Genomic DNA, 57671 nt, shown 5'->3' with positions numbered 1-57671 from the left:
TCAACTATCATTAGCCTTTTTTATCTCTATATTGAGCAAAAGCTAAAAAGTCATTGCGTCTAGCTCAAACTTTACCTAACATAGTCTGATTGTGCTGGTGAATACTATCCTGGCCTCTACTCCTATTTTGCGCTTGTAGTCCTTTACCCTGCACCGCGCTACTTATTTATTCTTTATAAAAGATAAGGTTTCGCTTTATTTATGAAAGCCAGTCAGTTTTTATTTGCCACCCTAAAAGAAACGCCAAGCGATGCTGACATCGCCTCAAGCCAGTTAATGGTTCGCGCCGGTCTTATTCGCAAAATCGCCTCTGGACTCTATATTTGGTTACCTATGGGTCTGCGTATCTTGCAAAAGGTTGAAAAAATCGTGCGCGAAGAGATGCAAAGTATCGGCGCGCAAGAAGTGCTTATGCCGATGACTCAACCTGCTGAGCTCTGGCAGATCACTGGGCGTTTTGAAGACTATGGCCCTGAGCTACTGCGCTTCAAAGATCGCCATGATCGTGATTTTGTCTTAGGGCCAACGCACGAAGAGGTCATCACCAATCTAGCTCAAGGCGAACTGCGTAGTTATAAGCAGCTGCCTATTAGCTTCTTTCAGATTCAAAATAAGTTTCGTGATGAGATACGTCCGCGCTTTGGCGTGATGCGTGCGCGCGAATTTACTATGAAAGATGCTTACTCTTTTCATATCGATCAGGCCTCACTAGCAAAAACCTACCATGATATGTATGACGCTTATACTCGTATCTTTACCCGTTTGGGTTTGGACTTTCGCGCAGTGCAAGCGGACACTGGCTCTATCGGCGGTTTTGCCTCGCATGAATTTCATGTCTTAGCTGATAGTGGGGAGGATGATATTGCCTTCTCTGATTCTTCTGATTACGCAGCTAACGTGGAGCTGGCCGAATCAGTCAGTACTGCTGAGCGCCGGCCACCGACACAGGCGCGTGAAGACGTACTAACAGAGAACATGACGACTTGTAAAATGGTCGCAGAGCATTTAGATATTGAGCTTGCCACTACCGTCAAAACCTTAATCGTTCATGGTCATAAAGAAGACGATACCCCGCAACTTATCGCTATTATCTTGCGCGGCGATCATCAATTAAATACCGTAAAAGCGGAGAAGATAGAAGAAGCGAATGTACCACTAACTTTGGCCTCTGATGAAGAGTTAAAAGCGGCAGGCCTTCACAAAGGCTATATCGGCGTTGATTTAGATATGCCAGTATTTGTCGATCGCGCGGCAGCTACTTTGTCAGATTTTGTCTCTGGTGCTAACGAGATTAATAAGCATACTATCGGTATGAACTGGGCGCGTGACGCTAGTATCACCCGCATCGTTGATGTGCGTAATGTCAAGGAAGGCGATCCATCACCCGATGGTAAAGGAGTGCTCAAGATCAAACGTGGTATCGAAGTCGGCCATATCTTCCAGCTGGGTGATAAATACTCGCAAGCCATGGGCTGCACGGTCTCTGGCGAAGATGGTAAGCCTGTCACCTTAATGATGGGCTGCTATGGTATTGGTGTCAGCCGCATTATTGCTGCCGCTATTGAGCAAAATAATGATGAAAACGGTATTATGTGGCCACAAACCCCAAGCGTGACTGATTCAATTGCGCCATTTGAAGTCGCTATCGTACCGATGAAGTCCAAAGAAGATACGGTGATGCAAACCGCGACAGCGCTCTATGAAGAGCTTAAAGCGCAAGGCGTCAATGTATTACTCGACGATCGAAACGAACGCCCAGGCGTTAAGTTTGCGGATTTGGAGCTGATCGGTATCCCGCATCGTATCGTCGTCTCCGATCGCAACTTGGCAGAGAATAAATTTGAGTACGTCAATCGCCGCGATAGCGAAAAGCAGATGCTAAGTCGTGACGAGGTATTGGCTAAAGTGATCAGCAAATAGGTCAAGCTCTAAAATTAAGCTTCAATATCGGTCAATAAAAAAGCGCCTATCTTACATTTTTGAATGTGTAAGATAGGCGCTTTTTTGTGGGTCATTTAAATCACAGAGCACCAATTTATCAACAACTTGTCTAAATAGACCTTACTCTTTACTGCCGAATCAGACGACTCGGTTTAGGTAATAAACTCATATCACTAACGCGGCAAGGATTGATATCGATACCGCCGCGGCGCGTGTACCAGGCTCTGACCATAAGCTGGCTTGGCTGATAGACTTCGCTTAAATCTGCAAATATCTGCTCCACGCACTGCTCATGAAAGCCGTTGTGTTGCCTAAAGCTTAAAATATAACGTAGCATAGCCGCGTCATCTACCGCTAGATCACTGCTTATCTCAACCGCCAATGTGCCCCAATCGGGCTGATTGGTCACTGGACAATTACTGCGCAGTAGGTTGGAGAAAAAGCTAACAGGCGCGCTACTATCACTGCTTGCTCTCTGCGCGTCACCTCGCAATAACGAAGCGTCAGGATGCAAGGTTAAAGCAACTTTTTCTGTGCTATCAGCCAAAGCATTATCGATACAAATGCCCTTAGGTTGGCTAATCATGAGTTCTGACGGCTCACCATCTAAGGCAAATAGCTCAACTTGTACGTCCGCTTGTACGCAGGCGGATAAGTCTTTGGTAATCAAAGTTTGCACTTCTTGCCAGCTGGCAAACTCAGTAAAATTAATACTGTTTAAATACAGCTTAAGTGACTTTGACTCAATGATATACGGCGAGCTTGCAGGAACACTAAAGCGCGCTATCGCCACTTGCGAGACACCTTGCACATTGAGCCATGACATCTCAAACGCCTGCCACCAGTCAACACCGACAGCAAGCTTATCATCCTGCCAGCCAATTGCCGCGCGCCCCATACTACGGGCGATGGGATATAGCGTCTGTGGACTATACTCAGTGGGATAATCAGTGGTCTGCTCGCCTAAAATACCGTGGATACTCATAAATGACCTTTAGCGCTTAATATTAAAACTACAAACCAATAAAACTACAACCGAATCCGTGAACCATCACTTAGTAAGCGATAAGAGATCACATAGAACACCACACAAAAGGCAAAAATCGCCGCCATCGAATAGAACACATTGACATCAGAGTAACCTAAAATACCATAGCGAAATGAGTTTACCATATACACAATTGGGTTGAGTAAGGAGACATTTTGCCAAAATTCTGATAAGTCTTCCATCGAATAAAACACCCCACCCAAAAAGGTCAACGGCGTGAGAACGAAACTTGGCACAATAGAGATGTCATCAAAAGAGCGTGCAAACACCGCATTAATAAAACCGCCAAGCGAGAACAATATCGAAGTACCAAGCACGGTGAATATAGTGACAAATAAGTGCTCAACGCCCAAGTCCGTAAAGAACAGCGCGACGATAGAGACCACAATTGCAATGACTAGTCCGCGAAAGATACCGCCGCTGACATAACCTGCCAATATCGCATGTTTGGAGACTGGCGAGACCAGTAACTCCTCAATACTAGCGGTGAACTTAGCACTAAAAAAACTAGAGACCACGTTTGAGTAGCTATTAGTAATTACTGCCATCATGATAAGGCCAGGTACAATAAACTGCATATAAGGCACGCCGCCCATCTCACCCACTCTATCGCCAATCATACGACCAAAGATAATAAAGTACAGTGTCATAGTAATAACTGGTGGCAACAGCGTTTGCGGCCAGATACGCAAAATCCGGCGTATCTCTTTGAGTAAAATAGTGCGAAAAGCAATCCACTTTTTGCCCCATGACATGGTCTCATTTGGGTCTACCGTTATTTTTTTATTCATAACCCTGACTCCTTCATGCTGTCTTTGCTATCGATATTTTGATCTACTAGGCGCATGAACAGCTCCTCTAAGCGGTTAGACTTATTACGCATGCTGGCGATAGTGATGCCCTGATCAGAGAGTTGAGTAAAGACGCCGTTTAGCGACTCGCCTTCTGTCAGCGTCACCTCAAGGGTTAAGCTATCAGGCTGTGCAACTTCGGTGACATCAGTAAGCTTTATAGGGTGATCGACAGGTACTGACAAATCAAAAACGAAAGTCTCAACAGACAACTGCGCAAGCAAGTCCTTCATCTCGGTATTAATACGAATCTCACCATGATCTAAGATAGCGATGCGCTTACACAGCTGCTCTGCTTCCTCCAAATAATGCGTCGTCAGAATAATCGTAGTGTTTTCTTCGACATTAATCTGCTGCATAAACTCCCACATAGAGCGGCGCAGCTCGATATCGACGCCAGCGGTTGGCTCATCGAGGATCAAAAGCTTAGGCTTATGAATCAGCGCGCGTGCAATCATCAATCGGCGCTTCATACCGCCAGATAGCTCACGTGACTTGCTGTCGCGCTTGTCCCATAATCCAAGAGCGGTCAATAGGCGCTTGGCTCGCGGCTTAGCTTCTTTAGCTGATATACCAAAGTAACCTGCTTGAGTAATCAAGATATCTTCGACTTTTTCGAACATATTGAAGTTAAATTCTTGCGGCACGACCCCTAAATACTGCTTGGCAACGGATGGATTCTCTAGCAAATCTGTACCAAAAATATGCACGCTGCCAGTAGTTGGCTTAAATAACGAGCTGATAATACCAATCATGGTCGATTTACCAGCACCATTAGGCCCAAGCAACGCAAAAAATCCACCTTGTGGTACGGTCAAGTCGATACCTTTTAAAGCTGAAAATCCATTATCGTAAGTCTTAGATAAATCTCGAACGGTGAGTGCTGGTACCTCTGACATGACGACCTCTTTAATAAATAGTAAAATTTATTATTATAATAAATAATGTAGCTCTTAAAGTGAGGCTGCCTGCAGTGTATTTCAAGCGCACATTATAGCAAGGACGATATTGATAATATCAATCAGCAAATAAGGACTACAAAAAAGCGCCTACCTCATTAATGAAATAGACGCTTTTAATTCTAAGATTAACTTTATAACTAGTGCTACCTAAGTGCTCACTATGATGTTTAGCAGAAATAAAACTATCTTAGCTGGCCTCAGCAATCATATAGTCGACCGCGTTTTGAACCTCTTCATCAGGAATATCAGCACCACCTTTAGCTGGCATGGCATTAAAACCTTGAATCGCATGGGTATATAGCGTATCTGCACCTTTCGCGATACGTGGACCCCAAGCGCCCGCGTCCCCTAGCATTGGCGAGCCAAGTAGGCCTGAAGCGTGACAAGTCTGGCATACCGCATTGTATACTGCAGCACCATCGCGTGGACCACCATCAGCAGAAGCGCTAGCAGCTCTGACGGTTACATCACAGATCTCGCCTTCTTCAAAACAGACGCGCCCTACAGGCTGAATACGAGCAACCAGATTGGGGTAAAGCGCAACCAGCTTTTGAACTTGCGGGGTATCTTCTGGAATAGGCTCTTCTTCAGCAGGTGCCGCTTGCGCGGTTACCGCCTCGCCTGCTTCTGCGTCTTCATCCGCTACTACTGCCGTCTCATCAACAGGCGCAGCATCCGTCGTATCAGCAGCAGCTTGTACGTCATCACCGAGCACCTGCGGCGCGTTTTCAACGACTTCTTGGGCCTCTACTACCTCAGAGACCGTCGTTGTATCTACAACTTCTTCAGCTTGGCTCACCGCGATACTAGCAATCCCTAGAATGGCAGCTGCCGATAACATCACTACTTTTCTCATTCGTCACGTTCTCTTATTACATATACAAATGGCAAATAGGCAAAAAAATTATTTGATAGCCAGCGTACTGGTATCAAAAATAAATAATCTTTGCATGCTTTGACACAATTGTAATCGGTGAATATGGATCAAATTCGTTGTCCCTAACATTATAAGGGAAAAGGATGGTAGATTGCCATGCCTGTTTGTTGACTTGACTGTTTTTTCGTAAATAATGAGGATAGCCTGCATCGCTTATTGGTTTTAGCCGCTTTATTTGCTAGACTAAGCGGTCTTAAATTTATGTCGCCGTACGTAAATACTAAGCGCTCGTAGCTCAGTTGGATAGAGTATCGGCCTCCGAAGCCGAGGGTCACAGGTTCGATCCCTGTCGAGCGCACCATTTATTGCATTACTCTCTCTTGCTCTGTACTACCCTCTCTTTGCATTACCTGCTACTCAAACCCTATTATGTTTTTGATAGAATTTAGTAGTACTTATAAAATACTGCTAACAGCACTCTATCGAACCACTTCAAGCTTACGCAAAACTATTGCGCATCCTGCAAGTTAGCAGCTAGCTGATCGCGGCTTGGGACGCGGTGATAGTTAATCACTGGCACCTCGCCCAAACGGCGTTGACCCGTAGCGAGTTTTTTATCAATAGCAATCATGGCAACTTTTTTATCTTGCTTACTCACGAGCAAATGATTGGCTTTTTGCTTAACCACATAATCTGGGAAGTACTGCTTTAATAATAAGGCGGTTTTTTGCAAGCTATCATTAATAGGTATCTTTTGTTTTTTTGCTTGCCCGCGAGCCGATTTTTGATAAAGCCCCTCGCCCTTTTTTGCGCCGCGCGACTTGGCAAACAGCCACAGCCCAATGGCTACGCTTAGCAATATGACAAGCCACCATATTCCGTCTATCATAAACACTGTCATCCATTATTGAGGGTTAGGTTATGGTAGCAGAATTATCAACGCAGTTAGTAGCTCAACAACAGCACGCGGTTAAATTATTAACATCAGCTAAGCGCATCTGTATCTTAACGGGCGCAGGTATCTCAGCTGAAAGCGGTATCCCCACCTTTCGAGATAAGCAGACAGGCTTGTGGGAGAATTATCGCGCTGAGGATTTGGCCAGCCCTATTGCCTTTGATCGTGATCCAAAAATGGTTTGGTCATGGTATCAATGGCGTCGACAACTGGTACAGGATAAAGCGCCTAATCCTGCGCATTTAGCCTTGGCTCAGTGGCAGCAAAGCGTTAAACAAAGTCATCAGCACATTACAATCATCACTCAAAACGTCGATGATTTACATGAACAAGCAGGCGCTCAGGTGACGCATTTGCACGGGCATCTATGGCGCAATCGCTGTCATCAGTGTGATAAACCTTATAAGATAAAAGGTATAAATAAAGAGAATCAATATGCTAACGACGAGCTAATCACCTGCCCGCACTGCGCAGGTTACATCAGACCTGATATTGTTTGGTTTGGTGAAGCCTTACCTGTAGAGGCGTGGCAAATAGCAGAACAGGCAGCCGCAAGCTGTGAGGTATTTATGAGTATTGGCACCTCAAGCCTCGTCTATCCCGCTGCGGGACTAGCAAAGCTGGCCAAACAAAACGGCGCTAAACTCATAGAAATCAACCCAAACCCAACACCGAACACGGTAGTCGATATTACGCTTACAGCAAAAGCGGGAGAGGTATTGCCTATACTTTTAAAGGATTTTATCAAGCACTCTTAGACTTACTATATCAACGCTAAAAACTTTATTTTAAAAACACTACAGTGTCGGACAGCTCATTGCCTTCAGGATCGTCTTCGAGATGATAGTACTGACGTAATAGCTGTCCGATCTCATCTAATAGCTCAATCAAGCTCGCTTCCATCTTTTGATTGGCGATACCAGCTAGCGCCTTATCACACATAGCGCGCCACACGGTTGGACTGACATGGGCGCTGATGCCGCGATCGGCGACGATATCTAAGCTATGCTCGCATATATTGACATAGACTAAAACGCCTGTGTTCTCTTCGGTATCCCATACCCTATACTCGCTGAACAAATCAACAGCCCGCACGCGAGAATTGATACGGTAAGCCTCTTGGATAGGTAAATGATTTTCAACGACCAAGAACACCTCTCCGCGATGCCCAAGCTCCGCTTCGGTAACCTTAGCTGTTAAGCGCGCTTTGGCATCTGCTGTGAGCCATCTGCTATGGAGCATAGGAACAAAGACAGCTTGACGCCAAAGACGAGCAAGGCTTGGCTGCGGCGGGGTATGTTGTACCATTATAATATTTCCTCAAATAGGCAATTATCTAATATGCCCGATTATCTTCAAAGCCGCTAACTCTAAATGTGTTATTTTTGAGCATAACGACTTTTAAAGAAGTATTTTATTGTTTAAAGTCGCACTCACTCTACCATGAGCCGCCAGCACCGCCACCGCCGAAGCCGCCGCCACCACTACCAAAACCGCCGCCGCCGAAGCTACCGCCGCCGCCAAGTCCAGGTAAAAATATCAGGCCACCGCCGCCACCGCGCCCGCCTTTGCCGCCGCCTGAGCCGCGCGAGATGAGGAACATCCACAAAAACACTGCCATGATAAGAGTCATAAAGAACCCACCACCGAGCGCCAAAGAGCCTGCAAAAAAGCCGCCAGCGGTCAAGATAGAGCCAAAGACGCGTCCAAAAATACTAGTGATAAAGCTACCAAACACCATAGCCATCACAAACAAGAATACCGAGGACGGACTCTCCTCCGAGCTTTGTTGTGCGCTGCGAGATTCGGCTTGCGCATCAGCGCGTGCCAGTACCTCAGGATCGGCAGTTAGGCGAGTCTCAAGCGCGCCGATACCTGCCAGTAGCCCGCCTGCATAATCATTTTGCTTAAATAGCGGCGCTATATCCTCGCGAATAATGCGATTGACCGCTGAATCTGGTAATACACCCTCTAACCCGTAACCTGTCAAGATATACATATCTCTATCGTTGACCGCGACAACGATCAGTAAGCCGTCATCGATAGCCTCATTACCCAACTGCCATTTTTCAGCGACTTGCAGAGCATAGTCAAATATAGGCAGACCGTTAGTTGTCGGTACAATGACGACAGCGGCTTGCGCGTAGCCTTGTTGATAGATATTACGCAGTTGCGCCTCTAGGCGTAGCTTCTCTTGTGGGTTTAGGATATTAGCCTGGTCAACGACTGGGTTGTTCAGTATTAGCTTATCAGCATCGACACTTTGCGCATTTGATTGAATAGGCGTCGGCGCAGGCAGATTTGCGCCAGCATCATTATTAGCATTGGGCGCGATCGCCTCGTTACCCAAAGCTTCATTACCTAAAACGGTGCCACTAATCGCATCATTACCCAGTACCGCATCATTAATGGCTTCGTTAGACTCGCCCGCCTTAGCGATGGCTACTAGCTCTTCAACACTACGGTTTTGCAGGTTTGCCGATGATTCTGTTGCCCCTGCCTGACTAGTAGCCACATCATCTGCAAAACTTATTGGCGCATATAGGCTGCCCCACGCTAAGAGGATGGCAGTCAAGCATGGTTTTAGATTTTGCATAATGTATTTACCATCTATAGATTGAGTCAAACGATAAGTCTAGTTGCCATATTGCTATAAAGCACTACTCACCAAAATCAACATCGGGCGCAGTAGATATTGCGTCTTCGTTAGCAACCGTGAAGTTGGGCTTGGTATCCATACCAAACACTTTGGCAGTGATATTGGTTGGGAACTGGCGTACTGTAGTGTTGTAGCCTTGAACTTCTTGGATGTAGCGATTACGCGCAACTGCAATACGGTTTTCAGTGCCTTCTAACTGCGCTTGCAAGTCTTGAAACAAAGCATCAGATTTGAGCTCAGGATAACGCTCGGACACTGCCATCAAACGTGACAACGCCCCTGTCATCTGCGACTGCGCCTCAGCATAACGCTCCATCGCTTCAGGGTCGTTGAGTAGCTCAGGCGTTACCGTAATGCCGCCTGCTTGTGAGCGCGCGGCGGCCACTTCTGTGAATACTTCTTGCTCTTGATCAGCGTATTGCTTCACCACTTTGACCAGATTTGGCACCAAATCATCACGGCGCTGATATTGGTTGACCACCTCAGACCAAGACGCGGTTACTTGCTCGTCTTGCGATTGTAAGTTGTTATAACCACAGCCTGACAGACCAATAGTAGAGGTTGCTAGTACGGCTGAGAGTAGCATAGGTTTTATAAAAGAGTTGCGTGACATAAAGGTCGCTCCTGATTGTTAATCGTTAGTCATTATTTATATAGTAGTTGTTGAGCAAACTGGCATAGATTTCATAGCCTAAATCATAAGTTATCATCACCAGTAGCTTATGCTGGTAATGATGACGTCATCACTAGACTTTTACAATTCGCCGTTACCAAAACACAACCGCGTCATCAGATAAGCTCTCGTACTAATTATTTGTCTAAGAGCTTATTAGTACTGCATGGTAGAGGATAAGACTAGTTAAAAGAGTATTGATAAGTACAGTCATAAGCTCTAAAACTCCCGTTTAATCATACTTTACCAAAACTTAATAGACACCTGTTTATTTAATCACTTTTAACCTTTGTAATTCACAGAAAATTCTAGTAATTAAAGTAAAAATATGGCAAATTGCAGTTACGTTACTGTATGGTTTGCATACATTTGGTAGTTAATTTGTTATATAGCTGGCATTAGTAGTAAGCAAGCTTTTGATATGTATACTATTTTTAGTCAATTACTATTCAAAATAACTACTTTTATTAAATGCAAATGTAAGTATCCATTACAGTGTAAAATATATTAGATGCCTAGTAGCGATACTATGCATTTGCTTTCAACATTCCCTTTTTTATCTATTGATGTCTTGTTGCTCGTTTTGTCGTTAGCAACTTGGTGTCGATACCACTGAGTCTAATATCAATATTGATGTCATTATTTAATATCGATACTAATCTTGGTAGATAAATACAGACAACCATAGCCTACTCTCAATAGTACAAAAAACACTTAGGGACTTGCTTGAAGCTAACAGCAGGTTCACTGAGTCAAGGCTTATTGAGACAGCTTTAGGAATATATAATATGGAAAGTTTAGTCAATCTAGCAAACGGAATTATCTGGAGCCCGGCACTCATTTACTTATGCTTAGGTGCAGGTTTATTCTATTCTATCTTAACGCGCTTTGTTCAAGTTCGCCTGTTTGGGGAGATGATCAGACTACTATTTAAGGGCAAACCTGACAATGCAGGTATCTCATCATTTCAGGCCCTAGCCGTATCACTGGCAGGCCGCGTTGGTATGGGTAACATTGCAGGGGTCGCCGCTGCCATCGGTTTTGGTGGTCCTGGTGCGGTGTTCTGGATGTGGGTTGTGGCCTTTTTGGGCGCCTCAACCGCTTATGTTGAGTCAACCTTAGGTCAGATCTACAAAGAGCGCGACGTGGTCACTGGCGAGTACCGCGGTGGTCCAGCTTACTACTTTGAGCGTGCTTTGGGTCAAAAATGGTATGGTATCTTGTTTGCCATTGCTTCGATCATCGCTTGTGGTGTGTTCTTACCCGGCGTACAGGCCAATGGTGTTATCAACGCTGTGGCTCAGGTTGCAGGTGAAGGCTCAGCAATGAACTTCATGGGTATGGAAACAGGATCAACTCGCCTAATCGCTCTTGGTATTATCCTAGTGGTTTTAGGTTTTATCATCTTTGGTGGTATCAAGCGTATCGCAACCTTTACTGAGTATGCCGTTCCGTTTATGGCAGTCGGTTATATTATTCTTGCGCTACTGATCATGTTTGCAAACTTTAGCATGATTCCACAAGTATTCGGTGCTATCGTTGGTGATGCCTTTACCGCGCAAGCAGGTTTTGGTGCCGCTATTGGTTGGGGCGTGAAACGTGGTATTTACTCTAATGAAGCCGGTCAAGGTACAGGCCCTCACGCTGCATCAGCAGCTGCGGTCGATCACCCAGCGCAGCAGGGTTTAGTACAGGCATTCTCCGTCTACGTTGATACTCTGCTTGTTTGTTCTGCAACTGCCTTTATGATCTTGTCTACTGGCATGTACAACATCCAAGGCGAGTTACCTGATGGTCAGTTCTTGGTTCAAAACGTCGCGGCGACTGTTGAGATTAACTCACCATCGTTTACACAAATGGCGATGGAATCAGTCTACGGCACCTTTGGTAACACGTTCATTGCGGTAGCGGTATTCTTCTTTGCCTTTACTACTATCTTGGCATACTACTACATCGCTGAAGTGAACATCTCCTACCTCACCCGCTCTATGGGTCGCGGCGCGAGTAAAGCCGGTCAGTTCATCGTTAAGCTTATCATCATGTTTATGGTGGCATACGGCGCGCTCAACAGCTCAGGTTATATCTGGGGTCTTGGTGATGTTGGTGTTGGCTTGATGGCTTGGCTCAATATCGTCGGTATCATTGTTATCTTCTTTGTGGCACGTCCTGCTATCGATATCCTACGCGATTACGAAGCACAGCTCAAAGCGGGCGGCGGTACAACTTCTAAAAGATTCGTCTTTGATCCTAAGAAATTTGGTATCAAAAACGCGACTTATTGGGAAGAGCGTCATCTAGCAGAGCAGCAAAGAGTTGCAGCTGATCCATTACGTAAAGATCTTAAGTAATCTCTACGTATTAACACAAAAAAAACCCGAGATTAAGTTTCGGGCTTTTTTGTGGATGTTGTATAAACCATTCAAAGATATAAAAGATAAGCTATAAAAAGATGGACAACAAAAAGCCCAACTACTAGAGCTGGGCTTTTTTCGTATTAAATAGTAATCGTATAAAATAACAGTTATCTAAACCAATAGTTACTCTGGCATGAGTACCGCATCGATAGTGTGCACTACGCCGTTGGTCGCCATAATATCGGTACCAGTAATATTAGCAGTGTTACCCGCTGCATCAGTGATAACGTTAGCATCGCTGATATTGATAGTAGCACCATTTACGGTAGTAACATCTGTACCGTATGGAATCTCAGCTGCCATAACGACCATAGGTAGGACGTGATAAGGCAGTACGCTATTTAGCAAATCAGTGTTTGCTAAAAGCTCTTCTTTAGTGACGCCAAGCTTTTCAAGTACTGGTGCAAACGCATCGTCAGTAGGGGCAAATACCGTATAAGTACCTGCATCCATTAGCATAGTATCTAGGCCAGCTGACTGTAATGCTGCAGTCAAGATAGTTAGATTGTCATTACCTGCTGCAATTTCAGCAATACTTTGAGTTGCCATAGTGTCAGCCATAGGATCGGCTTCTACCATTGGCTCTGCCATAGGTTCAGTCTCGACCATCGGCTCAGTTTCAACCATTGGCTCTTCGACTGGCTCAACAACGGTTTCGGTATCGTTACAGGCAACTAAAGTTACTGCAGATGCCGCGATAGCTAGTGATAAAAATGTTTTCTTTAACATAAAAATTTCCTTTTAAAACAAAATTGAGTCATACCCCATTTATAGATAAGTAACCGTACAAATGATGGATTAGACTTTGTGTTGATGAATGGATGGATTAAACAAAACAAGCGGATGGTTTAATGAATCGCTGACATCTACCGAGACATCAGCTCTTTTACAGTAATGGCTTACAATCAATTTAGTAGTCTATTGATCTGACTACGCTATCAACTTAGCTGCGCTATTAACTTAACCTAATACAGTAATTATTGTGGCATTAAAACTCTGTCAATAACGTGTACAACGCCGTTGCTCGCTGCGATATCTGTTTTGATAATGCTCGTCGTACGACCCATCTCATCCATCAATTTACCTTGTGGCGTAATGACAAGAGTGTCGTTGCTCAGCATAGTATAGTTACCTGGCTTCACATGCTTTTGATATACTGGGGTGTTACCCTTGATCACATGATAAGTCAGAATTTTGGTCAGTAATGGCTTGTTTGCAAAGAGTTGCGCCTTTGTCATGCCAGTCTCTTGTAGTGCTTGAGCGAAGGCGGCATTGGTTGGGGCTAATACGGTATAGCTTGCGCTCGTATCAGACAGTGCGCCAGCTAAACCTGCAGCTTGCACCGCTTCTACTAAGATAGAAAAATCAGCATTACTCTGCGCAATTTGAACGACATTCATATCTGACATGGTCTGATTTTGCATAGCTTGTTTTTGCGCTGGCGTTTTCATAGGCATAGAGTCAGCTGCCATCATATTATTACAGGCACTCAATCCTAATAAAGACACTGCTAAAGTACTGATTGTAGCGATTTTAGTAAGTTTCATATTCGTATCCCTGATTATTTTATTAACGGTTATATGCTTAGTATGTCCTATATAAGGTAGTTATTCTCAAAGTTAAGAGAACTTGATTAAAAATTTTAATCATATTCAACAAACTTATAAGTAGTACTAATGAGAAGCAAATCCTTATAAACGTAAATTAACATATTGGTTCGAAGTGTCACTCTGTGTTTACGCTACTTTTTGTAATACCCCTGTAAGTTATGTCTGTTTTTTACCCTAATTAGCAGATTTTGTAGAAACTTACTCTTTATTTGCTCACTCTCGTAAACCGCTTAAAATGCTTATAGAAGGGTATGGCTAGCAACGCCTGCTCGAATACGCCAATTTTCATGTTAAAATGCGCTAACTTTTAATTCTGCGCTTTTGCACTTATCCCTTTATAACATCAATAACATAAGCCTTACTCCTATGACATCGACAACGCCTCAAAACGATAGCAAGCAGCAAACCACTACTTCTAGCGATGATTTTGTATTAACGCCGCCTAGTGTATTCCCTTATAAAGAACAACAACTTACGGCACGCACCCGCATTGAAGCTGAAATGGCAAAACGTATTTTGATGCTCGATGGGGCGATGGGCACTCAGATTCAGACCTATAAATTAGAGGAAGAAGATTATCGCGGCGAGCGCTTTGCTGGTATTGAGCAGGACGTACGTGGTAATAATGATTTGCTCGTGCTGACGCAGCCGCAGATGATCAGAGATATTCATAATGACCACCTCGCTGCTGGCGCTGATATTATCGAGACCAATAGCTTTAATGGTACGCGATTATCGATGGCGGACTATGATATGGAGTACCTCGTACCAGAGCTCAATATCACCGCTGCTCAGATAGCGCGCGAGGCCGCTGATGGGTTTACGGCAAAGAATCCTGATAAACCGCGCTTTGTCGCAGGCGTCATTGGTCCAACATCGCGCACATGTTCGCTATCGCCTGATGTCAATGATCCCGCTTATCGTAACGTGACCTTTGATCAGCTGGTTGATAACTACCGCGAAGCCACCCTTGCACTGATCGAAGGCGGTGTTGATATTATCTTGATTGAGACTGTGTTCGATACGCTAAATGCCAAAGCTGCGATATTCGCCGTCACTGGCGTCTTTGATGATATTGGGTTTGAGCTACCCATTATGATCTCAGGTACCATTACCGATGCGTCAGGTCGCACCCTATCAGGGCAAACGGCAGAAGCCTTTTATAATTCAGTACGTCACGCCAAGCCACTATCGGTAGGTTTTAACTGTGCACTCGGTGCCGATGCGCTGCGCCCGCATATTCAAACGCTCTCCAATATTGCTAATGTCCATGTCTCAGCCCATCCCAATGCCGGCTTGCCTAATGAGTTCGGTGAATATGATGAGACTCCTGAGCAAACGACAGCCTTACTCGAAGGCTTTGCTAAAGCGGGTATTTTAAACATCGTTGGCGGCTGCTGTGGTACCACCCCTGAACATATTCGCCTAATCGCTGAGATGGTCGCCAATTATTCGCCGCGTGTTATCCCTGAGATTGCGCCTGCCTGCCGTTTGTCTGGTCTTGAGCCGTTTAACATCACCCCTGATAGCCTATTTGTCAACGTCGGCGAGCGTACTAATGTCACAGGCTCAAAGAAATTCTTGCGCTTGATCAAGACTGAAGCCTATACCGAGGCACTAGACGTCGCCCGCGATCAGGTCGAGGGCGGCGCGCAAATCGTCGATATCAACATGGATGAGGGTATGCTCGACTCCAAGCAGGCGATGATACATTTTGTCAACTTGGTCTCAGGTGAGCCAGATATCAGCCGCGTGCCATTGATGATTGACTCCTCGAAATGGGACATCATCGAAGAAGGACTTAAACGCACGCAAGGCAAATCGGTGGTCAACTCTATCTCACTCAAAGAAGGTCACGAAGAATTCGTTGAGCGCGCTAAGCTGTGTATGCGCTACGGCGCCGCGGTTATCGTCATGGCATTCGATGAGGACGGTCAGGCCGATACCTTTGAGCGCAAAACTGAGATTAGCCAGCGCAGCTATGACGTACTCGTTAACGAGGTCGGTTTCCCATCTGAAGACATTATCTTTGACCCCAATATCTTTGCAGTCGCCACCGGTATCACCGAGCACAACAATTATGGCGCAGACTTCATCAACGCCACAAAATGGATCACGGACAACCTACCTAATGCGATGGTATCAGGCGGCGTCTCTAACGTCTCCTTTAGCTTCCGAGGTAACCCGATTCGCGAAGCCATCAACTCGGTATTTCTTTTTCATGCGATTCAAAATGGCCTGACCATGGGTATCGTCAACCCCGCTATGCTTGAGCTATATGACGATATTCCAAAGGAAGCGCGCGACGCTATCGAAGATGTCATGCTCAATCGCAATCAAGGCGAGAGCGGTCAAGATGCGACCGAGCGCCTAATGAGCGTCGCCGAAAACTACCAAGACGGCGGCAAGAAAAAAGACAGTACCGTCGATATGAGCTGGCGTGAAGGTACGGTTGAAGAGCGTATCGCCCATGCGCTAGTCAAAGGCATTACTACCTTTATCGAAGCGGATACCGAAGAGGCCTGGAAAAAATACCCCAAACCGCTAGAAGTCATCGAAGGGCCACTCATGGACGGGATGAATATCGTCGGCGACTTATTCGGCGCGGGTAAAATGTTCTTACCGCAAGTGGTCAAATCAGCGCGGGTGATGAAGCAGTCCGTCGCTTGGCTCAACCCCTATATCGAAGCGGAAAAGGTCGAGGGCGAAGTCAAAGGTAAAATCCTGATGGCCACGGTCAAAGGCGATGTTCATGATATCGGTAAAAACATCGTCGGCGTGGTACTCGGCTGTAACGGCTATGACATCGTCGATCTAGGTGTCATGGTACCTTGTGAGACTATCCTTGATACTGCAATCAGAGAAAAAGTCGATATCATTGGTTTGTCGGGTCTAATTACCCCAAGTCTCGATGAAATGGTCTACGTCGCCAAGCAAATGCAAGAGCGCGGCATGACCCTGCCGTTAATGATTGGCGGTGCCACGACCTCTAAAGCGCATACCGCGGTCAAGGTCGAACCACAATACCAAAACGATGGTGTCATCTATGTGGCTGATGCCTCGCGCGCGGTCGGCGTGGTCACCAAACTGCTCTCCAAAGAAAACCGTCAAGAGCTGCTCGATGAAACCCGCGAAGAGTACATCAAAGTACGCGAACGTCTGGCGAAGCGTCAACCTAAAGCGGCTAAGCTGTCTTATGCCGAATCGATTGAAGCGGGCTTTAATTATGATTGGGCCAACTATACCCCGCCTGTGCCGAACAAACTCGGTCAGGTGATATTGGACGACTACCCTATCACTGACTTGCTGCCCTATATCGACTGGACGCCGTTCTTCATCTCTTGGGGTCTGGCTGGCAAGTATCCCAAAATATTGCAAGATGACGTGGTTGGTGAAGCGGCGCGTGATCTGTTCGATAATGCCAATGATCTGATGCAAAAGATGATCGATGAAAAGCTCATCGTCGCCAAAGGCGTGTTTAAACTTATGCCTGCGCGTCGCACCAGTAGCGATACGATTACCGTGTACGACAGAGCGCTCGAAGATGGCGGACAAGCCACGCATACCTTTGAGCATCTGCGTCAGCAAAGCGATAAAGCCAGTGGCAAGCCTAACTTTAGCTTAGCAGACTTTATCTCACCTTTAGAATCCGCTAACGATCATATTGGCGGATTTACCGTCTCTATCGTTGGCACTGAAGACTTGGCTGATAAGTATAAGGAAGCTGGCGATGACTATAACGCGATCATGGTACAAGCGCTGTCTGATCGCCTCGCCGAAGCCTTTGCTGAGCATTTGCATGAGCTCATCCGCAAAGACTATTGGGGCTATCAGGCCGACGAGAGTTTAACCAATGATGAGATGATCAAAGAAAAATACGTCGGTATCCGCCCTGCCCCGGGCTATCCTGCCTGTCCTGAACATACGGAAAAAGGCAAGCTGTTTGATTGGCTGGGTACGGTTGAGGCTATCGGTACGACTTTGACGGAGAGCTACGCGATGTGGCCGGCGTCTTCGGTCAGTGGGTTTTATTACTCGCATCCTGAGAGTGAATACTTCAACGTCGGAAAAATCAGCCGAGATCAGTTAGAGGATTATGCTAAGCGTAAGGATTGGGATATTAAGACGGCTGAGAAGTGGTTAAATCCGAATTTGTAGGAATATAGGTTATATGCATGGAAGATATTATTAAGCTTTGGTTTAAAGAAGGATACACGGATTTCGATTCGAGCGATGGCTTGAATCGAGACAATCCATTCGAGTTAAAACGCTTGAATATAATAGTTGGAGCCAACAATTCTGGCAAAAGTCGTTTTATGAGAGAGCTTATATTCAAGCTAAAAACAAATAGTGTAGAATTCAAACCTCCTCAAGTTTATACAGACTACATCTTAATCATAAACAGTTTTATTAATTCGTACTCTTCAAGTGATCAATTCGAAGTATTAGACAATTCTTTATATAGCTCAGAACATATTGTAAGAGAGTGGCAAAGCACTGGTTCTTCACTTGTCGATATAAGAAAAAGGATTGAAGCGCATCTTACGTATAGTACTAGTTCGATTAAACACGGTACTTTAGAATATGAAATAATTAGCAAAACTCCTCAACATAAGCTAAAAGAATTTATAGTTAAAATAAAAGAGCTAACTGAAGGCCTAAATGAACTTCAGAATGATTTAGACACTTTAAGTCTTAAATCTTTAATGTTTTTCTACATCGACAGCTTGAGAAGCTTAAGAAAATTGAATTCACAAACAATCTCTACTGATGATGAATCCGAACACTACCCTTTACTTTTTAGAACACTCACTGACTATAGTTTTGAGAAAAATGAAATAATATCAGGTGAAGATTTTTTTGGTTTACTAACTGATTCACTGTTAGGTAAACCTGATGAACGCCAAAGAATTCAAAGCTATCAAGAAAAATTGTCTCACTATTTTTTCAATAATGAAACTATTACCATTATTCCCTATTTAAAAACCGATACTATAGAAATTAAAATTGGTAATGAAGAACAATTCCCTATTTCACAGCTTGGTGATGGTTTACAGCAAATCGTCATTCTTACCTATAAAGCTTTTTTGACTACCGAACCGTCCTTTTTTTTCATCGAAGAGCCAGAAATGCATTTGCACGCAGGCTATGTTAAGCAATTGATGAAGTTCTTGCTAAACGAAACTGACCACTACTATATGGCTACCAGTCACTCTAACTATCTGCTTGATATGATTAATGAGGATAATCGAATTGCTTTATACCGTGTGGACAAAGAACACAGAAATGGTGAAGAAAATAAATATGAAACCGTTATTAAGCGCTGTGATGGTGACCGCACTATATTACAAACCTTAGGTGTATCTCCTTCTTCAGTCTTCTTGGCGAATTGCACAATTTGGGTAGAAGGTATCACTGACCGTCTCTACTTTGTTCAATACTTAAAGAAATATCTAGAAGAGCTAAAAGAGATTGATAAAACTAAATGGGAAGACTACTCACGCTTTATCGATGGTTACCATTATACGTTTGTGGAGTATCAAGGTTCGAACTTAGAGCATTGGGATTTTGAGATTGACTCTTTAAAATCAGTTGATAGCAGTAAGAATAAGGGGTTATACGCTGTACTTTCAACATCAAGTGCTTTAGTAATAGCCGATGCTGACTTGAAAGAAAAACCTAGGTTTAATGAACTTGAAAAACAGCTAGGAGATAAGATCGTTATCACTCAGGGTAAAGAAACTGAGAATACATTACCCAAAAACTTACTAATTAGAAAATTCTTCAAATTGTGCCCTAATAATGGGTTGGCTAATCAAGGGAACACGACGAAGCTAGCTTTCAGCGACGAATATGAAAGGTATTTTAAAGATAGCTATCAAACATCACCTAAAGGTATAGGTAAATATTTTGATAGGGTCTTAGAAAGAATGCGTACGAATGAAGTTTTCCCTCAGCTAAAAGCTGATGAAAAGTCTTTTTCCTTTTCAGATGGAAACCAAGGCACTATTAAGGGTAAAACTAGTTTCTGCCAAGACATAGTTGAGCTGATGCAGAGTGATCGATGGAAACTAACACAATCAGCAACAGAATTGTGCGAATCAATATTTCAGCATATAAAGGCTAACAATCACTAGTTTAGAATTTTGGAATGAACAATACATCGTACAAAGCTTCTATACTGTCGTATTTAGTGAATTGTCCTTTATTAATAGTGCGTATGTTAGGTCGCTCAGCCTTTACTCCCTCCGCATTACCTTTAGTATGTTTTGCTACTTTAGCATTTTCTAATCCGTTTAATGGCTGTCCAGCTTCAGACCCAAAGAAGTAGAAAGATTTTAACTCTAATGTATCTTCATCAAATACTATCCAAATTACACATCCTGAGGGCTTACTAGCTAAACGAGTATTGATGTTCTGTCTAGAAGTTTTTCCACCTATTTTTGAAGCTTTAAGCTGAATATGACGGATGATATTGTCATATTCCAGAACAACGTCACAACCTGCGTTATCGACTTCTGGTTTCATAACTTCAAGCTGACAATCACCTTTTATCCATGACAACTTTAGCATTTCACTAATAAATAAATGTTCAATCAGTTTCTCTCGAAAGCTTGAATGTTCGAAGTGTTTACTCATAATTTACCTTATATTCTTTGAAATATTTTATCTTATTAGACTTATCTTGATTAAATTTATAGCATTGCTATAATAGCTTCAACAGCACCGCCACCTCTATCTTCCTCCTCTGGCAACATTGGGTTAGAAAACGTGGCGGTTTTCTATTATCTTGATGTCAGCTCAATCTGTCTTATCCTTCCCCCGCCGACACTTCTCAGAACAATAAATCACTTGCTCCCAATCCTTCTCCCATTTCTTACGCCACGTAAAAGGTCGCTGACAAACCGGGCAGATTTTTTGTGGTAGGTTTACCTTTTTATGCGCCATAATCATGCCTTGTGTCTCATATAAAGCTGGGCTAAAAGCACCAGCCTACAACCACCGTGAGTCTCAAACTTAGTGTTTGCCATTCACTTCTGATGACTGACATTTTCAAAGGTCTTTACCCTTCGACATTGATCGGAGCAATAGACCATACTTTCCCAGTTTTTATCCAATTTCTTCGTCCAGCTAAACTCGCGCTCGCACACTGGACATTCTTTTTTGCGGACGTTCTTCTTTTTATGCGCCATGTTTCGCCTTATCCTACTATAGAGTTATCAAGGGGTGCGTAGAGCGCACCCGAAGTCTGCTATGAGCTATGCTCGTCAAAGATTTTGTTGAGCTGATTGAGGCTATTGACGATGAGTTTGCCAGATTGATCCGTGCTGGTATCGAGAGCGATTTTCTCATCCATGCGAATGGCGAGTGGCTCTAGCGCTTGTTTGAGCGCATTGGTCATCAGCTCAGTTTGCTCAGTGAGATCAGTGCTCAAAGCTTGATCGTCAGTACTAGTCGATAGACTTTGAGCTATTTGCTGCGCTAGTTGTTCAACCGCGCTGACCAGTTGTACCATCAACGCTTTTTGCATGTCGTGATTTTGCTTGAGGTACTCGCTTTCTTCCTTTTCAGCATTGTGGTCATGCTTATAGATTTGCGTGAGCTGGTTGATGCTCTTCTCAAAGCCACTATCGATGCTCTCGCTGACGACTTTGGCGTTATTTACAAAACCTGTGATAACGCTATCGGCGAGCCGTTTTTGTGCTTCAAGCTGCGCATCTCGTTTGGCTTGCTCTGCTGACTCATTTAAACGCGCGAGTTGCTCAGGGTCGTTTTGGCTAAGGTAAGTATCAAACTGGCTGCTGATAGCGTTAAAGCCACTGGCTAAATCAACGAGTTGCGCGACAATACGGGCACCGACGTCGCCATCTTCCCCGCCCATAGCTTTATTACGTAAAAAGTCCGCTTTGATTTGTGCCCAGCGCTCGGCCTCATCCGCAGTCAATTCGCCACGCATCTCCGCAAGCTTAAGCAAGTTACTCTCTGCGCCTTGGGTCAATAGTTGCGACTCGCCTAGATAGTGATCGTCGATAAGCTGGTTTAGCTCTTCTTTATTCATCACCGCCGATAGCTTTTCGGTCATTTTGTTCATGTTGCGGTAGCTGCCTTGCAGTTTAAATATTGGCTCGACGCGATATTTATCATCTTGTGAGGCGGAGGCAATGTAGGCTTGGTTGACGTCAAGGATGACCTCTTGCACCGTGAACATATGACGCAGGATAGCGATAATCTCGTTAATCTCCGAGGTGCTATACGGGTAGGTCAGCTCGCTGCTTTGCGCTTGTGCAAGATTGGCATTATCAGCCTTGGCCATCTTAATCAGACGATGGACGTCGCTCAAATCACGATTGGCAAGTGGTGCGAGGACTTTGTTTGAGGTCAGTGAGTTTTCGATATAACTGAGCGCAAAGACTTCCTCCATTCCGCTCATGATATCACCCAAATTATAGATGTCGGCACGGTTGGCGAGCATGTCAGGGACTTTAAAGGCCTCACCGCTTTCGGTGTACGGGTTACCCGCCATGACCACGCAGAACTTCTTGCCACGCATATCATAAGTTTTGCTTTTGCCTTGCCAGACGCCATCTATACGGCGTGTGCCATCGCCTAAAGAGATAAACTTCTGCAAAAACTCAGCATGAGTATGCTGGATATCGTCAAGATAGAGCATGACGTTATTGCCCATCTCAAAGGCCAAGTTGATTTTATTCAGCTCTTCACGCGCGGTGGCATTGGGCGCTTTTTCGGGGTCGAGGGAGGTGACATCATGACCGAGTGAAGGACAATTAATCTTCATAAAGATTAAGCCCAAACGATTCGCCACGTATTCCATCAAGGTGGTTTTACCGTACCCTGGTGGCGATATCATCATGAGGATGCCCATCAGATCGGTACGTTTGTCCTCGCCGACCGTTCCCATTTGCTTAGCAAGATTATCACCGATCAGAGGTAGATAGCTCTCGTTAATCAGGCGGTTACGCACAAAGGATGACAGTGGACGTGGCATAAATTCGTCCAGTCGCAATTCCTCTTTGGCGTCGTGCAAAATCTCTGAGCGCATGGCAAGATAGCGCTTGTAAGCAGGTATAACTTGGGTATCGTGATGGTGCAAACGGCTTAAGAAGTCATCGACGGCAAAGGTCAGTGTTTGGCTGTGAATGCGCTCGTGCTCGCCTAATAAGTTATCAACTTGTATCTCAAGTGAGACGTCACCGACACTGCGCGCAAAGCTCGCCACTTGATTGAGCGGATTATTAAGGCTGGTCAGCGAGGTAGCGGCTGAGAATGACAAGGTGGATGGCGTGCTAGTCGCTCCCTTGTTGCCTGCGCCTTTATTCAAGCTCACGCCAGAATCAATCAGACGCTGTACCAAGGCTTCGCGCTGACTATCTGTTAATTGGGTGAGCAAAATTGCAATCGCTTCGGGCACGTAGTGGCGACCGATATCTAAGTGCTGTTGGCGTAGCGCTTGTTCTTCGTCTAGCTTGGCACGCTGCTCTTCACTGAGTTCTGCATCGTCGTTATTTATACTGCTGGCATAAGTCTTATCCAGCAGGGCATGAAACCAGGTAGCTAGTAGCTCATAGGCTGATTTGGGTTGAAAGCCCAGCTTACCGATTGCGTATGTGAGTTGTTCAAAGCCAGCCTCTTTAGCATTTGATGCGCTATTGAGCGTTTGGGTCAGCTGCTCGCATAATTGCTGCGCTTGCTGACTGGTCAGCCAGTTTATTGCAACATCAGGGCTACCCGACTGCCCCATGACGCTGACCAAATACTCACAAGCCAATTGCACGTAGCTTTGTTTAAAGATATTGGCATTATGAATATTGCTAGCGCCTAGCTCCGAATGTGTCTCTAGGGTCGCCTCTACACTCTCTTGCTTACCGTCGTAAGTGGCGACAAACTCGCGCATGACCTGCGTCATATCTTCTACTAGCAAGACTTTGGCAGTATCACTACCGAGGCTGCGGCGCAACTGCTCAGCAATCACAGCTCTATCCGTCCAGTTGCGCGCGCGCGTAAGCACTGACTCATTCAACCAGTTGTCATAACCAAATTGGCGCAGACCCTCTAACCCTAACGCCTGCACAAGACCCAACTGCCAATAAAACAGCTGCGCCAATCCCCGTACTTGCGGGGTATAAATGAGCAATCCCGCCTCGCGTAGGGTCGGTAGTATCTGTAGCAATAACAGCGTGGCATCGTGATCATGAATGCCCTTGTCATAGCCGAGCTGATAACGCGGCGTAGCATAAGCTTTGACTAGTTTGGCAAGTGGGCTGTTGTCAATGCTATCCATGCCACTCGCAGTGTCCGTTTCATCAAGAGCCTGATATAGGCGCGCCTCAGTGATGCCGTCTTGGTTATTTTTTGCGCTCTCGATAATGCTATAAGCCAGATACTCGCCGCGGTAAACCGTATCGGATTCTGAGGCAATACTGATATCCCAATACGGACGCAAAGCGTTTAATTCGGCATTGTCCAATACTTCATAATAATCGGTGCCTGTCAGGTGCAAATTTAGTACGCGCTTGCCATCATTCTGCTGGCGACTGAGCAAGGTCAAATCGAGCGGCTGAGTATTAACCGAAAAACGGTGCTTGCCAAGCTTAATAATTTGACCGCCCTCTTCAAACAAGTCGGACTTGTCTTTGAGGCTTTTGTAGCTCTCAATCTGAATCGCTTTGAGTCGTGCATCGATGTCATCGGCTTTGACACTAAAGCCCATCTCTTGCAAGCTCTTAGCGATGCCGCGTACCTTTTGTACCAGGCCATCAGCAGCAAAGTAAGTATTGAGTGACTCTTCATCCTTGAAGCCTGTAACACCTGTACTTTGCGTACGCTTTTTGATGCTATCTAACATGCGCAGCGCACCATCGCCTAAGTTTTGCGCTTTGCGATTGCGGGCGTCGAGCAATTGCTGTTTGTGATTCTCAAACGTATCGTAAATCTCTTCACGCTTAGCAATGATATCGGCTAAGAACTGATCGCCGCCACCGATCTCAGGGTCAGCAAACTGACTCTCCAGCTCCTCTAATTGCACCAGCAGCTTTGCCATTTGCTCATCGGACTTCTCAGGCGTATTGGCAATCGACAAGGCATTGGCGATGGATTGACCGAACAGCTTGAACTGCGCGCCAAACTGCGCGACCGCTTCGGCGGAACCTAAATTTTTGCGTTTGTGATTGAGCTTAGCTTTACTTTGATTGAGGCTTGAGTAAATGGTCGAGATGTCATCTATGATCTGCGTGCGCACCGTGGCATCAGCGACATCTAATGTACCAAGTAATTCAGTGAGCAAATCAAGCCCTTGCGCAGTCTCGTCAATTTTATCTAATACTGGCTTTAGCTCGGCATTGGTTTCTGCGGAATTTAAGCGCTCGCTGACATCCGCCAATATGCCCTCATAACTCGCTAGCGCCTCATCAGCGCTTAAAAATACGACTGTCTGTTCGGCAAGCTCGCTCTCGGCAGTCTCTAACTGGGTTTTTAGTGACTCCAGCTTGTCACTGTCTAAATAACGCAGCTCCTCTAAGCTAACCAAATGGCCTTTTTGCCGTCTGATATTGGATAACTGCTCGACATAATCGCTAGCAGACTCAAAGGTAGTGATCTTTATCTGGCGCAGGATTTCATCTTGCTTGGCTTGGGCGTCCGCTAATGCCTTTTGGGTTTGCTTTTGGATACTTTGGACTTTGGCGAACTCATCAATGACTAGCTCAGCGGTCTCGGTGACCTCGCGGATACTACCTGCAATCTCATTTAAATCAGGCTCGGATAGCCAATAGTAGTTATCGAATAAGCGACTGGTATTATCCGCTAATTCCTCATAGAGCTTTTGTGAGACGCTTTGATTGTCGATCAGGCGGGTAATGCTGTACAGATCAGAGATGCCGCGCACCAGTTCTTTATTGCCGATTTTGCCATAGAAGCTGGTGCTCTCAGGCAGCTCACTGATGTACTCGGCTGACGCATAGGGCGTGTGCCATATCTGCATGGGGTGAATACGTGACGGCTCACTTTGAGCCGTGAACAGCACCAAACGGCCATTCTCTGCCAGTGCCATGCCGTTACAATAAATGGGATTGGCCAACTGCTTTTTGATAAGGTTGTAGGCAAATAGCCCAGTGACGCCCAAGTCTCTGTCATAAAACAAAAACAGCACATCCTCACCGTTTGGGGAGACAATGCGGCGCTTAAACTTTAGGTTTTTGTTATTACCGCTGCTGGTATTGCCATCGCCGTTATTGCTCTCAAACAGCTTATACTCGCCCGTTTGCAGGTAATAGCCCCCTGGGAAGATAATGCCGTGATCCTCAGGCAATTGCACACAAGACTGTCCGATAGCGTCCAAGCGTAGCACCGCTTCGGTCAGGGTGTTATAGACAAAGTAGCGGTAATTATCTTCGCGATAAGGTAGAATTTTGAGAAGTATTAAACTGCCAACTTTGGCATAATGAATCTGCGCATCGGTCAGCGATTGAGTACTATCACTGACAGGCTCATTATAGATACCTTGACCTGACTGCGTATTGTTCTCAATCTTAATGGTCAGATTACCACCGACCGTCTCCACAAATATCGTATCTAAGATATTCATGTGCGGGTATTTACCATTGATCATCTGCTCACGCGTGGTCTCTATCCACTCAAAATCATAAGCGGGCGGCAGTTCGATATCGCGCTCACCGCGGTTATCGACATAGGCCACCTGCGCCGGTTCTGGCGTACCCTCGCTAAAGTCTAAGGCAAAGCGAAACACCCGAATATCAGTGATACGCTCACCGATCTGAAACGCTAATAGCAGTTTGCTGTCTTTTACGGTGATTTGGATCAGGCGGGTTTGCTTATAGTAGCGATACAGCTCATTGAAATCTTGGACGAAGTTATCTTGATCCAAAAACGTACCCGTTAAATCGACCTCCTCTAACTGATACTTTTGCTCAGTGCTCGATGCTAAATCGTCATTTTCAGGCTCTATAAGACGATAAAGCGATAGCACGTCTTTGATATTGCTGGCACGTTTGAGCCCCATAAAGACGTTGTAGCCAAATAGTAGATAGTCGCCTACTTGCACCATGTCCTGTGCCACGCAGTTGTATTCAGTACGAATACGCGTGCGTGCGATGACTTGCATCTGTGTGCTACCAAACTCTTCTAAGCGGGCATTATTAAGGGTCGCTGTTTGAGCTTGTAGACGGCTGCCTTGCTCAGTTAAGCGGCGTTTGATCAGCTCATAGGCATTGCCTGAGGCGACGGCTTGGTCCGTTTGCTGGGCCGAATGAGGCGTGCTGTCTGAAGGGTTTGGGTTTTGCGTATCCGCCATCGTGAGTCGTCCATTTCTGTTTTTAGACAATAAGAGAATTTTGGGCAATAAAGAAAATAAGAAGGCTTTGGCTCGTCTAAAAAAACGCGGGTAAGATACTAAGATACCTAAAGCATTTTTTTAGACTAGCCAACTCAGTATTGCTTGAAATTTGAGTTGACGTAGGGTGTGGTTAGCGCAGCGTAACCCGCCTCACGTATAATTCCAACAGCCAAAGGCGGGTTACGTTTAGTCCTCACTCTCTACGAGAGCTTGGCAAAACTAACCCACCCTACGCTAAATCAGAGAAACCAACACTATATTGAATTTATTAATAATTAGTCGTTATGTTTAACAGACTCATCATTTGACTTATTAACCTTATTCATAACCTGATTGGCCATCACCCCATTGATGATACCGCTGAGCGTATCGGACTTGCCAGCGAGACCATCGATGGCTTTACCGATAGAGAGTGACTTGGCGAAGTTATCAAAGAAGTGCTCCTCGCCACCGACAATATCGATTTTGGCTTTTTGGAGCGCCACTGCCAGTACTTCAGCATTTTCTTTGGCAATCTCTTTACCCGCGTCGATAGACGCCATCGCTTCTTGCAATGCGGTCTCAAGGCTCATGCGGAACTCTTCGTGCTCGCGTGCTTCCTTACTCATGCTACCCATGGCATTGAACTTCTCGACCAGACCATCGGCCTCAGCTTGGAAGTGCGCGCGAGTGACTTCGGCTTTTGCCAGACCCACTTCACGCTCGGCTTTAGCATTGGATTCACCGCGAGCCGCAATAACGGCGGCGTCCGCCATTCCGATATCACGATCAGACTTGGCATTGGACTCACCACGTGCGGCGATGACCTCAGCATTTGCCATGCCTTTTTCGCGCTCTGATTGCGCTTCAGCTTGCCCTGTGGCTCTGATGATATTGGCTTTGGCGAGACCTTCTTTTTCTAAGGAGCCTGCTTTGGCTTCTTGAATAGCCGCCTCGGCGAAACCATGCGCTGACTCTTCAGCCTTGATGCCTTCTGCCATTTTGACTTTAGCTTCGGCGTCTTTGGCTGAGGCTTCTAGATTGGCATTAGCAAGGGTCATGATTTCAACCGCTTTGTGCTTAGCAGATAGCTCTTCGGCTTCGGCCTTTTTGACTTGACGGACTTTGATCTCTTCGGCGTCCGCTTCAGCGGCGAGGACGCGGGTTTGCTTATCACGATCCGCTTCACTGATTTCGCGGACTTCTTTAATGCGCTCTTCTTCTTGCGCCACTGACTTATCGACAACGATACGCTCACGGATGACGTTAGCGATTTCTTTTTTCTCAAGCTCAATCGCTTTTTCAGCTTCAATACGCTGCAGATCCACTTCACGCTCGCGCGAGACAATCTCTAAGTCTTGAGCGCGGGTGACTTTTTCTTGCTCAATGATCACCGCACGCATTCGGTTTTGCTCAGCGACTTCGATTTCACGTTGCTGGTTTTCACGTTGTACCGCTAAGTCTTGCTCCACCATGATGACCGCAGTTTCAGACTTTTTGCGCTCTTCTTCTTCAATTTTGCGCGTTTCAGCCGTCTCGCGAGCAATCACTGAAGAGATTTCACGATTTTGCTTGGCTTCGGCGTCCGCTTGTTGACGCTCAAGCTCAAGCATCGCCTCAACGGTTTCGACGTTTTTCTTTTTCACCGCCAGCTCTTCGTCACGTTCAAGCTCGTTGGTAATGATGTTTTGCGTCGCCGTCAGCTGCGTGATCTTTTTGATACCCTCAGCGTCCAAGATATTGCTGGAGTCAAGCGAGGCTTTTGGCGTTTGCTCTAAGTAATCAATCGCCACATCTTCTAGGACATAACCGTTAAGATCGTTGCCGATCTCTTGCACGATACTGTCACGAAACTCGCTACGATTTTCAAACAGCTTAACGAAATCAATTTGCTTACCGACCGTTTTGAGCGCTTCTGAGAACTTAGCATTAAATAGCTCATTGACCGCCACTTTGTCTGAGGCGCGCTCAACACCAACCGATTTGGCAACTTTAAGTACGTCCTCTTCGGTCTCGTTGACTCGCAAATAAAACGCCACGGTGATATCAGCACGCATATTGTCCGCGCAAATCAGTCCCTCTTTACCGCGGCGATCCACCTCTAGAGTGATTAATGAGATTCGCATCAACTCTTTTTTATTGATAATAGGCCAAACAAAGCCACCATCAAAACGCACGGCGATTTTATTCACGCCGTTAATAATAAGCGCCTTGCCCTGCTCAACCTTAAAATAAAAGGCTTTGAGCATGAGCAGCGCTGCCATAACGAAAACAAATGCCAGCACCACAACCACGCCGACGATAATGAGTATGTCCATATTTTTTCCTATAATTAAAACAAGCTATGCCACTATAAATGGCGATTATCAGTAACTTCTAATCTTTAACGCGTTCTACTCGGTAGGTATTGGCTTCTGCTAAATACTCAACCAACACGACTTTATCGCCTTGTTTAAGCGAATACTCTTGCTCACTGCTATCAGGGCGAATCTTGAGTATGAGTCCGGCGCCGCCATCACTTAATTGCGCCTCGCCGTGCTTGTCTGTGACGCTAAGCGTGCGCACGATGGCTGTTTTTCCGATATTGCTAATAGCGTTGCGCTTGGGAATTTTGGCGATGTTTTTGCGAATAGGGGCGATGATCAGGCCTGTCAGCCACATAGATACGACGAGTACCAATAATAAAGCGCCTGTACCAAACACCCAATACAAAATACCTGAGCTAATATAATCATGTAGTAAGCTGGTATAGACGTAGCTAAGCAGCCAACCGATGAGGCTAATTAGCGTTAAAATAATAATGAGCGGCACGCCGTATAACCCAAATTTGAGTAGCAATCCTGAAAAAAACCCTGCCGATGACACATCAGAGATATCGGCGCTATCACCAACATCTACGCTATCCATATCCACCATGCCGAGCAAAGAGACGATCCAATACAAGGTGACAAACATGACTAGACCGGTAAAGACAAGCGTCGGATACAAACTGATCTTGGTGATGAATAACAAAAAAGCGTCTTGCATGTGGTGCTCCTACGTTTTGCACTTGCTCAATGGATCTCTACTTATGTACCACTTGACTGTTAGTCATTGATTCCGCCAAACCCAACCTGTGCAAAAAAGCCTATCAGGCTTGAGCAATCGGGCTCAACTTATGTTTCTTTGTTAGTTATTATATAGGCAAAAATCAGTCTCTAGAGAAAATTTATGACCGATAAATGAGCGCTTATGCATGTTCACTGGCGACCCCAAACGGGCGCGCGCACAACCGTATCTGCTTGACTGCTAATCGTATAACTATTGCCGCCCGTCAATGAGGCAATCACTAAACTACTTCGAGTTGGATAAACAGCGTACTGCCCAGAGGGAGACAGGCGCGCCGGCTCATCAAGTCCCGTTTCAGCGAGATCGATCACCTGCCCTGTCGCCAAGATCATGACTGCCGCTTTGCGCCCATTGAGATACGCCATGCGTTGACCATCACCGCTCAGCTGCGGGCTTGCCGCATAGCCGCCAGTCGCTATAGGAGAGGCGCTACTACTAGCAAAATCATAACGATAGATACGCGGACGCCCTGCTCGGACTTTGTCACTGACATAAACGAAGCTTGCGCCGTCTGGAGCATAGCTTGGCTGCACTTCTGTACTCTTTAGGGTAGTCAGTTGACGCGTACTACCATCAATTAACGACAGCTCATAGATATCAGCGTTGCCGCCGACCGTTGAGCTATAAAGCATTTTTTTACTATCAGGTGAGAAGGAGGCGGATAGATTGCTGCCATTACTATTGACGATAAGATTGCGCGTTTGACGACTTAGATCATAGATATAAATCTTGGGCGGCTCGCGCATAGCTTGCTTACTGTAGGCCAGCAGCTGACCATCGGTTGACCATGCGGGCGCGTAGATATAGCCATTAAGCTGCTCAATAAGCTTTCGATCGCTGCCATCAGGACGGATAGTATAAAGCGTCGATATCTTACTTGCGCTCGCGCCTTGCTCCTCGACATAAGCGATACGGCCTGTGCGATCGATTATAGGCATAGCGGCGGTCAGTGGACTGCTGATGCTGGTATCGATAGTTGTTTTTGGGGCAGAAAGGGTTTGGCAACCGCTAACAAGGGTGATAGTCAGTAGCGCAAATAGTACCTGACTATTAAAAGAGAAAGCTTTTGGCATAACTGCAATCCAGTAGAGGGCTGTGAGTTACTCTAGTGTAACGCAATTGTTGCAAAAAAAATGCCCCACTATAGCGTGAGGCATCATTATAAAGTAGCTTTATGAGTCATCTATTGTCGCTAACTATTTAGCAACCGCTTTAAAATAAGCGACTTGATTGTTGTTACGAATAGTCAAAATAGGCACGTTATTGGCATTTTTATTAATATCATATTTGCCTTGTACAGTAGCCATCGTCGCAGTATCAAAGCTGGCTTGTGGCTCAGGACATTGCATAAGCGTGCTCATCATATTACCAAACTCAACGTTACTGTTAACGACTCTATATTCAGCGCCCATATTATTACAGGTATTCATAAAGGTAACGCGATTGGTACCCTCAGCCTCAAAGAAGTTCAGTGTTAAAGGTTTGGCAGGGTTATAAAATAGCTGAGATATCTGCTCGCCGTTGGCACGTTTGGCGTCAACGAGCTGCCAGTTGTAAGCTTGCAAAGCGCTAGTCGTTACAGGCTGCGCCGTAGGAGCGTTGACGGTAGGCGTCGTCTGACACCCTGCTAAAACGCCAACTGCAAGTGTACTTGTCATCAAGATTTTAGTCATGGTTTTCATAATATCTCCTAAATATCAGTAGTATTTAATTATTGTCTTATTTGTAGTGCTTAACTTGTAGTGCTAAACAATCTAGCTATTGTGCCTGACTAAACCATGTCTGTCATGAGCTATCCTGTATACGACGCGCCCCTACTTTGTACTTTGTTATATGTGTTTTGCTAATAAGGCTTGTCAGATGAGCTAATAGCTGCTAACTGCTCGCTTTAAATTCAGGCATAAAAAAACCCCACTAGTTTGTGAGGTCGTTAAACAAGTATTACTGATAATTAGATGACATCTGTACCTGTAATATCAGGCTGGTCGGTTGGCTGTGCCATCATCGACTGGCAACCTGCTAACATAGTCATCATTACGATACCGGTCATTAGTGCTTTGGTCAGGTTTTTCATTGAAGCTCCCTAAATGTTGTTATAAGTTGGTTTATGGGTACTCATATAAAAGTCGTTGTTGAATGTTAAACTAAAGCTACTCTTATATCAAAATACGAGGCTGCTACTTTAACTTCATGCAAGATGCATAAAAGTAACGAGCTTGTATTTCCATTAGCAACCGTAACTTATCTAAGTCTCAATCACAACTGTCTTTTATCTGACTAAAAGTTATTTAATGTTATTGAGAGGTCTCCTGTTTAAGAGCGGCATAACCCGTTAAGCGTTTACGTTCAGTCTCGCTAAAGAGTTGCTGCTCGAGTTGATTGATTTGAGTTTGTACGTTATCTGGATTTTGCGTTAATAGTTGCTGTTTTTGCACTTGATACTGGGTAAAGCGCTGATCAAAGTCAGCATCCTCGGCATCAAGCTTGGCAAGCCTTGTCGCCGCAGGTGCGCCAACGAGCTCACGGCGCATGTTATATAGCTCCTCAGGCGTGGCGCCGCGCGCTTTCATCTGCTTGCTGCGCTGCATTAGCTTTGCCATATTGACTTGCTGTTCGATATTGGTTTTGATCGCGCCATCAGGTAGCCGGCTAACGTAATCCTCTTGCGCCGCTTGCTTTTGCGCTGTACTCAGTTGCGAGTTTTGCTCAATTCTCATCATCTCAATATTATAGTCATCATACTCATCTTCACTCCCAAAAAACGCTTGTATAGTCTGGTCATCAAAGTATTGCTGACGCAAACGAGCGACGTCTTGTTTTTGCTGCATGACCATGTTTAGATCGAGCTCGCCATTTTGGGTGGCCTGCAATTGCAGCGTGCCATAGCGTTTTTGAATCTCAGGGATGGCTTTGAGATAAGCGACATACTGATGGTATAGCCCGATAGCTTGAGACGCCGCAGGTTCAGGGGTTACACTACGAATATAGCTCTCAACGCGGGCATGTATGGTCGCCTCATCCTCCTCTCCTAGCGCTGATAAAAAATAATCAAACAGTCGGCGCAGCCCTTCGGTCACCACTAGCTGACGATTTTCATCGATGATTATTTCGCCATCGACGTCCGTGCCTTGTAGTGAGCGCGGTAGATTCTCAAGTCCTGTAACAAACCGAGTATTGCCGTTATCAGCTACATTCTCTGCGACAACAGCGCTTGAGGAGTCGTTTAATATCTCACTATCGGTTGTTGTCGTTTGCATATTTTCGCTTTGTCTGTCACTTGATGTCGGTTTAAACCATAGAACAACAGCAATCAGCGCTGCGATGACAAGACCGATGACGACAAGTAATAAATAAGGGCGACGATCGTGTGACATAGTAGCGTTATCTTGTTATACGAACCAATGTTGATAAGTATTGATTAAGCTCTAACCAAAATATTTTGAATGAAATGCCTTTTGGCTAGCTATTATAGGTTTGCTTTTTTGAGACGATTGACCTGACTGCGATAGATAGTCGCAGGATTGGTCTCGCGCCATGATACTAGGCCCAATAGCTGATTGGCTGAATCTAAGTGATTCATTCTATAGTCATCACGAATGACGTAACCCAATCGGCTTGAGCAGACCGATACTAAGCCATCATTTTGATCCGCGCCAAAGGGGACACTAGTTGCTAGCAAAATAGGATCAGTGACATCAGTGAGATTGGTCAGTTGACCTTTGCCGCTGAACGAGTAGTAATTGATACCATTGATTTGCGTGCTCGTTGGCTGACCACAGTAGCGTGTTGGCATAGCGGCTGGGAATTTGGCGTTGAATTTAGCGGCGCCCTCAGTAGACAAAGCGACCAAAGCGTTCCAGGCGTCTTGTTCTTGCAGTTCAGTAACACTTACGCCTGAGCCAATATCAGTTGCTATGCCTAATAGCTTAAAGAGTCCAGCAGCAGCTTCTGTGACTACGCTATCCTCTGAGAGCTGCGACATAATAGCGTCAGCGGTCTTTGAGCCTTGTTCTGGGCTCGCCACGGCGGTCACTGATGACACGTACTCTGGTGCCACGCCAGCCACGTAACGAATATCGATACCGCCTTGGCTATGGCCTATCAGATTGACTTTTGGTTTGCCTGAGATGGCGGAGATAAGCTTGACCTGCTGAAGCAGCTGCTCGCCGCGTACTTCACTATTATTAGCCGCTGAGGTTTTGGTTGCATATACATCGGTGCCGCCGCGCATTAATGTCTGCGGAATACCATAAAAGTAATCTAACGCCCCAAATAATTTATTAAAACCGCCAAGACCGTGAGCTAACACCACAGGGCTCTTGGTATCGGTATAGCTTGAGGTAAATAACCTAGCGCCTGCCAACTGACAGCCGCTAGGTGCTGAACAAGTATAGTAAGTCGCAGCTTGTACCGAGGTTGATGACAGGGTCATCATGAGTAGGCCAGTACCTAGGCCACCAAGTACGGGTACAATTTTGCGCGGCGTGATAATAGCTTGAAAGGAGTGCTTGATTTTTTGCGTGGTTGACGTCATGACTACATCCTTGTTGTCGATAAATAACTTGCTGTCGATAAATAATGAATGACAAGGTATGAGCATTACTCACTTATATTGAGTAGGGCCGATACCATTGAAATTAGTGCAAATCCATTGCATGCTCAATTTACAGAGTACTTATATTTAGTAATAGTAACTATTTAGTAACAATAGGCTTATTATTTTAACTATTCATTATTTTTGCGTGACCTTACAGTCAAAGCTAAACATATAATCGGTAAAGACTTTTAGCAGACAAACCCTTATATGATTTTGGCAAAACCGCAAATAATCCATTCATGGTATAATTAGCATACTTCAACCCCCTAACGATAAGCATAATTATGATAACTAAAAAATCACTTATTCAGTCTCCTGAAGCGATAGAAAAAATGCGTGTTGCCGGTAAGCTTGCCAGCGACGTCCTCGTCATGCTCGATGAGCACGTCAGAGTCGGTATCAGTACCGAAGCGCTCAATCAAATCGCTCACGATTACATTGTCAATGAGCAAGGCGCTATTCCAGCTCCGCTCAATTACAACGGCTTTCCTAAATCAATCTGTACCTCAGTCAATCATGTGGTCTGTCATGGTATTCCTACCGATAGTAAGCTGCTTAAAGACGGCGATATTATCAATATCGATGTCACGGTCATAAAAGACGGCTATTATGGCGATACCTCAAAGATGTGGATCGTCGGCAAAGGCTCTATCATGGCTAAGCGCATTTGCGATGTCGCTCAAAAAGCGCTGTACGCTGGTATGAGCGTTGTCAAAGACGGCGCGCGTCTGGGTGATGTCGGCGCGGCCATTCAAGAAGTGGTCGAGCCTGAGCGTTTTAGTATCGTACGCGAGTTCTGTGGTCATGGTATTAGCGATACCTTTCATCATGAGCCGCAGGTGATGCACTACGGCAAAAAGGGCACAGGCTTTGAGCTCAAAACGGGTATGACCTTTACCATTGAGCCGATGATTAACCAAGGCACTTGGCAGACTAAGATACTACCTGATGAGTGGACGGCGATTACTAAAGATCGTAAACTCTCAGCACAGTGGGAGCATACCATGGTCGTGACCGATAATGGCTGTGAGGTCTTTACGACTCGACCTGAAGAAGATTTGAGCTTTTTGACGCAGTAATAAAGAATAGACCGCTTAGGCGGTCTTTTTTTTGGTTTTAAAGTGCGTTTTTATTTATTATTTACCTCTATAATTATCTTGCACCCCAACAAGTTTAACCCAAAGATCAAACGGGATACCCTTATGTTTAATTGCGATGTCGCGGCTGTCTACATTACTCCACTGCCCGCCTTACAGCCGCCTGATATGACTACCGATACGCCTTTATTGGTCGTAAGCGACCCAAGCAGAAAGTCGTTACTGGGCATTCCTGAGTGGCTTGCACAAATCAACGAGGACATCAGTAGCGGCGTTGTACGCGGTATTGACATACGCCAACTGGTCATCGCTCGCGCCTGTGCGATTGATGAGTTGCTCAGAGCCTTATTCTTATGGTTTGAGCTGGACAAAACCGACCTTGCGCTCTTTGCCACGGGGGGTTACGGTCGCGGCGAGCTATCCCTATACTCAGATATCGATATTTTACTACTAGCACCCAAAGAGATCAGCAAAGACGTCAGTAGTCGTATAGATCGCTTGGTGGCACTACTTTGGGATGTCGGTCTTGAACCTGCGCTCTCGGTGCGCACTACGTATGAATGCTTTGAGGCCGCAACAGATCACACGATTGCTACTGCTTTATTAGAGGCAAGACTATTAATCGGTAATGATGATCTCAAAGCCATACCCAAACGCGTGGTCAATGAGCAGTGGTCTCAGCGTGCTTTTTTTGAGGCAAAGATAGGTGAGGCCAAATCGCGCTATCTGCGTCACAATGCTACCGAATACAACCTTGAACCCAATATCAAAACCGCACCGGGCGGCTTGCGTGATATCCACATCGTCGGCTGGGTAACTAAGCGCTATTTTCGGGTTGGTAAGCTTTATGATCTAGTACAGCAGAACTTTTTGACCGAAAAAGAGTTCGATGAGCTAAATTTTGCCGAGGACTTTTTATGGCAGATACGCCATCATTTACATGAGCTAACGGGGCGCAACGAGAACAAGCTATTATTTGATTATCAGCGTGATATTGCACAGCGCATGGGCTATGAGATGCAGCCAAGTGATGAGCCTAACGCCGCCGTCGAGCGCTTTATGCGGGATTATTATCGCTGCGCCATGCAGATATCAACGCTCTCTGAGATGCTTACCAACCACTATTTTGAGACCATTATCGAGCCTGAGCTTTCTGATGAAGAGCGTCCGCGCAAGCGTCCTCTAAATGCTCATTTCAATCAGATTGGCGATCAGATCGCGATGGCGCATCATCGTGTTTTTGCCCAGCACCCTGAGACGATTCTTGAGATGTTTTTGCTCATGGGACAACACGGCATCAAAACTGTACGCACTCGTACCTTAAGAGCGCTTAAGATTGCGGCGCGCGGTATTGATGAAACTTACCGTGATAACATTGATCATCAGGCGCTGTTTTTGGCGAATCTAAAGGAGCAAAACTATCTGTTCCATCGCCTGCGCATTATGAACCGTTACGGCATTTTAGGTAATTATATTCCCGCCTTTGGTCAAGTAACAGGTCTTATGCAATATGATCTATTTCACCGTTATACGGTTGATGCGCATACGCTATTTTTGATTCGTATTTTGCACCGTTTTACCGATCCTGCCTACAATCAAGACTTTCCGCTGGTCAGTGCTATTTATCAACGGATTGAGCGTAAAGAGATCTTGGTATTAGCCGCGATGTTCCATGATATCGCCAAAGGTCGTGGCGGCAATCACAGTCAATTGGGGGAGACTGAATCCGTTGAGTTTTGCCTCAAGCACGGTATGAGTCTGGCAGATGCCAATCTCGTTGGCTGGCTAACTCGCTATCATCTACTGATGTCGATGACGGCACAAAAAAAGGATATCTCAGACCCTGAAGTCGTCACCATCTTTGCCAATCTGGTCGGTAATGTCACGCATCTGAATCATCTATACGTGCTGACGGTCGCTGATATGAACGCGACCAACCCTGAGCTATGGAATAGCTGGCGCGCCACTCTCATGAAGCAGTTGTACTCGCAAACGCGGCGCATATTGCGCGCGGATATCGATGCGCCAAATAACCGTAAAGATATGATCGATGCCACTTACAAGCAAGCACTGACGATGTTAGATAATGTCGACAACCAGCATATGAACCGCGATGAAGTACTCAGCCTATGGGATGATTTGGGCGATGAGTATTTTTTGCGTGAGATTGCAGAAGACATTCTTTGGCACACCGAGGCGATACTCAACCATCCCCCGATTGGACGCGCCTCAGATAGCGATAGCGCGCCATTAGTAGTGCTGCGTGAGCACCGCGAATTAGCACTTGATGCAGTGCAGGTCTTTGTTTATACCCAAGATCAAGCCAATCTGTTTGCAGTAACGATGGCGGTGTTCGATCAGATGAATCTAGACGTCTTAGATGCGCGTATTATTACTGCAACGCGAGATTTTGCTCTGGACTCTTATGTGTTGTTAGATCGCAGTGGCACGCTACTCGCTGATGAGGACAGTCAGCAAGAGCTTAAGCAGCGCTTGATTAATGCATTCAAAAATCCAACTATGCCCAAGCTTGCACATAAACGCTTGCCGCGTCAGCTTCGACATTTTGAGGTGCCAACGACTATAGATTTTGAATTTAATGAAGCCTCAAGCCAGCATATTATGAGCTTGCAGACCTTGGATCAGCCAGGCTTGCTTGCGCGCGTGGGACAAGAGTTTTTAGAGCAAAAAATAGAGGTGCATGCCGCGCGTATCACCACTTTAGGCGAGCGCGCAGAAGATATGTTTTATATCAGTGATCAAGATGACAAGCGGTTATCTAACGAAAGGCTTGCTTCGCTAAAAGCGGCTCTGATAGAGAGCTTGAATACTCGCCATAATGATACTTTAGAGTATTATCTATAAACCAAAAAAGCCTTGTCACTGACAAGGCTTTATTTTGTATTGCTAGGTCTATTTAAGCGATGTTTATCTAAGTGCACTTATACCCTATAAAGTACTTTTATATATAATTTCACTAGCGTGCTCAGTTAGGTTCTCATCAGCCAAGTCTATGGGCAAGACATCAGCGTCGACTCGCTTTTGCTTGATGATCATCCTGCCCGCCTCCACCTCTTTTTGTAGTAAGCAGCGTAGAGTAATAAGATGCAACTGTGCCTCACAGCGCTCATAAATACATTTCAAAGATAGTGGCGAGTTGGCGTGAACATCAGGGAACACGCTATCTTTGGCTAAAACATCCATCTCATTGAACGCCTGCTTACACGTCATTTCAGTCTTGGTCAAAATAGTCTGAATACGGTTGGCTAAGCGTCCTTTTTTATGTAGTAGAACAAAGAAAAGGATCGTTTGTAAACCAAATACCAGTGGATAGACCCATACAGACAAGCTAAAACCAAGTAGTCTTGTCGATAGCATTAGTATAATTGCTGCAACCACATAAGCGACCAGTTGCCAGAGTAACCACATTATGGAGCTATTGTCGCCGTACCAAAACATCTGACGCTCTTGCAGGGTAGATATGCGCTTGCGTGCATGACACCACTGTTGTTCACGTGCGCGTAACTGATCACAAATGATAGGACGAGGTTCGACTCTAGGGCTTTGATCAGTATCAAAGGTATTGTCGAGTTTTTTTGGATCATAAACGAGTGTCATATCAATTGTCCTAAGCTTATTAGGCAGCCACCTAAAAGCGGCGTCCTTATTGTTCTATTATTTATAAGCTATGGGTAATAAGGCGAACTATAATGATAGAGTGCAGCTGCTCATTATAAGACGGTTTACTACAAAATGACTGGATACGTCCTTGAGTCATCTTAAACTAAATCACCATAAACTTTATATCTTTGAACTTGAGTCATTCAACCTTTAGGTATTGGGATAATGACAATAAGCATTGGAAGAAAAAGACATCAAACAGCAGAAGTGCTACACTACTAAACTGTAATTTTTCTTTATAACTTTATTATTTATTGTCTATTATAGCCAGCGATCTTATGAATAACAACTTAACGCACCTGCATCCCTACCCCTTTGCAAAAATGGCAACTTTGCTAGAGAATAGCTCGCCTGCCCTCGACTACACTGAGATCAAGCTAGGTATTGGTGAGCCAAAACACGCACCGCCCGCCTTTGTGCTGGACGTACTACAAGAAAACTTGGACACCTTAGCGCGCTATCCGACGACGAGCGGTATGTTTGAGCTGCGTCAAACCATCGCGCACTGGTTAGAAAAGCGGTTTTTTTTGCAGCATGTCAATCCAAACTCACAAGTATTACCCGTTATGGGCTCGCGTGAAGCGATATTTAGTTTCGTTCAAGCGGTTATCAACCATGATGGCAATAACGATGAGCCTACCGTCGTCATGCCCAATCCTTTTTATCAAATCTATGAAGGGGCGGCGATACTTGCAGAGGCCACGCCGCATTTTGTACCTTGTACCCCTGCTAACAACTTTAAGGGCAGCTACCGTTCGGTACCCAAAGAGGTCTGGACGCGTACTCAGCTATTATTCGTCTGTAACCCGAATAATCCTACTGGCTCTGTGATGACTATGGATGATTGGGAATACCTGATTCGCTTATCAGATCAGCACGACTTTATTATCGCAAGCGATGAGTGCTACAGCGAGTTATATTTCGATGAGGCACCCATAGGGTTACTACAAGCGTGCGCCGCTCTTGGACGTGATAATTTCAAAAACTGTGTGGTCTTTCACTCCCTATCAAAACGCTCAAACTTGCCAGGACTGCGCTCAGGGTTTATCGCAGGCGATGGCGATATCCTACAAAGTTACCTGCAATATCGTACTTATCAAGGCTGCGCTATGCCTATCGCCCATCAACTCGCATCGATTGCCGCTTGGCAAGATGAGAAGCACGTGGCGCATAATCGCACGCTTTATAGAGAAAAATTTGCTTTGTGGATGCAAGAGTTAGGCGAGCTACTAGATCTACGTATGCCAGACGCTGGGTTTTACTTTTGGATAAAAGCGCCTGAGCAGTTCGATTGTGATGATGAAGCTTTTGTCAAAGCGCTTTATGAGCAGGCCAATATTCACGCGCTTGCAGGACGTTATCTCTCAAGGGAGGCCGATGGCTTTAACCCAGGTCAAGGCTATGTGCGTATCGCCCTAGTTGCCAGCGTTGAGGAGAGTCGTGAAGCCATTCGCCGTATCCGTACAATGCTGACCGATTAACATGACAGACTCTCTTCTCTTTGATCGTAACATGATATTTTGATAACAATGATGTTATTGTGGATTTGTGCGGGGATAGTGCTATAGTAAGACTAAATAGCACTAAAAGGAAGATGTCATGCCTCAGCTTGATTTTACCCAGCCGCCTTTTGATGTGTTAAGCGCTGATGAGCGTCTAAGCGTCAAAAAACATACCCAAGTGCGCTATCTTGCTAAAGATGACTCCTTGGCTGTCGATGATTTACAGTATTTTTTTGTGGTTTTAAAAGGTCAAATTGAGCAGCGCTTGGGTGATGAATTCGTCGCCACTTACCTAGGTAACAACCATACCAAGCATTTAAACAGTAATGACTGGTTTGATAGCCGCCGTACTCCTGAGCGCACCGACAAAAACGGTGAGATGGGTCACTCGCCTGAGTATTACCAGTTTTGTGCGGTAGAGGACTCGTTATTACTTCAAGTTGATGGCAGCGCTATCGACAAGATTGGCGCGCAAAATTATCTGGTGCGTCAGTTGTTATCCGACAAGCTCTCTGAGCGTCTAAAAGCGCTTGAACTTAGACGTAGCAATCAGGCTGCGGGCACTAATAGCTACACCGCCCAGCAAGAGGTACAACAAATCCTTTTGCAACCCGTTACCGATGTCACTTTACTACCCGTCCATATCGTTGCTGCAAGTAGCAGCTTATATCAAGCCACGCGTATCATGATGGACGCCGGTCTCAAGCATGTGCTGGTGCGCTCATCTGAGCACACTAAGATGAGACAAAGCGAGGTATCACACTCGGTAGTACCGCCTAAATCCGATCGTACTTTAGGGCTCTTGAGTGATCATGATATTTGCCGCGCGGTCAGTGATCAAAAAGATCCTGCTACTACCCCCTGTCTAGATTATGCCAGCTTTAATCTGCATACCATCAAAGATAAAAGTGAGATTGGTGATGCGCTATTGATGATGACGCGCTACCGTATCCATCGCCTACCTGTCTTAAATGACAGCGACACGGTTATAGGCGTATTAGCGCAAAGTGATTTGATCGCCTACGTCGGTCAACACTCACAGCTCATTAGTATGGAGATTGAGCATGCGCAGGATATGAGCAGTTTAGATAAAGCGGTGGAGTTGATCGGTCGCTACATCCGCGCGCAGCAGCAAAACGGGGTAAAAGTCAGCGTGGTTAGCCGCATGGTACAGCAGCTCAACGCTCAAGTATTCACAAAGCTGTGGCAGCTAATCGCCCCCAAAGAAGTGATTGAGAACACTTGTGTCATCGTTATGGGTTCAGAGGGCCGCGGTGAGCAGATTATGCGTACCGACCAAGACAATGCACTGATCATTCGTGATGGGTTTACTCATCCTGACTTAGAAAAGTTTGCCGATACCTTTAATCAGCATCTGTCCGTCTTAGGTTATCCCTTATGCGATGGCCATATTATGATGAATAATCCCATATGGCGACAATCTATTAGCGATTTTAAAGCGCAGATTAGCCTGTGGTTCAAAAATACCGATCCTATGCATGGTATTTATTTATCCTCAATACTCGACGGCGAGTACGTCTGCGGCGATAGAGAGCTGTTAGTGCAAATACGCGCCCATCTACAAGTCGCGCACATGCGCGCAGATCCTATGTTCGTCCGTCATTTTGCACGCGCCGCCTTGCAGTTTGGTGATGTTAGTCAATGGTGGCAAAAGTTTGTCCCCTTAATCGGTAAACCGACGCGCCGCGACGTGGATCTCAAAAAGTCAGGTCTATTTCCGCTGGTACACGGTATTCGTGCGTTAGCTCTTGAGCACAATATATTTGAGGTCACCAGTACCAAAGAGCGCCTCAAAGCTTTGGTCAATGCTGGTATGTTCAATAAGGAGCGCGCCGAGACGCTAGGTGAAGCGCTAGAGTTCTTTATGGCGCAGCGCTTGGCAGTTGCGCTTGCAACTGATGACAAATATGCCCGCCAAGTCGATCCAATAACCCTATCAGCGCTAGAACGTGACGCGCTAAAGGAGTGCTTAGCAGTCGTCAAAAGCTTTAAGTACGAGCTTACGCAGCACTATCAGTTAGAAATCGGATAAATGGGAGCCGACTATGAGCTGGCTTAAGCAACTCACTACGTCATGGCACAAAGCCAAGCTACAACGTCCTGAGCTTGAGAGGATGTTTGAGCCGCCGCTATCAGGGCAGTGGGTCGCCATCGACTGCGAGATGACCGGGCTAAATCCGCGTAAACATCACCTGATCTCGGTTGCCGCCATTCATGTCAATGACAATATGATCGATACGGGCAATGGTCTGCATCTGGTCTGTCGCCCGCCTGTTATGCCAGATGCCGATACTATTGTCATTCACGGACTACGCGCCGCTGAGGTCGAAAACGGCATGAGTTATGACGAGATGCTGGCACTGCTCCTGCCCTTTATCGCTAATCGTCCTATTGTAGGATTTTGTCCGCAGATTGATACCGCCTTTTTAAATCCTCTAATAAAAAGTTACATGGGCGTGCCCCTTCCCAATCAGGTGATTGATGTACGTAAGCTATACGCCAGACAAATGGGCAGCTCAGCGGGGGCGGCTCCTGATCAATCCCATCATTTGAGCAACATTATGGCTCACTATGATATTCCCGAATTAGGCGCGCATGATGCTTACAACGACGCCATTATGACGGCTATGGCCTTTGTGCATTTGCGCTAATGATCATTGCTACTCTATTAAAAGCCTGCTGGTACCAAAAGCCTGATTTTATGGACGCAAAGCTAGCGTTGATGGTACGTAAAACCGCTAACTCATGATACTATAGCTGGTTTTTGAGCTTTTAAAGTAGTGTCTGTCATGCCTATCACCCAAACTTCTCGTCGCTTATCTTCTATATCTATTGCTCTAGTTATGCTGGCGCCGATAAGTGCGCAAGCGGTATTGCCAGCGCCTATCTTAGAGGCACTGACAAAGGCGGAACTTGCGCCTGCAGATATCAGTATTATGGTTATACCTATCGGTCAAAAAGATAGCAGTCGATTACCGCCGATAGTACAAGTAGTGACGCTTGACGAGGCTAGCACTGACAAAGCTAGCACTGATAAAGATGGCAGTGTTGAAGCCAGTACTGATAAAAACAGTACTGGCGACGATAGCACGCTTACCTCTACGCAAAAGACATCAACGAAAAATCAGCAACTCATCGCTCAACAAGACATCAACGAGCAAGAGCGTCAACTCAATAGCTATACTGATGACCCTTATACGCATCTAAGTCTTGATCCTTTTGATGATACTATTAGCAATGACAAGCTTATTCACGATACTGATGGAAGTAGCAATGCAGAGACGCCAACCCTACCCGCGCCGTCTTCATCTCCTCATCGTCAGCCGTTACTGACTCATCAAGCAGATATAGCGCGCACGCCTGCTAGCACTATGAAGCTTATTCCTAGCTTTATTGCCCTTGATACTTTGGGCGCTGATTTTGTTTGGCATACTCGGGTATATCATACGGGACTGATTGTCGGTAATCGTCTGCAAGGCGATCTGATTATTCAAGGTAGCGGCGACCCCAAAATGACTCATGAGCGTTTGCGTCAGCTGCTTTATCAGGTAACAAAAGCAGGCATACGTCATGTCGATGGCGATATTATCGTCGATAGTACGATCTTTGCAAATGTCACCAAAGACCCTGCCGCCTTTGATAACGCGCCACTACGACCTTATAATGCTAGCCCTGATGGGTTCTTAATTAACTTTAATACCGTCGGTATTCGCAGCTACCTTGTCGACAATAATAGCGCCAAACTGACCTATAAGCCTACCCTTGCAAACTATCAGCTGCCCTCGTCTATAGGCACACGGCAAGCAGCTTGCGCGCAGGCGAGCAGTAGTCTTGCCCCTAACTGGCAAGCTGATAAGCTGGTACTCAATGCCAGCCTACCAGTTAGCTGCGCTGAGCACATATTTTATGTCGCCTATCCTGACGCCAAAGACTTTGGCGCGCGTGTGGTCGCCTCAAAGTGGCAACAACTGGGTAATACGCTTGACGGTCGAGTGATTGCTCAAGACATGCCTTATCAAGCGATTAGTAGACGCCATAAAAGTTACGCAAACGCGGTATCACCCTTACCTATTGCCAGTTATCCTTCGCTGAATTTGACTCAGCAGATCTACGATATCAACCATTTTTCAAACAACGTGATGACCGAGCAAGTGGCTTTATCACTAGGCGCTTATAGTCATGATGACTCTGAGACAGTAGCGAGTGATAAAAAACCAACCAGCCTATATTACTTTGGCGCGCCAAAGGTGACCGATTATCCGCAGGCCTTGGCGCGCATTGATGACTGGTGGCGCACGCATTTAAGCACGCCGCCGCCGTATCTAACCAATGGTTCAGGTCTATGTAGAGAGTGCACTTTGAGCGCGGCCAATCTAGGTGAGCTATTGAGCTACGCTTATACGCATCCCAGTTTTGATGCTTATGTCAGCTCGCTGGGCGTGGCGGGCGTTAGCGGTACTATATCCTCTCACAGTCAGCGTTTACCTGAGTCAGCAGCCATAGGGCGCGCCTGGATAAAGACAGGTACATTAAATAATGTAACCTCAATGGCAGGCTACGTAAAAGGCCTATCAGGGCAAGACTACGCTGTCGTTGGCATTATTAATACCGAGCAGGCGCTCAATGCTTATACTGCAAGGCCCGTACTTGATGCTTTGCTTGATTGGAGCGCTCAGCGCTAAGTGATGATAATTTTTATTTTATAGCTTAGGGCGTGTTGAACATTCAACCATGGCACTGCTGATCGCTGCTAGTTTATCAAAGATGTGTTCCAGACACGGCGCAAGTCGAAGATAATGTCTAGACCTTAGCTAGACTTGCAACACACTGCTTATATAGAGCTGGGGGGCAATTTTAGCATCAGCCTGAAAGGACAGGACTCTTTTTTGCCGCTCCTTTGATAAAAATAGACGCTTAGAATGACTAAAATTACTATTTTTATCTTGCTTCTAATTTAAGAGCAGCGACTAAAAAATAGTCTCTGTCAGTGCGTGTTTGTGAATTATCAAACACGCCCTAATTTTGCAATAGGTAGCCTCATGACTGATCAACGCCCCAACTTACAAAAGCCTGTGCCACTTGCGTATCAAAACGCTATTAACTCAAGCGCCAACATGACAGAATACGTGGGTTTTTTTGCAGTGGGTTATATTCTTGCCAGTGTCGTATTTATCGTTATGCAAACGCAGCTGGTGATGAACCCGCACTTGGTAACGGTGCTATCGGTTATCGCGGCGGCTTATATTGCAGTGTACAAGTTTATCAAGCATCATAAGCGCGCTTTACAAAGAAGTGAGATGAATCGATTGACTCTAGCTGGCACCGCAACCGTCTGGCTACTGAGTACGCTGTATTTTTTGGGAATATGGTTTGCGCTATTTGACGTCGTCAGCCGCGAAGTATTCACAGAGATGGCTATTGAGAATCCTATGCCTTTAGTCAGCGCAGTTATCATGATTATGCTGCTGACCCTTATTAGCGCCCGTATTAGTATTTTGATATTTAATCGACTGCTGACTCCAAAATGATTTTTTATCATCAAAAAGATTGGCGTATAGTAGTTCTATGAGCTTTAGATAAAGATAGTAAATTTTTGATACCTAGTGGTTACAAGGAAATAGCGGTATGGATATGTTAATGTTCGATGATCTCGAAAAGTTAGGCCGTATTCTCTTAACGACAGTTATGGTGTATGTCTTGATCGTCACAACCACCAAAGTTTCAGGCAAACGCTCAACGTCTCAATTAAACAATTTTGACTGGATAGTGACGGTCATGATCGGCTCGATAGGCGCAAGTACGATTTTACTTGAGTCCATACCCTTTGTTGAGGGCGGCTCTTCTATTATTTTGTTATATGTCCTTCAGTACCTAGTAACCAAATACGCTTCTATCTCGCCACCATTTAGTCAGTTTATTTTGTCTGACCCGCGTATTGTTTTTTATCAAGGACAATTTTTGCCCGAAGCTCTGCGTGCTGAGCGTCTAACTCAGCAAGAGGTAGAATGTGCGATGCGTTCAGAGGGCGCTAATGACTTTGATGAGATCGAAGCGGTAGTGTTTGAATCTGATGCCAAGCTGACTATCCTCAAAAAACCAGACGCTAAAGACAGTAACCGCGTATCCCAAACGCTAAAGCCGTTAATCCGTTAGTTAAATTTTTAAACGAGTATAATTTAGTATGAAAGTACGCATTCTGACTGTAGGTAATAAAATGCCCGATTGGGTACAAACGGGCTTTAACGAGTATCACAAACGTATTCAGCCTATGCTGAGCACTGAGGTAGTCGAGCTTGCTGCCGCGAAACGCACCAAAAACCCCTCTGATGCCAATTTAGCACAGTATCGTGAGGTAGAGGGTCAAGCGATTCTCGCCGCGCATAACACCTCAGGGCGCGAGCAACTTTGGGTACTCGATGTAAAAGGTAAAATGCTCTCAACCCAAGGCTTAGCAGATAAGCTGGCAGACGCAATGCAGCAAGGTGATGATATTGCCCTCGTCATTGGCGGCGCTGACGGCGTGTCGCCTGAGGTACTTGCAAAAGCCGATGTCAAATGGTCACTATCAGCACTAACCATGCCGCACCCTTTGGTTCGAGTAGTGCTCATGGAGCAACTGTATCGTGCGATGAGTATTAATCACAATCACCCTTACCACCGTGGCAACTGATAGTGAGCACATGAGTTAAATTATCTAAAAATATCGCCCCCTCTAGCGATTGAAAAACCTACTTGCGCCCTAATAAATGCAAGATGACTCAATCAAGATTTGCGACACCTCCTAACTATCAAGCGCACGCAGACCGCCAAGCGCGCACGGATATCGCTCCCATTACAGGATCGGTTACATGGGCAGATTCGTCTGCGCGCTTAAGCAACGGCGCAACTTTGCCAGCTTTGTTTATCTCGCATGGCGCGCCAACGCTCGCAACCGAGCAATCAGCGACGACCAATGCACTAGCTCGCATGGGCCACAACCTGCCCAAGCCGCGGGCGATTATCATCATGTCCGCACATTGGCAATCGAGTAAGCTTGAGATTAGTAGCAACCCAAAACCTAAGACTTGGCATGACTTTTCAGGGTTTGATGATGCGCTATATGAGCTAAATTATCCAGCATTAGGTCAACCATCGCTTGCAGAGTCGCTTGCGCAGCAACTAAGCGCACGTGGTATCACATGCCGCGTCAATCCCGTGCGAGTTTGGGATCACGGTGTTTGGGTACCGCTTCATCATTTATACCCAGATGCTGATGTGCCCATCGTGCAGATCTCTTTGCCGCGTCATTATGATAGCGTAGCCTGTTATCAATTAGGCGCGCAGCTAGCAAACCTACGTCATCAGCAAATCCTTGTGATCGGTTCAGGCAACATCACCCATAATCTACAAGCTATGAAATGGCAAGCTGATAGTATTGATGAGACCGCCAAAGACTTTAAGCTATGGCTGCTTAAAAAGCTTAAAACTGATATACCAACGGCGCTAGATTGGCAGCAATATCCTGACTACCGCAATATTCACCCAAGCGACGAGCATTTATTACCGCTATTTTTTGCTTTAGGTGCAGGACAACGTGTCTCTGTGGTTCATCAAAGCATGGCGCATCATAGCTTAGGTATGGATATTTATCGTTTTGATTAAAGCGTGTTTGCGATAACTAATACCAAATAAATCTACTTCTCAAACGCTGGCTTAGTAAACCAGCCAGCACGCTCTATCTCTGCTGCTAGGCTCAGTATCGTTGACTCATCATTCATGCGTCCAATCAGCTGCATACCGATCGGTAGACCCTTTTTGCTCATACCCATTGGTATCGACATCGCTGGCAGGCCTGTGACATTACCCAATATCGTAAAGGCCATTTTGCTCAGCACGGGATGACTGAGTTTTTCTATCATGCCGGAGCTAAAAGTATACTTACCCATATTGATACCTTTGCTTAGAAGCCCTGAGGTGTTCATCAGCATCTCATCGACTCGGCTTGGCGGCAGCACACCATGCTTAACCGCCGTTGTCGGCACTGTGGGCGACAAAATCATATCGTAGGTTTCAAGCAGCAGTCCTGTCTGATACTGACTATTGTGCCAACCGTGCTTGGCATGGACTAAGTCGGCGGCAGATAGCGAACGCCCAAGCATCGCCATATTGTAGGTTTGAGGTTCTAGTTTTTTGATATGTTCAGCGCCAAAGTTACGCTCAACATTATCGATGGTAAAAGCTGTATGCGCGCAAACGACGACTATAAAATCATGCCAAAACTGCTCGATATTGATATTAGGCTCAGCAGGAACGACGCGATGACCCATAGACTCTAGCTGTTTGGCGGTACGCTCAAGTACAGCCAGCACTTCTTTATCCACAGTCGTATTAGCGATAAGCGGCTGCTGATGCAAAGCGATCGTTAACTGCTTAGGCGCGCGCATAGCTGCTTGCAAAAACGACCCCTCAGGCGCAGCAATAACATAAGGCGCACCGATCTCGCGGCCACTAGTCGCATCGAGCATAGCTGCGGTATCACGAACCGTGCGGGTAATGACGTGATCGGCAGCAGCGCCATCCCAGCCTTCGCCAAAATCAGGACCAAATGGATTGCGCCCGCGACTCGGTTTGAGCCCCACTGCCCCGCACCACGCCGCAGGAAACCGTATAGAGCCGCCACCATCGCCTGCGCCTGCCATCGGCACAATGCCACTAGCAACGGCTGCCGCACTACCACCTGATGAGCCGCCAGAGCTGTAGCCTTTTTTGAAGGGATTGTGCGTTGGACCATGTGCTTTGGGCTCTGTGGTGATAATCAGCCCAAACTCAGGCGTATTGGTCTTGCCAAAGGTATTGACTCCTGAGGCTTTCATACGTTTAACGATTTCGCTGTCGTGTTTATTGACGACGTTGATACTACGGCTACCCATAGTAATCGGCTCACCTTCAAAATAAAAAGACAAATTTTTTAATAAAAAAGGCACACCTGTGAACGCGCCATCTGGCAAACCTTGCTGCGCGGCGTTGTAAGCGCGCGCGTCGAATCGATGAATAATGGCATTCATTTGGGGATTGAGTGTATTAGCGCGCGCAATCGCTGACTCTAATAGCTCTTTGGCGCTCACCTCGCCTGATTTGACGAGCTCTGCCAATCCTATCGCATCGTATTGGGTATATTCTTTAAACATGTTGGCATCCTTGCTGAAGTGTAGAATAAAATAGCCATTTATAGTCGTTTATTCAAACAAAAAAAACGAGACTCGTTTGTTATTTTATTTCTTATAACTATACAGTGCTACATAAGCAGCTCACGCTTACCACTTTTGCCCATCGAGCTAACGAGTCCCGCCTCCTCCATAGAGTCAACAATGCGTGCGGCGCGGTTATAGCCGATACTAAACTTACGCTGAATGCTTGAGGCTGAGACTTTGCGCGTCTCCATAATAAAGGCAACCGCGTCATTGTACAGATCATCATCTTCGCCTGAAGCATTAGCGGTGCCGCCGCCGCTTGGACTCGACAATTCAAAGTTGCCCGCCATATTATCGATATAATCTGGTGCGCCGCGCTCGCGCCACGCATCGCAGACACGGTTGACCTCTTCATCACTGACATACGCGCCATGAACGCGATCAGGCTCAATTTGACCTGGCCCCAAGAACAACATATCACCGTTACCGAGCATATCCTCAGCGCCGCCGCTATCGAGTATCGTGCGCGAATCGACTTTTGAGTTGACTCGTAGCGCGGCTCTCACTGGAATATTGGCTTTGATCAGACCTGTAATGACATCGACCGAAGGACGCTGAGTGGCGAGCATAAGGTGAATGCCTGCTGCCCGTGATTTTTGTGCCAAGCGGGTGATTAGCTCTTCAGCTTGCTTACCTACTTGCATGATCATATCAGCAAACTCGTCAGCGACAATGACAATCATCGGCAGGGTCTTAAGCTTAGGCGCTTGGCTAATGCTCACGCTATCGTTCGGTCGCCACAAGGGATCGAGCATTGGCTTACCTGCTTTTTCAGCGGCGCGGACTTTTTTATTAAACTCATCGAGCTTACGTACTTTGAGCAAACTCATCAGCTGATAACGGCGCTCCATCTCAGCCACGCACCACGATAAACTACTCGCCGCCTCGGTCATATCGGTCACCACAGGCGTGAGCAAATGCGGAATATCATTGTAGTTGGCAAGCTCTAACTGCTTGGGATCTATGAGAATGAGACGTAGCTCATCGGGCTTGTATTTAAGTAGTATCGATAGCAGCATAGAATTAACCAGTACCGACTTACCAGAGCCTGTGGTACCCGCAACGAGCATATGCGGCGCGCGTGCAAGGTCTGTGATAATAGCATTGCCACCGATATCTTTGCCCATCGCCATGCTGATTTGCGCTTTGGGGTCTTTGAATTTGTCTGTATTAAGCAGCTCAATAAGGCGTACCATTTCGCGCTTTTTGTTAGGTACTTCGATACCGATATAGGGTTTGCCTGGTATGACTTCGACTACGCGCAGGGACGCCATAGATAACGAGCGCGCCAAATCACGGGAGATACCTGTGACCTTGCTTGCTTTTACGCCAGCCGCCAACTCCACCTCAAAACGCGTCACCACTGGCCCTGGTATCGCATTGACCACCTCGGCCTTTACATTGAACTCTTGTAATTTAATCTCAAGCAGTTCTGATAATTTTTCAAGCTCGGCGACGGTATAGCTTGGTTTGCGATCAGGATCGGGCTTATCTAGGATAGACATCTCAGGAATAGGCGTGAGATTACCACGATACTCAGCCGTTTGCATGGCTCGCGATTTTTGACTAAAAGCGGCATCATCACTGATATCTGGCATTACTGGCGCGTCGGTATCATCTGGCATCATGTCAGTAATATGGTTGCTGCTATCCCCCTCTGGCACAGCGAAGCTAACACTTGGCTCATCTAGCTTAGCGACTATTGGCTCGGCTGCGGCTGGCTCAGCTGCGGCTGGCGTGACGGCTGTTGGTGGTAGCGTCGGGTTAGCAGGAGGCGTATTGGTCGGTGTCATATCAGTGACTGGCGCGCTTGATACGTCTTGAGTGTTAGACTGCGGCTCAATGACGGGTGCGACCGTTTCAGTATGCATTGGCGCACTTACCGTTTCGGTTGAGTCATTATCAAAGGATACTGCATCCCTCTCATTCGCAATAACAGGTGAGCTATCAGGCTTGATATTGAGATTAGTATTGAGCTCATTATTAGGCATAATGTTGAGCCTAGTATCAGGAGTAGTATCATGCTCTGCGATCCAAGCATCAGCCAGCTGGCTTGCGCTAATTTCATCACCGCTTTTGTTATCGGACAATGCATCATCTTGTTGTAGTGCTGGTGGTGTTGGCATTGCTGACGACGTTGATGGTTCTGATGGTGCTGATGACGCTGAAGGCTCTAATGACGCTACGAAATTTGCATCATGAGTAGGAGCAAGCTCTGATACCGTTTCATCAGAGCTTGGGGCGTACTGCTCGCCATATTGCTCACCATAGTTAGCGACAAAAGCATCTGTTGCTAATAGATCATCAACGGTACTGGCATCATTCCAAGCAAAGCTTGGCTCTACCTTGCGTAAAGTCGTGACAGGCTCTTTTAATGACTCATCGTTAGCATAAGAGCTAGCAGTTGCCATTACCGCTTGCGGTTTAGAACCCATAGCCGCCGCTTCTGTTGCCGCTATCGCCATAGACGCTTTTACGCTGTCTTTTAGACCTGACTTCGTCAAAAAGTCCGTCAACACATTACCAAAGCGACCACTGTCCGCTGTGTCATTGTCTTGTTTCTCTGGTAGCTCAAGTGGCAATTGACCTGATTTTTCTTGTTGATCGACGTCTGTTTTTTGAGCGGTCGCAAACTCGTCATCAAGCTCATCGCTATCCTCTTGAGATTCACTATCGTTTTGTTTTGCGCTTTGGGCCTCACTACGTTGAGCCTTATCACTGACTCCAGAGCCAAGCCACCCAAGATCAGTGAGCTTATGGTATACCGTTTGCCAGTGAATGTTGAAGGCAAAAGTCGCGGTAATAATCACAAACAATGTCAAAAACGCCATGCTGCCCCACTGCGTTAACAGTTGCGCTAAACGTGCTTGTAGTTCAAGACCGATGATCCCGCCTGCCACTCCTTTTAGAGCGGTTGCGCTAGGGTTAGCAACTTGCTGAATAATAGCCACTACTTGAGCGAATAAGGCACTAGCACTGAGCAATAAAAACACATAAGCCATCAAGCGCAAAGGCCAAAACGTCGGCTTACTCTCCCACCAAATCAGAATAGACTCATACACCAAAAACGCTAGCAACCACCAAGCGCTAAAGCCAAAAAAACTGTAGAGCAGATCGGATAACCAAGCGCCCATAGCGCCGCCCATATTATTGATCGTATTCATATCACTACTGATATGTGACCAGCTGGGATCATTACCGGTATAAGTCAGCAAAATCACAAACAAATACACGGCCACTATCAATCCAAGGACCGTAAATATGCCTTTTTTTAAATAATCAATAACTGATGCTGATATCACGTAGGATCTGCCTTTATCAATACGATTCATACAAAGGGGTGCCAGATTATGACGAGTGTTCGTCATAATGGCGTCACATATAACTCTAGTAAATAAGCGCTGCTAACCACAAAGCCTATAGCAAAACACAGGATGTCTTATGCTGTATATAACCTCCTATAATAACAAATAGATAGGTAAATTGGCGACTGAGTTATCAACAAATCTGGCTTTAATGCTTTGTTTATGGTTTTATTCTAATGATAATGATGTTTGTTTTAGCAAACTTGCACTTTTAGCTTATCACCCTTATGTTAGTATCACGCCAGCATGTTGACAACACCACAAATAACGATACCGTTCGTCATTTTTAAAGACGACGTTTTTACCTTTTTAATGCTACCTTTGTAGCATAATTTTCATCTCACTTTAATTAATAAAACTTAATACTACCGTAAGGAACCAATATGGCAACTGACAACACTCGCCACGAAAAACTCATTATCTTAGGCTCAGGTCCAGCAGGGTATGCCGCTGCTGTCTATGCGGCGCGCGCTAACCTAAAGCCTGTCGTGGTCACAGGTTTAGAGGTCGGCGGACAGCTTACGACAACGACAGAGGTCGATAACTGGCCAGGCGACCCGTATGATCTGACAGGGCCTGCGCTAATGGAGCGTATGAAATCTCATGCTGAGCGTTTTGGTACTGAGCTGATTTATGATCATATCAACGCGGTGGATTTGAGCGAGCGTCCTTTTAAGCTAACTGGCGACAACGGCAATTTTACGTGTGACGCTCTCATTATCTCAACGGGTGCATCCGCTCAGTATTTAGGATTAGAATCAGAAACCAAATTTAGAGGCCTTGGCGTCTCCGCTTGTGCTACTTGTGATGGATTCTTTTATAAAGATCAAAAAGTCGCGGTTATTGGCGGTGGTAATACCGCAGTTGAAGAAGCGCTATATCTATCCAACATCGCATCCGAGGTGACCTTAGTGCATCGCCGTGACAAGCTGCGCTCTGAGAAAATACTGCAAGACAAGCTGTTTGAAAAAGCCAAAAACGGTAATGTCAAAATCGAGTGGGATCATAAAGTCCGCGAGGTGGTCGGCGATGATATGGGCGTCAACGGTGTGGTCATCGAGTCGATGTTAGATGGTAGCACTAAAGAGCTGGACGTGTTTGGCATGTTCGTTGCTATTGGTCACAAGCCCAATACCGATCTGTTCAAAGGGCAGCTGGACATGAAAGATGGTTATCTTGTGGTCAACAGTGGCCTTAATGGTAATGCAACCCAGACCAGTGTTGAGGGCGTTTTTGCCGCAGGTGATGTCGCAGATCACGTCTATCGTCAAGCGATCACCTCAGCGGGCACTGGCTGTATGGCAGCACTCGATGCTGAAAAGTATCTTGATGCTATCGGTGAAGCGGTTGCCACTGACCACACTTACGCCTCAACTTTGACTGCGGACAAAGAGGCGTAAGTGAGCGCCTCTGCCAACAGTCATTCAAGTCAACAACCTCTGGTTAGTGCCAGCACCATCACGCCTGAGAGGCTAAAAAGTCTTGGGCGTTATAACTTTCCAAGTCCAATAGAGGTCGATCCTGATGGTATAGGTATTATCGCAGTAGGCGGAGACTTGGCAGCAGAGACTCTAATATCCGCTTATGCGCGCGGTCTGTTTCCTTGGTTCAACGAGGATGAGCCGATTGCTTGGTGGTGCCCCCAGCCGCGCTGCGTGATCGCGCCAAAGAGCTATCAGCCCAGTAAGTCGCTACGCAAACAAGCAAACCGCATGCGTTGGCAATTGACCCTCAATCAGGCTTTTGATGAGGTCATTCATGCCTGTAGCTTACCGCGTAGTGATGGCCTGCCCGAGGGCGAACATACTTGGATTCATGAAGAGATGATTGAAGCTTATACCGAGCTTCATGCTCATGGTTTTGCTCATAGTATCGAGGTTTGGGATGAGGTGGGACAGCTAGTAGGCGGCTTATATGGTCTAAAAATAGGCAGTATTTATTTTGGGGAATCCATGTTTCATACTGCCTCTAACGCGTCCAAACTTGCGTTTTGGGGTCTTATGCGTCTATGTGAGCAAAGTGGTGTGGCGCTAGTAGATTGCCAACTGCCAAACGAGCACTTGATGAGTTTGGGCGCGGCCACAGTGCCGCGTACTGAGTTTTTGGCGCAGCTAGATAGCCTTATTGGTGCGCGTTCTGTCCAATGGCAAACCGGTTCGCACAAACCTCTATCTGCTGCCAAGTTAGGTTCTGCGCTACCTTGGAAAGTACAACCATAACCATAGAGAGGCGCAAACGATTACACGTATAGACAAAGCCAGATATCTACCCACACAAGGACGGCTATATGTCATCTGACGACTCGTTTTTATTAATAGGTCAATTGGCACAAACTGCCAATACGACCAAAGATACGGTGCGTCATTACGATGATTTAGGATTACTAAAATCTCGTAAACGTCAAGCAGGATCACGGCTATACACTGAGTTTCATCCTGAATGCGTGGATCGTATCGCACTGATCAAAAGCGCGCAAGCGATTGGCTTTACCTTGACTGAAATTCAAAACAGTCTAAATGACTATTACGATGGTCAGCTTGATTTGGATGAACAACTCGATATCGTCAAACAAAAACTAGCGCAAATCCTTGAACAACAAGCCACTATCAATCTTATGGTAGAGACCCTAAGTCAGCGCTTAGTCACCCTTGAACAAATGAAAAAAGATCAAAATAATCTCGAGAAATAAACGTCCTAAAGAAGTAATATCCATCCTCTAAGTAACATTAATCATATAAGTAACGACGCTGCATAATAAGAGCATCAACACTTACCCTATGCACCTCTGTGTAATAGTCTTTTCGCCTATGAATGACCTCAAACCCTTGCTGTTCGTATAGTGCAATCGCCGCATCATTATCTGCCCTCACCTCTAACATTAATTGCTGAGCGTCTTTGCTAATCAATACGGTATGCAAAGCTGTAAAAAGCTGTGAGGCGACACCTTGACGCTGATAGTCAGGATGCGTGCCTATTCTTAATATCTCGCTTTGCTCAAAGATTACTTGATAGAGGCAGTAGCCAATGATTGTGTCATTTTGACGGACTACCAATAAATCAATACTATCCTGTGAAAGCAAATCTACTAAGGTCTGATAATCCCAAGCATCTCGCGGTTGAATAATGGTTTCGATGTTAGCAACGGCTTGAATAATGCTTTGAGGGTTAGATGATTCTTTGTTTAGCAAATCTATGGTTAGCATTATCTTGTCTCTACAAGTTACATCTATAAGGTTGAAGGGCGCGTAGGGTGGGTTAGTTTTTTCAAGCTCTCGTAAAAAGTGAAGAAGAAACGTAACCCGCCATCAGATTTTGAACCATAGATTTAGCGGGTTACGCTTGTTGTGACATATCAGAATATAGCTCTTAAGCTCTCTTATCAATTAACTTCGTAATACAATTTGAAAGGTCAGCCTTTGTAGAATGCGCCTCTCGCACCGTTGATTAAAAAGTATATCGATTAAAGCCGAAGATTCCTGTCTACTAGAGTATTTTTAGAATAACCAAACAAGCCTTATATCAACCATTCGTGGTGCGCGAGGCACACCCTACAGCCCAAACCTTATAATTATCTACAAACAATATCCCGCCCACAAAAAAGCCACCCTAGCGGATGGCTTTTCTATGTCTAGCAGTTAGACGCTAAGTCTAACAAGTAAAAGCTAATCTAATGATTAGTCCTTAACTGAAGCAACAACACCAGCGCCTACCGTACGGCCGCCTTCACGAATA

43 protein-coding genes and 1 tRNA gene are annotated in these 57671 nt (G+C 45.8%); 19 read left to right on the top strand and 25 right to left on the bottom strand.

The annotated features are described in order from the left end of the window. The first annotated feature begins 201 nt into the window (after positions 1-201). Positions 202-1920 carry a proline--tRNA ligase gene (locus ACTXGE_RS06445; RefSeq protein WP_317200847.1) on the top strand — a complete coding sequence of 573 codons (1719 nt, stop codon included), beginning with the start codon at positions 202-204 and terminating at the stop codon, positions 1918-1920. 148 nt (positions 1921-2068) lie between these two features. On the opposite strand, the gene queF is transcribed toward ACTXGE_RS06445, so the two are convergent. The 4 genes from queF to ACTXGE_RS06425 form a co-directional block, all read right to left on the bottom strand. Continuing rightward, positions 2069-2926 (bottom strand): NADPH-dependent 7-cyano-7-deazaguanine reductase QueF, encoded by an 858-nt coding sequence (gene queF, locus ACTXGE_RS06440; RefSeq protein WP_443542605.1) that lies wholly within the window; start codon positions 2924-2926, stop codon positions 2069-2071. A 44-nt stretch (positions 2927-2970) separates the two neighbouring features. Beyond that, complete coding sequence (locus ACTXGE_RS06435; RefSeq protein ID WP_317200862.1) at positions 2971-3744, bottom strand: ABC transporter permease; 774 nt, start codon at positions 3742-3744, stop codon at positions 2971-2973. Positions 3745-3776: 32 nt separating this feature from the next. Next, positions 3777-4739, bottom strand: a complete 963-nt coding sequence (locus tag ACTXGE_RS06430) for an ABC transporter ATP-binding protein (protein WP_317200845.1) — start codon at positions 4737-4739, stop codon at positions 3777-3779. Between the two features lie 250 nt (positions 4740-4989). Continuing rightward, positions 4990-5658 (bottom strand): c-type cytochrome, encoded by a 669-nt coding sequence (locus ACTXGE_RS06425; RefSeq protein ID WP_435950333.1) that lies wholly within the window; start codon positions 5656-5658, stop codon positions 4990-4992. A gap of 305 nt (positions 5659-5963) precedes the next feature. Between ACTXGE_RS06425 and ACTXGE_RS06420 the strand changes: the two genes are divergently transcribed. Then, a tRNA-Arg gene (locus ACTXGE_RS06420) sits at positions 5964-6040 on the top strand. A 147-nt stretch (positions 6041-6187) separates the two neighbouring features. Here the strand turns inward: ACTXGE_RS06420 and ACTXGE_RS06415 are convergent. Next, positions 6188-6568: a hypothetical protein gene (locus ACTXGE_RS06415; RefSeq protein ID WP_443542607.1), complete on the bottom strand. Its 381-nt coding sequence runs from the start codon at positions 6566-6568 to the stop codon at positions 6188-6190. 32 nt (positions 6569-6600) lie between these two features. On the opposite strand from ACTXGE_RS06415, the gene ACTXGE_RS06410 reads away from it, so the two are divergent. Next, positions 6601-7392, top strand: coding sequence for an SIR2 family NAD-dependent protein deacylase (locus tag ACTXGE_RS06410; protein WP_443542609.1), 792 nt, complete (start codon positions 6601-6603; stop codon positions 7390-7392). A 25-nt stretch (positions 7393-7417) separates the two neighbouring features. On the opposite strand, the gene ACTXGE_RS06405 is transcribed toward ACTXGE_RS06410, so the two are convergent. From ACTXGE_RS06405 to ACTXGE_RS06395, 3 genes are all read right to left on the bottom strand, one after another. Continuing rightward, positions 7418-7942 (bottom strand): TPM domain-containing protein, encoded by a 525-nt coding sequence (locus ACTXGE_RS06405; protein WP_435950330.1) that lies wholly within the window; start codon positions 7940-7942, stop codon positions 7418-7420. Positions 7943-8072: 130 nt separating this feature from the next. Next, on the bottom strand, positions 8073-9230 hold the full coding sequence (locus ACTXGE_RS06400; RefSeq protein WP_443542659.1) for a TPM domain-containing protein: 1158 nt from the start codon (positions 9228-9230) through the stop codon (positions 8073-8075). Positions 9231-9294: 64 nt separating this feature from the next. Then, entirely contained in the window at positions 9295-9906 is a 612-nt protein-coding gene (locus tag ACTXGE_RS06395; protein WP_317200839.1) for a LemA family protein, read from the bottom strand. Between the two features lie 848 nt (positions 9907-10754). Here ACTXGE_RS06395 and ACTXGE_RS06390 point away from each other — a divergent pair. Then, the gene (locus ACTXGE_RS06390; protein ID WP_317200838.1) at positions 10755-12314 is read left to right on the top strand and encodes an alanine/glycine:cation symporter family protein; all 1560 of its coding nucleotides are present in this window, start codon (positions 10755-10757) and stop codon (positions 12312-12314) included. Positions 12315-12503: 189 nt separating this feature from the next. On the opposite strand, the gene ACTXGE_RS06385 is transcribed toward ACTXGE_RS06390, so the two are convergent. Both ACTXGE_RS06385 and ACTXGE_RS06380 read right to left on the bottom strand, forming a co-directional pair. Then, positions 12504-13109 carry a fasciclin domain-containing protein gene (locus tag ACTXGE_RS06385; RefSeq protein WP_435950327.1) on the bottom strand — a complete coding sequence of 202 codons (606 nt, stop codon included), beginning with the start codon at positions 13107-13109 and terminating at the stop codon, positions 12504-12506. Between the two features lie 248 nt (positions 13110-13357). Then, positions 13358-13927 carry a fasciclin domain-containing protein gene (locus ACTXGE_RS06380; RefSeq protein WP_317200836.1) on the bottom strand — a complete coding sequence of 190 codons (570 nt, stop codon included), beginning with the start codon at positions 13925-13927 and terminating at the stop codon, positions 13358-13360. A gap of 429 nt (positions 13928-14356) precedes the next feature. Between ACTXGE_RS06380 and metH the strand changes: the two genes are divergently transcribed. Both metH and ACTXGE_RS06370 read left to right on the top strand, forming a co-directional pair. Further along, positions 14357-18148: a methionine synthase gene (metH, locus tag ACTXGE_RS06375; RefSeq protein WP_443542613.1), complete on the top strand. Its 3792-nt coding sequence runs from the start codon at positions 14357-14359 to the stop codon at positions 18146-18148. Between the two features lie 17 nt (positions 18149-18165). Continuing rightward, positions 18166-20127 carry an ATP-dependent nuclease gene (locus ACTXGE_RS06370; RefSeq protein ID WP_443542614.1) on the top strand — a complete coding sequence of 654 codons (1962 nt, stop codon included), beginning with the start codon at positions 18166-18168 and terminating at the stop codon, positions 20125-20127. Between the two features lies 1 nt (position 20128). On the opposite strand, the gene ACTXGE_RS06365 is transcribed toward ACTXGE_RS06370, so the two are convergent. From ACTXGE_RS06365 to ACTXGE_RS06315, 11 genes are all read right to left on the bottom strand, one after another. Next, positions 20129-20629, bottom strand: coding sequence for a hypothetical protein (locus tag ACTXGE_RS06365; RefSeq protein WP_443542615.1), 501 nt, complete (start codon positions 20627-20629; stop codon positions 20129-20131). 162 nt (positions 20630-20791) lie between these two features. Next, positions 20792-20938 carry a DUF2256 domain-containing protein gene (locus ACTXGE_RS06360; protein WP_443542617.1) on the bottom strand — a complete coding sequence of 49 codons (147 nt, stop codon included), beginning with the start codon at positions 20936-20938 and terminating at the stop codon, positions 20792-20794. An 83-nt stretch (positions 20939-21021) separates the two neighbouring features. Then, the gene (locus ACTXGE_RS06355; RefSeq protein ID WP_443542619.1) at positions 21022-21183 is read right to left on the bottom strand and encodes a DUF2256 domain-containing protein; all 162 of its coding nucleotides are present in this window, start codon (positions 21181-21183) and stop codon (positions 21022-21024) included. 59 nt (positions 21184-21242) lie between these two features. Beyond that, complete coding sequence (locus ACTXGE_RS06350) at positions 21243-27317, bottom strand: DNA repair ATPase (protein WP_443542621.1); 6075 nt, start codon at positions 27315-27317, stop codon at positions 21243-21245. A gap of 317 nt (positions 27318-27634) precedes the next feature. Next, positions 27635-29656, bottom strand: a complete 2022-nt coding sequence (locus ACTXGE_RS06345) for a flotillin family protein (protein ID WP_443542623.1) — start codon at positions 29654-29656, stop codon at positions 27635-27637. Between the two features lie 58 nt (positions 29657-29714). Continuing rightward, positions 29715-30365, bottom strand: a complete 651-nt coding sequence (locus tag ACTXGE_RS06340; RefSeq protein ID WP_443542625.1) for a hypothetical protein — start codon at positions 30363-30365, stop codon at positions 29715-29717. A 212-nt stretch (positions 30366-30577) separates the two neighbouring features. Beyond that, on the bottom strand, positions 30578-31519 hold the full coding sequence (locus ACTXGE_RS06335; protein WP_443542626.1) for a Xaa-Pro aminopeptidase: 942 nt from the start codon (positions 31517-31519) through the stop codon (positions 30578-30580). A gap of 123 nt (positions 31520-31642) precedes the next feature. Beyond that, the gene (locus tag ACTXGE_RS06330; RefSeq protein ID WP_435950315.1) at positions 31643-32128 is read right to left on the bottom strand and encodes an META domain-containing protein; all 486 of its coding nucleotides are present in this window, start codon (positions 32126-32128) and stop codon (positions 31643-31645) included. A gap of 269 nt (positions 32129-32397) precedes the next feature. Then, positions 32398-32520, bottom strand: coding sequence for a hypothetical protein (locus ACTXGE_RS06325; protein ID WP_317200813.1), 123 nt, complete (start codon positions 32518-32520; stop codon positions 32398-32400). Between the two features lie 220 nt (positions 32521-32740). Beyond that, complete coding sequence (locus tag ACTXGE_RS06320; RefSeq protein ID WP_443542628.1) at positions 32741-33820, bottom strand: lipase secretion chaperone; 1080 nt, start codon at positions 33818-33820, stop codon at positions 32741-32743. A 92-nt stretch (positions 33821-33912) separates the two neighbouring features. Then, a complete protein-coding gene (locus ACTXGE_RS06315; protein WP_443542630.1) occupies positions 33913-34980 on the bottom strand; it encodes an esterase/lipase family protein in 1068 nt (355 codons plus the stop codon). A gap of 347 nt (positions 34981-35327) precedes the next feature. Here ACTXGE_RS06315 and map point away from each other — a divergent pair, with 347 nt between their 5' ends. After that, on the top strand, positions 35328-36122 hold the full coding sequence (gene map, locus ACTXGE_RS06310) for a type I methionyl aminopeptidase (protein ID WP_435950312.1): 795 nt from the start codon (positions 35328-35330) through the stop codon (positions 36120-36122). Positions 36123-36245: 123 nt separating this feature from the next. Then, positions 36246-39005, top strand: coding sequence for a [protein-PII] uridylyltransferase (glnD, locus tag ACTXGE_RS06305; protein WP_443542632.1), 2760 nt, complete (start codon positions 36246-36248; stop codon positions 39003-39005). Positions 39006-39089: 84 nt separating this feature from the next. Here the strand turns inward: glnD and ACTXGE_RS06300 are convergent, their stop codons facing one another. Next, the gene (locus tag ACTXGE_RS06300) at positions 39090-39758 is read right to left on the bottom strand and encodes a hypothetical protein (RefSeq protein ID WP_435950310.1); all 669 of its coding nucleotides are present in this window, start codon (positions 39756-39758) and stop codon (positions 39090-39092) included. A 341-nt stretch (positions 39759-40099) separates the two neighbouring features. On the opposite strand from ACTXGE_RS06300, the gene dapC reads away from it, so the two are divergent. From dapC to ACTXGE_RS06260, 8 genes are all read left to right on the top strand, one after another. Next, positions 40100-41302, top strand: coding sequence for a succinyldiaminopimelate transaminase (gene dapC / locus ACTXGE_RS06295; protein ID WP_435950309.1), 1203 nt, complete (start codon positions 40100-40102; stop codon positions 41300-41302). A gap of 118 nt (positions 41303-41420) precedes the next feature. Next, a complete protein-coding gene (locus ACTXGE_RS06290) occupies positions 41421-43376 on the top strand; it encodes a DUF294 nucleotidyltransferase-like domain-containing protein (protein ID WP_443542635.1) in 1956 nt (651 codons plus the stop codon). A gap of 13 nt (positions 43377-43389) precedes the next feature. Beyond that, the gene (locus tag ACTXGE_RS06285; RefSeq protein WP_435950307.1) at positions 43390-43995 is read left to right on the top strand and encodes a 3'-5' exonuclease; all 606 of its coding nucleotides are present in this window, start codon (positions 43390-43392) and stop codon (positions 43993-43995) included. A gap of 138 nt (positions 43996-44133) precedes the next feature. Continuing rightward, complete coding sequence (locus tag ACTXGE_RS06280; protein WP_443542637.1) at positions 44134-46026, top strand: D-alanyl-D-alanine carboxypeptidase/D-alanyl-D-alanine-endopeptidase; 1893 nt, start codon at positions 44134-44136, stop codon at positions 46024-46026. Between the two features lie 357 nt (positions 46027-46383). After that, positions 46384-46872 (top strand): ABZJ_00895 family protein, encoded by a 489-nt coding sequence (locus ACTXGE_RS06275; protein ID WP_443542639.1) that lies wholly within the window; start codon positions 46384-46386, stop codon positions 46870-46872. A 97-nt stretch (positions 46873-46969) separates the two neighbouring features. Then, positions 46970-47497 (top strand): DUF421 domain-containing protein, encoded by a 528-nt coding sequence (locus ACTXGE_RS06270; RefSeq protein ID WP_435950305.1) that lies wholly within the window; start codon positions 46970-46972, stop codon positions 47495-47497. Positions 47498-47525: 28 nt separating this feature from the next. Beyond that, positions 47526-48014, top strand: a complete 489-nt coding sequence (rlmH, locus tag ACTXGE_RS06265; RefSeq protein WP_443542641.1) for a 23S rRNA (pseudouridine(1915)-N(3))-methyltransferase RlmH — start codon at positions 47526-47528, stop codon at positions 48012-48014. Positions 48015-48097: 83 nt separating this feature from the next. Beyond that, positions 48098-48985, top strand: a complete 888-nt coding sequence (locus ACTXGE_RS06260; RefSeq protein ID WP_443542643.1) for a DODA-type extradiol aromatic ring-opening family dioxygenase — start codon at positions 48098-48100, stop codon at positions 48983-48985. 32 nt (positions 48986-49017) lie between these two features. On the opposite strand, the gene ACTXGE_RS06255 is transcribed toward ACTXGE_RS06260, so the two are convergent. Both ACTXGE_RS06255 and ACTXGE_RS06250 read right to left on the bottom strand, forming a co-directional pair. Continuing rightward, entirely contained in the window at positions 49018-50511 is a 1494-nt protein-coding gene (locus ACTXGE_RS06255) for an amidase (RefSeq protein ID WP_443542645.1), read from the bottom strand. 107 nt (positions 50512-50618) lie between these two features. Further along, complete coding sequence (locus tag ACTXGE_RS06250; RefSeq protein ID WP_443542646.1) at positions 50619-53942, bottom strand: DNA translocase FtsK; 3324 nt, start codon at positions 53940-53942, stop codon at positions 50619-50621. A gap of 380 nt (positions 53943-54322) precedes the next feature. Between ACTXGE_RS06250 and trxB the strand changes: the two genes are divergently transcribed. From trxB to ACTXGE_RS06235, 3 genes are all read left to right on the top strand, one after another. Next, entirely contained in the window at positions 54323-55339 is a 1017-nt protein-coding gene (gene trxB / locus ACTXGE_RS06245; protein WP_443542647.1) for a thioredoxin-disulfide reductase, read from the top strand. A 39-nt stretch (positions 55340-55378) separates the two neighbouring features. Beyond that, the gene (gene aat, locus ACTXGE_RS06240) at positions 55379-56158 is read left to right on the top strand and encodes a leucyl/phenylalanyl-tRNA--protein transferase (protein WP_443542661.1); all 780 of its coding nucleotides are present in this window, start codon (positions 55379-55381) and stop codon (positions 56156-56158) included. Between the two features lie 68 nt (positions 56159-56226). Continuing rightward, complete coding sequence (locus tag ACTXGE_RS06235) at positions 56227-56628, top strand: MerR family transcriptional regulator (RefSeq protein ID WP_443542649.1); 402 nt, start codon at positions 56227-56229, stop codon at positions 56626-56628. A 37-nt stretch (positions 56629-56665) separates the two neighbouring features. On the opposite strand, the gene rimI is transcribed toward ACTXGE_RS06235, so the two are convergent. Next, the gene (gene rimI / locus ACTXGE_RS06230) at positions 56666-57142 is read right to left on the bottom strand and encodes a ribosomal protein S18-alanine N-acetyltransferase (RefSeq protein ID WP_443542651.1); all 477 of its coding nucleotides are present in this window, start codon (positions 57140-57142) and stop codon (positions 56666-56668) included. Positions 57143-57671 lie beyond the last annotated feature (529 nt).

It is taken from the genome of Psychrobacter sp. T6-4, from assembly GCF_052258425.1.
GTDB lineage: Bacteria > Pseudomonadota > Gammaproteobacteria > Pseudomonadales > Moraxellaceae > Psychrobacter.
Note: the sequence above shows the minus strand (reverse complement) of the source record. Positions and strands in the feature narration are given on the sequence as shown.

Coding starts and splice junctions, on each gene's coding strand:
- ACTXGE_RS06415 (WP_443542607.1), bottom strand. CDS start 6,568: ATGATAGACGGAATATGGTGGCTTGTCATATTGCTAAGCGTAGCCATT.
- ACTXGE_RS06390 (WP_317200838.1), top strand. CDS start 10,755: ATGGAAAGTTTAGTCAATCTAGCAAACGGAATTATCTGGAGCCCGGCA.
- ACTXGE_RS06340 (WP_443542625.1), bottom strand. CDS start 30,365: ATGCAAGACGCTTTTTTGTTATTCATCACCAAGATCAGTTTGTATCCG.
- ACTXGE_RS06405 (WP_435950330.1), bottom strand. CDS start 7,942: ATGGTACAACATACCCCGCCGCAGCCAAGCCTTGCTCGTCTTTGGCGT.
- ACTXGE_RS06270 (WP_435950305.1), top strand. CDS start 46,970: ATGGATATGTTAATGTTCGATGATCTCGAAAAGTTAGGCCGTATTCTC.
- ACTXGE_RS06400 (WP_443542659.1), bottom strand. CDS start 9,230: ATGCAAAATCTAAAACCATGCTTGACTGCCATCCTCTTAGCGTGGGGC.
- ACTXGE_RS06435 (WP_317200862.1), bottom strand. CDS start 3,744: ATGTCATGGGGCAAAAAGTGGATTGCTTTTCGCACTATTTTACTCAAA.
- ACTXGE_RS06325 (WP_317200813.1), bottom strand. CDS start 32,520: ATGAAAAACCTGACCAAAGCACTAATGACCGGTATCGTAATGATGACT.
- ACTXGE_RS06365 (WP_443542615.1), bottom strand. CDS start 20,629: ATGAGTAAACACTTCGAACATTCAAGCTTTCGAGAGAAACTGATTGAA.
- ACTXGE_RS06410 (WP_443542609.1), top strand. CDS start 6,601: ATGGTAGCAGAATTATCAACGCAGTTAGTAGCTCAACAACAGCACGCG.
- ACTXGE_RS06385 (WP_435950327.1), bottom strand. CDS start 13,109: ATGTTAAAGAAAACATTTTTATCACTAGCTATCGCGGCATCTGCAGTA.
- ACTXGE_RS06370 (WP_443542614.1), top strand. CDS start 18,166: ATGGAAGATATTATTAAGCTTTGGTTTAAAGAAGGATACACGGATTTC.
- ACTXGE_RS06280 (WP_443542637.1), top strand. CDS start 44,134: ATGCCTATCACCCAAACTTCTCGTCGCTTATCTTCTATATCTATTGCT.
- metH (WP_443542613.1), top strand. CDS start 14,357: ATGACATCGACAACGCCTCAAAACGATAGCAAGCAGCAAACCACTACT.
- ACTXGE_RS06315 (WP_443542630.1), bottom strand. CDS start 34,980: ATGACGTCAACCACGCAAAAAATCAAGCACTCCTTTCAAGCTATTATC.
- ACTXGE_RS06290 (WP_443542635.1), top strand. CDS start 41,421: ATGCCTCAGCTTGATTTTACCCAGCCGCCTTTTGATGTGTTAAGCGCT.
- ACTXGE_RS06235 (WP_443542649.1), top strand. CDS start 56,227: ATGTCATCTGACGACTCGTTTTTATTAATAGGTCAATTGGCACAAACT.
- glnD (WP_443542632.1), top strand. CDS start 36,246: ATGTTTAATTGCGATGTCGCGGCTGTCTACATTACTCCACTGCCCGCC.
- ACTXGE_RS06320 (WP_443542628.1), bottom strand. CDS start 33,820: ATGTCACACGATCGTCGCCCTTATTTATTACTTGTCGTCATCGGTCTT.
- ACTXGE_RS06360 (WP_443542617.1), bottom strand. CDS start 20,938: ATGGCGCATAAAAAGGTAAACCTACCACAAAAAATCTGCCCGGTTTGT.
- ACTXGE_RS06255 (WP_443542645.1), bottom strand. CDS start 50,511: ATGTTTAAAGAATATACCCAATACGATGCGATAGGATTGGCAGAGCTC.
- queF (WP_443542605.1), bottom strand. CDS start 2,926: ATGAGTATCCACGGTATTTTAGGCGAGCAGACCACTGATTATCCCACT.
- ACTXGE_RS06335 (WP_443542626.1), bottom strand. CDS start 31,519: ATGCCAAAAGCTTTCTCTTTTAATAGTCAGGTACTATTTGCGCTACTG.
- rlmH (WP_443542641.1), top strand. CDS start 47,526: ATGAAAGTACGCATTCTGACTGTAGGTAATAAAATGCCCGATTGGGTA.
- ACTXGE_RS06430 (WP_317200845.1), bottom strand. CDS start 4,739: ATGTCAGAGGTACCAGCACTCACCGTTCGAGATTTATCTAAGACTTAC.
- ACTXGE_RS06355 (WP_443542619.1), bottom strand. CDS start 21,183: ATGGCGCATAAAAAGAAGAACGTCCGCAAAAAAGAATGTCCAGTGTGC.
- ACTXGE_RS06300 (WP_435950310.1), bottom strand. CDS start 39,758: ATGACACTCGTTTATGATCCAAAAAAACTCGACAATACCTTTGATACT.
- ACTXGE_RS06275 (WP_443542639.1), top strand. CDS start 46,384: ATGACTGATCAACGCCCCAACTTACAAAAGCCTGTGCCACTTGCGTAT.
- dapC (WP_435950309.1), top strand. CDS start 40,100: ATGAATAACAACTTAACGCACCTGCATCCCTACCCCTTTGCAAAAATG.
- ACTXGE_RS06380 (WP_317200836.1), bottom strand. CDS start 13,927: ATGAAACTTACTAAAATCGCTACAATCAGTACTTTAGCAGTGTCTTTA.
- ACTXGE_RS06330 (WP_435950315.1), bottom strand. CDS start 32,128: ATGAAAACCATGACTAAAATCTTGATGACAAGTACACTTGCAGTTGGC.
- ACTXGE_RS06445 (WP_317200847.1), top strand. CDS start 202: ATGAAAGCCAGTCAGTTTTTATTTGCCACCCTAAAAGAAACGCCAAGC.
- ACTXGE_RS06260 (WP_443542643.1), top strand. CDS start 48,098: ATGACTCAATCAAGATTTGCGACACCTCCTAACTATCAAGCGCACGCA.
- trxB (WP_443542647.1), top strand. CDS start 54,323: ATGGCAACTGACAACACTCGCCACGAAAAACTCATTATCTTAGGCTCA.
- map (WP_435950312.1), top strand. CDS start 35,328: ATGATAACTAAAAAATCACTTATTCAGTCTCCTGAAGCGATAGAAAAA.
- ACTXGE_RS06250 (WP_443542646.1), bottom strand. CDS start 53,942: ATGACGAACACTCGTCATAATCTGGCACCCCTTTGTATGAATCGTATT.
- ACTXGE_RS06285 (WP_435950307.1), top strand. CDS start 43,390: ATGAGCTGGCTTAAGCAACTCACTACGTCATGGCACAAAGCCAAGCTA.
- ACTXGE_RS06395 (WP_317200839.1), bottom strand. CDS start 9,906: ATGTCACGCAACTCTTTTATAAAACCTATGCTACTCTCAGCCGTACTA.
- ACTXGE_RS06345 (WP_443542623.1), bottom strand. CDS start 29,656: ATGGACATACTCATTATCGTCGGCGTGGTTGTGGTGCTGGCATTTGTT.
- rimI (WP_443542651.1), bottom strand. CDS start 57,142: ATGCTAACCATAGATTTGCTAAACAAAGAATCATCTAACCCTCAAAGC.
- ACTXGE_RS06350 (WP_443542621.1), bottom strand. CDS start 27,317: ATGGCGGATACGCAAAACCCAAACCCTTCAGACAGCACGCCTCATTCG.
- ACTXGE_RS06425 (WP_435950333.1), bottom strand. CDS start 5,658: ATGAGAAAAGTAGTGATGTTATCGGCAGCTGCCATTCTAGGGATTGCT.